Source organism: Methylobacterium sp. WL7 (genome assembly GCF_008040085.1).
GTDB classification, from domain to species: Bacteria; Pseudomonadota; Alphaproteobacteria; order Rhizobiales; family Beijerinckiaceae; genus Methylobacterium; species Methylobacterium mesophilicum.
Window position 1 is genome coordinate 1 of record NZ_VRVG01000013.1, and the last position, 54684, is coordinate 54684.

Genomic DNA, 54684 nt, shown 5'->3' on the forward strand with positions numbered 1-54684 from the left:
GTGGAGGGGCAGCGGCGGGTTTGGCGGTCGTGGCGGCTTTGAAAGCCGCCTCGGCGGCCGCGCGCGGATCGGTGAAGCGGCGGCGGTTGCGATCGTCGGCCATCGGCCCTCAGTCCTTCGCGACGGCTTTCTTCGGCGCGGCCTTCTTGGCGGCACCTTTTGCAGTCTTGCTCGCGATCTTGGCGGCGGCCTTGGCTTCCTTCTCGGCAACCTTGGCTTGCACCTCGGCGGCCTTGACCTCGGCCTCGGCCGCTTCCTTGGCGAGACGCAGGGAACGCAGCTTCAGCGTCCGCTCGTCGATCGCCTTGATCGACGCGTGGTGCTCGGCCATCGCCTGCGCGCCCTCGCGGGCCATGCGCTCGGCCCGCTCCGCCCGCTCGGCACGGTTGTCGGCCCGGGTCTTGGCTTCCGCCTCCGCGTCGCGGATGTCCTCGGCCTCTTCGAGGTCGGTCTCAGTCTCGTCGCTCATCCTGTGCCTTTCGCCCCGGTCCAGCGGAACCGCGTCCTGCGCGTCGCGCGCGGGAACGGTCTTCTGGAGCGGGTCCGGCCTGTTCGAGGGGTGGAGGGGCAAGGCCGGATGATCCGCCCCGCCGCGCCGTCCTGAGACGACTGTTCGAGGCCGTGATCGCAAAGGCTTTAGCACGCTCCCGCGCCGGATGGCGAATCCGGCCTGTTGATCGTGCTGGACAGTGGAACGTATTCGTCCCGGATCGTGAGGCGCCTGTTCAATCGAAACCGACGCCTCTGCCTCGCCGCGTGTCGTCTATTCGCTCTCAGCGCACGCGATAGTTGAGCGGGATCGTCACCGAAAGGCTCGGTTGCGTCACGCCGGGGGGCGCCGGCGGCAAGCCGCCCCGCACCGCCGCCAGCGCGGCGCTGTCGATCTGACCCACGCCGCTGGACCGGGCGAGGCCCGCCCCCGACACCGCGCCAGACCGCATCACGGTGAACCGGACCATGGCGGTACCTCCGGCGGTGCCGGCTGCGGCGCCCGGATTCATCCGGCCGTGGATCGCCGCGCTGATCGCTCCGGTCCACTGACGCAGCGCACTCGGATCGCTGCCCGCGGCGGCCCGGCCGGCGGCGTTCTGGCGCGATGCCGACGCCGAGTTGCGCGCCTCGGCCCCCTGCTGGGCCTTGGCTTGCTTCGCCTTCGCTTCGCGGGCTGCCTTCTGCTTTGCTTCGCGGATCTCCTCGAGACGCTCCTCGCGCTTCTGCTCGCGCAGCTTCTCTTCGCGGATCTTGCGCAGCTTCGCCTCGCGCTCGGCCTTGATCTTGGCCGGATCCGGCGTCGGCTTCGGCGGCTCCTCGGTCTTGGCGACCTCGGTCGGCGGCGGCGCCAGCGGCTCGGCGGATTCGGCCGTCGAGGTGATGACCTCGCTCTGCGCCTCCACCGGAACGGCCTCCTGCGGCGGCTCGGTGACGGCCTCGGTCTCGTCCGGCTTGACCTCTGTCATCTCGGGCGGTGGCGGCTGCACGGCCTCGTCGGGCGGCAATTCCACCGGCTTCGCCTCCGGAGGCGCCGCCTGGCTCATCTGCTGTTCCGCCGGAGCCTCGGTCGAGGACTCAGTCATCACCGGCGCCAGATCGATCGAGATCTGCTGCTCGCCGGGCGGGGCCGGCGGCGTCAGCCGATAGAACATCACCGCCACGAGCACGAGCGCGTGCAGCGCGAACGCGACCAGGAAGGCGGCGAGCAGCCCGTTCGGGCGCCCCTCGCCGGGCCCTGACGACAGATCCGTCGAAGTCAGCGTGCTCATGGATGTCAGCGCGCGGTCTCTGCGGGGGCGGCCGGTGCCGCCGGGGCTGGGCCGCCCGGCGACTGCGCGATCAGCGACACCTTGGTGAAGCCCGCCTGCCCGACGAGGCCCATCACCTGCATGATCTTGCCGTAGGGGACGTCCCGGTCGCCCCGCACCAGGATCACCTGGTCCTTGTCGGAGGCCGCCATCTCGCGCAGGCGCGGAACGAGGCTGTCCATGGTGAACACCTCCTTGGCGATCGACGGGTTGCCGTCCTTGTCGACCGTGACCTCCTGGGGCTTCTTCGACTGCGCCACCTTGGCGGCCGCAGTCTTGGGCAGCTGCACCGGCACGCCGGTGGTCATCAGCGGCGCCGCGACCATGAAGATGATCAGCAGGACGAGCATCACGTCGACCATGGGGGTGACGTTGATCTCGGACATCGGCATGTCGTCGTTGTCGTCATCGTCGCTTGCGCGGGGCGATGCCATCGCCATGGCGGCGTCTCCGAATGAAGGGGTTCGGCCCGAATCGAGCCGGGGTTCGAGGCATCCTTGGCCGCGGCACGCGGCCGACCGGCTGGGCGCCTCGGATCAGGGACGGAGCGCCGGGCCCGCTCGCGACGGGCCCCTGCGCCGAGGGAGACCTACTCGGCGGCCGCGCGGTGCTGCCCGGCCCCCGTCCGCTCGCGGGCGAGGCGATCGCCCAGCAGCGAAATGTAGGACGTGAAGGAGCTTTGGATGCCGCCGATGTCGCCGGCGAGCTTGTTGTAGGCCATCACGGCCGGGATCGCGACGACCAGGCCGATGGCGGTGGCGAACAGCGCCTCGGCGATGCCCGGGGCGACGACGGCGAGCGAGGTGTCCTGGCTCCGCGCGATCGACGAGAAGGAGTTCATGATGCCCCAGACCGTGCCGAACAGGCCGACGAACGGGGCCGTGGAGCCCGAAGTCGCCAGCAGCGACAGGCCGGTGCGCAGGCGCTTCACTTCGAGGCCGAGCGCGCCGCGCATGGCCCGCTCGATCCGCTCGCGCCGTTCGGCCCGGGTCTCGGTCGGGTCCTGGTCGCGCCACGCCTCGATGCCGGCCTTCACGACGTGGCCGGTCAGGCCCTTGTGATTGCCGTCGAGGCTGCCACCGGACCGCACCAGTTTCTCGAACGCCTTCGCCTGACGCCGTGCCGCGGAGAGCCGGATGATCTTCTCGAACACCACCGTCCAGCACGCGATCGAGGCGATGACCAGCAGGATCATCACGCCCTTCACGATCGGGTCGGCCTGCAGGAACAGGCCGAGGAACGAGAAGTCGTGGGCGACCTCGGTCGGGGCTTGTGTCGGGTCCATCAGGGGCTCCTGGGATCGTGGTGTCACGCGGCCTGAGGCCGCCATCGCATCGGGGGGCGGCGAAAGCCGCTGGCCGTCCGGCGGCGCACCGCCGGACGGTTTGGTCGAACCGACCCTTATGGCGCCTGCATCAGCGGTCGAAGGCGAGGCCGGCCTTGCTCTCGGTCTCGGTCCGCTCCAGGCAAGCCTCGCGGGCGGCATCGCCGCCATCGCAGGCCAGGACGTCGTTCAGAAGCACCCGTCCGACCTTGCCGCAGGCGATGCCGGGGAAGTCGAAGATCTTCACGATGGTCTTGCGGGCCGGAAGGGGGCCGAGTTCCACCGCGACGCGCTTCTGGGCCACCCCCTCGGGATCGAACGCGAACAGGTCGACCTTGTAGGATTTGAGGCCGGCGCCCTTGGAATTGTCGACCACCATGGTCACCCGGCACGCCTCGCCCGCGGTCTCGACCTTGTTGAGCTGCAGCTTCAGCGGCGTCTTGTCGGCGCCGGCGTCCTGCGCCAGCGCCGACGCGACCAGGAGCGCCGAGAGTGCGAAGCACGCGGCCGTATCGAGGGCGATCCGACCGATCCGTCGGCGGTACAGTGGGACGCTCAGGGCAAGCACCAGACTGATTTCCTCTTTCCTCAGGGTCGGCCGCAGCCGGACCAGGCCGTCGAAGCGGCCGACTCAGTGAAGCACGACCCGCCGCGGGCAGGCTGCCGGCGCCAGGCGCTCCGCCGCCGCGTCGAGGGTCGCCACAGCGGCACGGACCGCCTCGACCAGACGGGGCGCCGCTTCCCGCCCGGTGATTTCGGCAGCCGCCTCTTCGAGGTCGGCCCAGAGCCGACGTCGGCCACGACCGATCAGGGCGACCAGGGCGCATTCGTGGCCGGTGACCCGGCAGCAGCTCGCCGGCATGAAGGACCAGTCGTCCTCGCGCTCCGCCCTCAGCGCGCGCACGATCGCGACCACGCTCGCGACGAAACGGCAGCCCTCAGCCGCGCCGAGGAGTTGTTCCGCGCCGTCGAAGGCGGCATTCCAGCAGGCGATGTCGCTGGTCATGTACCCGGCCGCGACGAACCGAGCCACCGACAGCGCCAGGATATCGGCCTCGTCGCCGCACACGTCGGCGACACGCTGCATCGCCGCATGACTTGCCGGTGTCGAAGGCGCGCTCATCGGGACTCCACTGCATCCCGTCGGGTTCGGGAACTTCCGGCGAGCGTCCGTCCGACCCGGACGATCACCAGTCGCGGCAGTAGACATGGGCGCTTCCTGGATCAAGGCCCGACGCGAAAATCAGAGCAGTTCCAAACTGTTAGTCGGAAGCGTGGCTGCTCGTGGACTTGCTAAAATATCCCGTTTGAATATGCCGAATTATCCTGGTTCGTTCGCTTTTTCGCGGTGCACTGCTGGGGCGGGTATGAGAATTAAACCGTTCCCTTGATGGGGTTGCCTCCCTCGGCCATATCCCACTCACCGGCGGCGTTCCGCCCGGCGGAGCGCTGTCCTGGACGGGCTCCATAGCGTCGAGGTGCTCGGAGATCCGCGGGCTGCGGCTAGCCTTGGGGTCGGAGGCCTCGCTGTGAGGATGGCGGCCGCAATGACTCGACCCTCGCCCTTCGGGCACCCGTTCCTGCTCGGCTTCGACGAGATCGAGCAGGCGCTCGACCGGGTCGCCAAGGGCGCCAACGACGGGTATCCCCCCTATAATATCGAACGGCTGCCCCGCACGGAGCGCGAGCCTGAACGCTTGCGCATCACGCTCGCGGTGGCCGGCTTCACCCAGGACCAACTCGACGTGACGCTGGAGGAGAATCAGCTGGTCGTCCGCGGCCGACAGGTGGACGAGCGTGAGCGGCACTTCCTGCACCGTGGCATCGCGGCGCGCCAGTTCCAGCGGACGTTCCTGCTGGCCGACGGCATGGTGGTCCTGGGGGCGGATCTGGCCAACGGCCTGCTCTCCATCGATCTCGTCCGCCCGGAACCCGACCGGATCGTGCGCAAGATCGATATCGGTGCGCGCGGCTAGCGGGTCGGCGATCCAGGGTGCGGCGTGAACGCAGCCCAGCGATGCCTGCAATCGATTGATTGGACGCCGGAACACCCCACATCAGGATGGAACCACCGGTGCCTCCGGGACCGGAGGTAGACGCTCTGCCACCCCAGGAGGGCTAGACATGACGAACTTGAACGCATCGCCCCTCACCCCCGCCGATCTCGACCCGACCGAGTTCAACCCGGCGGATCTCGCGGCGCTCGGCGAGGGCCATATCGCCTACGTCCGCCCGATCCGCTCCGACGAGGTGCGTCGCCTGTTCCCGCAGGCCCCGGAACTGATGCCCGGTCTCGACCTGTTCGCCCTGCTCTCGGCGAGCGGCGAGCCGATCATGCTGGCCGATTCGCGGGATGTGGTTCTGGCCAATGCCGTCGCCCAGGACCTCCACGCCGTCAGCCTGCACTGACGCCGGGCAGGCCGTGCTAGTCAGGCGATCTCCGCCACCGCCGCCACGAGCCGCGCAATGTCCTGCGGCCGTGACAGGCGGTGGTCTCCGTCCGCGATCAGCGTGAGCACGGTGCCCTCGGCGGGAAGGCGGCTCACCGTCTTCAGGGCGTGCTGATACGGCACGTCCGGGTCGCGCATCCCCTGCAGGATGTGGACGGGACAGGCGGGGTCGAAGGGGCGCTCGAGCAGCCTGTTGCCGCGACCATCCTCGATCAGCGCCAGGGTGATCGGATCGGGCTCCGGCGCGTAGTCGCTCGGCCGGCGGAGCATACCCTCTCGCTTCATCATCGCGCGGGCCGGTTCGTCGAGGTTGGACCAGATCAGGTCTTCAGTGAAGTCCAGGGCCGGAGCGACCAGCACCAGCGCCGCCGTCGTCTGGCCGAGCGCGGCGCGGTCGCGGGCGGCGAGGCACGCGATCCAGCCGCCCATCGACGAACCGACCAGGATCGGCGGCTCGGGCACGAAGGCCGACAGGACCGCCTGAGCGTCCTCCAGCCAGGACGAGATGGTGCAGTCGGCGAAGGTGCCGCCGGAGGCGCCGTGGCCGGCATAGTCGAACCGCACCAAGGCGCGCTTTTCCTCCGCGGCCCACGCGTCCAGGGCCGCGGCTTTGGTGGCGGTCATGTCGGAGCGGAACCCCCCGAGCCAGACCACCGGCGGCCTCGCGCCCTCTCGAACCCGCACGGCGATCTTGCGTGCGGCCTTACCTTCGCCGACGCTGATGAAGTTCGGCCCTGTATCGGTCATCGATCTCTCCGGTAGGCCTATCTCGATCCTGAAGAAGTCCATCCCTGACCGGATCGGCTTCAGCCTGCGTTTACCAGACCGTAAAGCGCGACCGCGATGCTGGAGCAATGGGTACCAGCATGTTGCAGATGCCGGCGGGAGGCTTGCGTCTCCACGCCGAACGAGCGCGGATGGGTGATGTGACGCGCGGCCTCACGGGCTTCCCCGCCGAAATCGATGTCCTTGCGGGCGCCCGCGTCCTGCAGATCATCCCGGAACTCGATGCCGGTGGCGCCGAGCGGACGACCGTCGACGTGGCCGGCGCCTTGGCCGCGGTGGGCGCCCGGGCCCTGGTCGCCACCGAGGGCGGCCGCCTCATCGGCGAGCTTCAGGCGAAGGGCGGGCATTGGCTCCGTTTCCCGGCCGCGTCGAAGAATCCGGCCAGCATGGCGATCAACGTCGTGCGGCTGATGGCCCTGTGTCGGCGCGAGGGCGTGCAGATCGTCCACGCCCGCTCCCGGGCGCCGGCCTGGGTCGCGCTCGGGGCCGCACGCCGGCTCGGCCTGCCGTTCGTCACGACCTATCACGGCAGCTATTCCGGCCGGACCGGCGTGAAGGTGCTGTACAATTCCGTGATGGCCCGGGGCGACGTGGTGATCGCCAACTCGCGCTACACCGCCGACCTGATCCACCGGCTGCACGCCGAGCAGGCCGGCGACCGCGTCCGGGTCATCCACCGGGGCACGGATCTCGCGGTGTTCAATCCGGTGGCGGTGGGCGCCGGACGGGTCGAGGCCCTGCGCCGGGCCTGGAACGTGGCGCCCCACGAGCGGGTGATCCTGCTCGCGGCCCGCCTGACCGCCTGGAAGGGTCATCGGGTGCTGATCGACGCCGCCGCGCAGATGCGGGATCGGGGCGTGTCGGACCTCGCGGTTGTGCTCGCCGGCGATCCGCAGGGTCGGACGTCCTACGAGCGCGAGCTCGATGCGCTGATCGCCGCCCGGGGCCTGGGCGGCATCGTGCGTCGGGTCGGCCACTGCACCGACATGCCCGCGGCTTTCCGCGCAGCGTCCGTGGTGGCCGTCCCGTCCGTGGAGCCGGAGGCGTTCGGCCGCTCGGCCGTGGAAGCCCAGGCGCTGGGCACGCCCGTGGTGGTCTCCGATCTCGGCGCGGTGCCCGAGACGGTGCTGGCGCCGCCGGACGTCGCGTCCGGCCAGCGGACGGGCTGGCGCGTGCCGCCAGGCGATGCCGGCGCGCTCGCCGCAGCCCTCACCGAAGCATTGTCTCTCGGTGCCAGCGCCCGCGATGCCCTGGTCCGGCGCGGACGGGCCCATGTGGAGGCGAATTTCTCCCTTGAGCGCATGGCCAGCGACACCTTGGCGGTCTACGCCCAGTTGCTCGGGCGGCACACCTGACAAGCCGTGGCCTCCGGGCACGGTGGGCCGGCCAGACGACCCCGGGGTGCCGATTATTTCGCCGACCGCGTCGGCGACCCGTTGACTCTCGTGGAGCTTCCTCCAACGTAGTAGGTCCGGGAGAGACCGGAACGGCTGGCGGTCAGGGGATCCGAGGAACGGGTCGCCAGGTCCGCCGTTTCGTCGTTGCAGCAGGAGACCGAAGCCATTCGTAGACCGATGAGAGCCATGCCGGCCCCGCAGAAGGACGGGCCGCGCGCCAACCGCGACATTCGCGGGGTGCGGGAAGTGCAGCTGATCGACGATACCGGGCAGAACCGCGGCGTCGTCCCCTTCTTCGACGCGCTGACTCTCGCTGAGGAAGCCGGCCTCGATCTCGTGGAGATCGCGCCGAACTCGGTGCCGCCCGTCTGCAAGCTGCTCGATTACGGGCGCTTCCGCTTCAACGAGCAGAAGAAGCAAAACGAGGCGCGCAAGCGGCAGAAGACCGTCGAGGTCAAGGAGATCAAGCTCCGCCCCGGCATCGACAAGCACGATTACGACACCAAGATGAAGTCGGTTCACCGCTTCTTCGAGGAGGGCGACAAGGTCAAGGTGACCCTGCGCTTCCGTGGTCGTGAGATGGCTCACCAGGATATCGGCCTGCGCCTCCTGGAGCGCGTGAAGAACGAGACGGCCGAGATCGCCAAGGTGGAGAGCGAGCCGATGCTCGAAGGCCGCCAGATGATCATGATCCTCGCGCCGCGCTGATCCGCTCGGCCACAGCGATTTACGCCGCCTCCTGACCCGGGGCGGCGTTCGCATTTGTAGCGCTTCCGCAAAGCCGCGGAGGCGACTATCTCGGGGCCATGGCCCTGGCTCCCGAAGAGATCGAACGCTACGCCCGTCACCTGGTCCTGGCCGAGGTCGGCGGCCCCGGGCAGGCACGCCTCAAGGCGGCCCGGGTGCTGGTGATCGGGGCAGGGGGGCTCGGCGCGCCGCTGATCCAGTATCTCGCGGCCGCCGGCATCGGCACGATCGGCATCGTCGACGACGACACCGTCTCGCTGTCGAACCTGCAGCGCCAGGTGATTCACGGCACGCCGGATCTCGGCCGGCCGAAGGTCGAGAGCGCGGCCGACGCGGTCGAACGCCTCAACCCGCACGTGGCGGTGATCCAGCACCCGTTCCGCATCGCGCCGGACAATGCCGTCGACCTGATCGCGGGCTACGACCTCGTCGCCGACGGCTCCGACAACTTCGCCACCCGCTACGCCGTCTCGGATGCCTGCTTCCACGCCGGGCGACCGCTGGTGACCGCTGCGCTCGGCCGGTTCGACGGCACGCTCACCACGATCCGCGCGCACGAGACCGGCCCGGACGGCAAGCCGAATCCGACCTATCGCTGCCTGTTCCCCAACCCGCCGCCGCCCGGCAGCGTGCCGGCCTGCGCGGAGGCCGGCGTGCTCGGGGCGCTGGCCGGCGTGATGGGCTCGCTGATGGCCATGGAGGTGATCCGTGCCGTGGCCCAATTCGGCGAGCTGCTGGTCGGGCGCCTGCTCATGGTGGACGCTCGCTCGATGCGATTCGAGACGCTGCGCTACGGCTGGGACCCGGACAATCCGCTCAGCGGCACCGCGGCCTCAGCCCAGTAGAGCGCCCGGCGGCATCCACGGGCCGTCAGTCTCCGTCTTGCCGAGGCAGCACTTCTTGAACTTCTTGCCCGAGCCGCAGGGACACGGATCGTTGCGCCCGACATCCTTCAACGGATTGCGCTGCGGCTCGCCGGCGCCCTCCGCGGTCCAGTCGAGCGCTTCGACCGGATCGTCGAGATAGCCGTACTGGTAGGGCCCGAGACGATCCCGGTCCTCCGGCTTGGTCTCGGCCTTGCGCAGCGCCTCCTTGAACCAGGCGGCGTCGCTGATCTCGTCGGTGATCCGCCCGTCCGCCCGGGCCGCCGCGGCACGCGGGGCGAGATCGCGAAAGCCCAGATGTGCGATCGCCTCCTCCCAGCCGACCCAGGCCGGTCCCTCCTCGACGGCCGCCTGCGCGTCGTCGAACCGGACCAGCAGCGCGTGCATCGCGTCGCGGTCGATCCGGCCCTCGAGGGTCAGGAAGGTGCAGGCCGACAGCAGCGCCATGCGGGTGAGGTCATCGACCGTGCTGTCGAGGATCAGCCGGAACAGGGGCTGGTGATCCCCGTCGAACAGGCTCGCCACGACCTTGGACAGCGTCGCCGTCACGGCGTCGCCCAGGATCGCGTCGAGCGTGTCCTCGTCCTGCCGGAGGAGCTTGAGGAGCGGCGCGAGGGCGCGCGTGTCCCGGGCATGCGCCAGGACGTGCAGGCCCCAGAACAGGAGGTTCTCCTGCTCCGGGGTGAGCTCGTCACCGTTGGCCGCGGCCTCCAGCAGCGGCAGCGTCGCCTCGGCGATCTCGGCCGGATGTTCGAGCGCCTCCCGCAGCGCCTTGGTCGGCCGGTGCTCGGACGCTGCCAAGTCCTCGATGAGCGCTGCGATCCGGTTCATGCCGCTCTCCTCAGGACCGAAGGGTCGCGCCGGTCCGGCGCGAGACTTCGGTGACGATCTTGGCGCTCACCGCCTCGATCTCGGCATCGGTCAGGGTTCGCTCCACCGGCTGCAGGCGGACCGCGATGGCCACCGACTTGGACCCGTCGGGCACGCCGGCCCCCTCGTAGAGGTCGAACACCTCGACGCCGGTGACCAGCTTGCGCTCCGCCCCCTGGGCCGCCTTGACGATGTCGCCGGCCGGGACGTCGCGGCCGACCACGAAGGCGAAGTCGCGGGACAGCGGCTGGAACTCGGACAGGGCCAGAGCGGGCTTGGCCTTGGTCGGCTTGTGCTTGGGCAGCGGCAGGGCGTCGAGCACGATCTCGAACGCCACCAGGCTGCCCTTGAGGTCCAGCGCCTGCAGGGTCCGCGGATGGACCTCGCCGAACCAGCCGATCTCCGATTTCGGCCCGAAGCGCAGCGTGCCCGAGCGGCCCGGATGGAGCCAGGCCGGGCCGCCCGCAGCCACCTGCAGGCCCCCCGTCGGCACGCCGAGGGCGCCGAGCAGGGCCAGCGCGTCGGCCTTGGCGTCGAACACGTCGACGGTCTTGGCCGCGCCGTCCCAATGGCGCCCGGCGCCCGTCAGGGTGGCACTGCCGCGGCGCACGGCGGCGGCGCGGATGCTCTGCCCTTCCGGCTCGTCCGAGGCGAAGCACTGGCCGACCTCGAACAGGGCCGCGTCCGGGTAGCCGCGGTCGGCGTTGCGCTGCGCCGCCCGCAGCAGGCCCGGCACGAGGCTCGGGCGCATGTCCGACAGTTCGGACGCGATCGGGTTGGCGAGCACGAGGTCGGCGCCGCCACCGCCGAACAGCTCGGCATCGGAATGCGGGACGAAGGACCAGGTCACCGCTTCCATCAGTCCGCGGCTCGCCAGGGCCCGCTTGGCCGTCCGGGTGCGCTTCTGCATGACCGTGAGCAGCGGCCGGCCGATCCCGGCAAGTCGCGGCAGCGGCTTCGGCTCGATCCGGTCCAGGCCGGCGATGCGGATGACCTCCTCGACCAGGTCTGCCTTGCCCTCGACATCGGGCCGCCAGGACGGCGTCAGGACCTTCACCCGGTCACCGGTGCCGGAGATGTGGAAACCCAGCGTCTCCAGGATCAGCTTAATCTCGATTCGCGGCAGCTCGATGCCGGCCAGGCGCCGCACCTCGGTCCAAGGGAAATCGATGATCCGCTCCGCCTCCGGCGGCTCGCCGGCGATCGTCGCCTGGGAGGGCGTGCCCCCGCACAGATCGACCACGAGGCGCGTGGCAAGGTCGAGGCCGGGGATTGTGAAGGCCGGGTCGACGCCGCGCTCGAACCGGTAGCGCGCATCGGTGATGATGCCGAGCCGGCGCCCGGACTGGGCGATGTTGGCCGGATCCCACAGGGCCGATTCGATCAGCACGTCCGTGGTGGTCTCGTCGCAGCCGGAGGCCTGGCCGCCCATGATGCCGGCGATCGATTCGACGCCGGCTTGGTCGGCGATCACCACGGCGTCGTCGGTGAGCGGGTAGGTCCGCCCGTCGAGCGCCAGCAGGCTCTCGCCCTCCTGGGCGCGCCGCACCGTCAGATGACCCGAGACCTTGGCGGCGTCGAACACGTGCAGCGGCCGGCCGCGATCGAAGGTGACGTAGTTGGTGATGTCCACGAGCGCGTTGATCGGCCGAAGACCGATCGCCCGCAGCCGGGCCTGCATCCAGGCCGGCGACGGACCGTTCTTCACGCCCCGCACGAGCCGCAGAGCGAAGAGCGGGCAGAGCCGGCGATCCTCGGGTGCGAAGGACAGGTCGACCTCGACCGGGCAGGGGCCTTCGCCGCGCACACCCGGCGCAGCCTCGTGCTTGAGGGTGCCGATCCCGGTCGCCGCGAGGTCGCGGGCGATGCCGTGCACCGAGGTGCAGTCCGGACGGTTCGGCGTCAGGTTGATCTCGATGACCGCATCGTCGAGCCCGGCATAGAGGGCGTAGCCCTGGCCGACCGGCGCATCGGCCGGGAGTTCGAGGATGCCGTCATGGTCATCCCCGAGTCCGAGTTCCGCCCCCGAGCACAACATGCCGTGGCTCTCGACGCCGCGGATCGTGCCGACCGAGAGGGTGATCGCCTTCCCGGGCACGTAGGTGCCGGGCGGCGCGAACACCGAGACGAGACCCGCGCGTGCGTTCGGCGCACCGCAGACCACCTGGATCGGCGCGCCGGCCCCGGTCTCGACGGTGCAGACCCGGAGTCGGTCGGCGTTCGGATGCTGCTCGGCCGTCAGGATCCGGGCGACGACGTAGGGCTTGAGCGCGGCCGCCTTGTCCTCGACGCCCTCGACCTCGAGACCGATGCGCGTCAGCGTCTCGGCGATGGTGTCGAGGGACGCCTCGGTGTCGAGGTGTTCCTTGAGCCAGGAGAGGGTGAATTTCATCGATCGTAACCTCTCGGCTCAAGAGAGCCGGGCTTTCGTTATGAGGAGGATGGCCAGCTTGCGGCGTTGATCGTCGCCCAGGGACTCAAGAGCCTCCACGGCCTCTCCGGCGCGAGCCACGATCGCGAGTGTTTCATTCTTGTTCACGAGCAGGGCCGGAGGGCTGTAATCGGCGAGGTGACGCCGCTCCTGGAGAAACGCGAAGGTCGCACCGATCCTGGCCACGACAGGTCCGATCTCGGCTGCCTCAGCGGAGGTGAGACGCTTCCTCGCTTGGCCATGATCGAGCATGCGGTAGATGGGCTCCAATTCGCCGGTTCGGCTCCAGCCGACGATCACACTCGCGCAAACGAAACAAAAACCGTGGAAGACGGCGTAATAGGCCGTGCTCACCGCACGTCGCATCGACGCCTTGCGCAAGTTCATCCGACCGCTCTGGTGGGCTAGCGTTTCGGCCACTTCGAGAAGGTCGTAGACGATGGGATTGCCGAGCCGTGGCATTACGGATTCCCACACTCGTCATCCGTTAACACCTCATCATCGGGATATTCGACATTCAGATAGGGGAATCGATCTTCGCCCCGCTCCAAGAGTTGCATCCGCAAATCGGCGTTGGCCCCATTTAATCGCCCTCCGTCAGTAACGCCGGAACCGGGTTTGAAGACCGCTTTCAGGAACAAGGACGGCTCGCCGGAGTGATCGAAGCCAGGATGCACCTCGACCCGCTCGTAACCGGAACTTCCAAGCGTCCGAGCAAGGATCTCGCTGGCGATCGTACGGATCTCGCTCTCAGTCATCATCGCCGCCTCCCGACCTCTCCCTACCCCGTCAGACCGCCGATCAGGCTCGGCACGTCGAGCGGCCGGAAGCCGTAATGGTCGAGCCATCGCACGTCCGCGTCGAAGAACGGACGCAGGTCCGGCATGCCGTATTTCAGCATGGCGATGCGGTCGATGCCGACCCCGAAGGCGAAGCCCTGCACGGCGTCCGGGTCGAGGCCGCAATTGCGCAGGACGTTCGGGTGGACCATCCCGCAGCCTAGGATCTCCAGCCAGTCGTCGCCCTCGCCGAAGCGGATCTCGCCGCCCTTGCGGGAGCACTGGATGTCGACCTCGGCCGACGGCTCGGTGAACGGGAAGAACGACGGGCGGAAGCGCATCTTCACGCCGTCGACCTCGAAGAACGCCTTGCAGAACTCCTCCAGCACCCACTTCAGGTTGGCGATGTTGGCCGCCGTGTCGATCACCAGGCCCTCGACCTGGTGGAACATCGGCGTGTGGGTCTGGTCGGAATCGTGCCGGTAGGTCCGGCCCGGGATGATCACCCGGATCGGCGGCGTCTGAGACCGCATCGTGCGGATCTGGACGGGCGAGGTGTGGGTGCGCAGCACCTTGCGCTTCCCGGCATGGTCCGGCGCCAGGAAGAAGGTGTCGTGCATCTCGCGCGCCGGGTGGCCGGGCGGGAAGTTGAGTGCCGTGAAGTTCAGTTCGTCGGTCTCGATATCGGGGCCTTCCGCGACGGCGAAGCCCATGTCGGCGAAGATCGCCGTGATCTCGTCGATGACCTGGGTGATCGGATGGATCCGGCCGCGGACCTCCGGGGCCTCGCGCAACGGCAGCGTCACGTCGACCCGCTCGGAGGCGAGGCGTGCCTCCAGGGCGGCTTCCATCAGAACGGTCTTGCGGGCGGTGACGGCGCCCTGGATCCGGTCACGCAGGCCGTTGATCAGGGGCCCGCGCTCCTTGCGCTCGTCCGACGTCATCGAGCCCAGCGTCTTCAACAGGTCCGAGACGCTGCCCTTCTTGCCCAGCGCGGCGACGCGCACCGCGTCGAGGGCCGTCTCGTCGGAGGCCGCCGTCACTTGAGCCAGGAGGTCGCGTTCGAGGGTATCGAGATCGGTCATCGCTGCCTTCGAGCAGGGTTGTCGGAGCCGCCGTTGCGGCGTGCTCTCGCGCGTTGTTCGCCGTCGCGCAAGCGTGCGCGTGTCAGGGCCGTGCCCCTGGAACGCAGAAGGCGCGACTCTCGGGAGAGAGCCGCGCCTTCCTGTGTCTCGCCGAGGGCCTGAGGTCAGGCGGCCTTGGCGGTGGTCTCGGGGAGGGCGGCCTTGGCCTTCTCGACCACGGCGGCGAAGCTCGCCGGCTCGTGGATCGCCAACTCCGACAGCGCCTTGCGGTCGACGACGATGCCGGACTTCGCAAGACCGTTGATGAAGCGCGAATAGGTCAGGCCATGCTCCCGGACCGCCGCGTTGAGGCGCTGGATCCAGAGGGCGCGGAACGTGCGCTTCTTATTCTTGCGGTCGCGATAGGCATACTGCATGCCCTTCTCGACCGCCTGCTTGGCGATGCGGATGGTATTCTTGCGCCGGCCGTAATAACCCTTGGCGGCCTTCAGAACTTTTTTGTGCTTCGCGTGACTGGTCACGCCGCGTTTGACGCGGGCCATCGGTTATCTCCTGGTTTCGACGAAAGACAGTGGCAACGGGTGACGAAGGCTTACCGCGCGTTCGGCAGGAAGTACTTCTTCACGTTGGCAGCATCGCCCTCGAACAGGGTCGTGGTGCCGCGCAGGTTGCGGATCTGCTTGGTCGTCCGCTTGATCATCCCGTGGCGCTTGCCGGCCTGGGCGTACATCACCTTGCCGGTGCCGGTGATCTTGAAGCGCTTCTTGGCGCCCGATTTGGTCTTCAGCTTGGGCATTTGGCTCTCCGTTGCGCGAAAATCCCTCCGGGCCGACCCGTGAGGGTCGGATGAGGTGTGCGCGATGATGCTTCTGGTGGAGCAGCACGAGCCGCCACGGCAGCCCTATCGGCCGGGCGGTTCGACGCGGGGCGGCTTATGACAGAAACGCGAAGCCACGGCAACGGCTTCGGCGGCATCGCAGCCCTCCGCTCATACAGCCTGGAAGCAGGCTCGCATCGGGGAATGCGGGGACAGCTTCCGCGCTGCACAAAAGTTATCGAGACAACCTGCAGGCGCAGGAACCATAACCTTGGCCGTCGGTTTCATTCATGTCCCGCTCAGGCCGTCAGAGTTAGACCTCTCGTCAAAGTCGGCCAACCAGGAGACACTTCGTGCGCATTGCCCAAATCGCTCCGTTGTCGGAGGCCGTCCCTCCGAAGTTCTACGGCGGCACCGAGCGCGTCGTCAGCTGGATCACGGAAGAACTGGTCCGCCAGGGCCACGACGTCACCCTGTTCGCCAGCGGCGATTCGGAGACGTCGGCCAAGCTCGCCGCCTGCACGCCCGAGGGCCTGCGCCTGCTCGGCTACCGGGATCACACCGCCAGCCACCTGGCCATGCTGCATCAGGTCCATCGCCGGGCGCACGAGTTCGATATCCTGCACTTCCACATCGACCTGCTCCAGTATCCGATGTTCGAGGATCTGAACCACAAGTGCATCACCACGATGCACGGTCGGCTCGACGTGCCGGACTTCATGCCCGTCTACCGCACGTTCACCGGCATGCCGCTCGTGTCGATCTCCGACAACCAGCGCGAGCCGATGCCGCCGAACGTCAACTGGCTGGCGACGATCCATCACGGCCTGCCGTCGCAGAATTGCCCCTACACCCCCGATGCTGCGGGCGGCTACCTGGCGTTCCTGGGCCGCATCTCCCCTGAGAAGCGCCCCGACCGTGCCATCGAGATGGCGATCCGCTCGGGCACGCCGCTCAAGATCGCCGCCAAGGTCGATAAGGCGGACCAGGATTACTGGGACGAGGTCATCGAGCCGATGACCCATCACCCGCTCGTCGAGTACATCGGCGAGATCAATGAGGAGCAGAAGAAGGCGTTCCTTGGCAACGCCCTGGCGCTTGCCTTCCCGATCGATTGGCCGGAGCCCTTCGGCCTGGTCATGATCGAGGCGATGTCGGCCGGCACGCCGGTGATCGCGTTCCGCAACGGCTCCGTGCCGGAGGTGATCAAGGACGGCGTCAGCGGCGTGCTGTGCGAGACCATGGACGACGCGGTGAACGCGGTGGCCAAGGTCAAGACCATGAGCCGCGAGGGCGTGCGCCGCCATTTCGAGAGCCAGTTCACGGCCGAGTGCATGGTCAAGAAGTACGTCGCCGCCTACGAGGAGCTCCTGTCCCGGGGCGCCGACGTGATCCAGATGCAGAAGTCCGGGTTCCAGCCGCATTACGGCGACGTCAACGGCTCCGCGCGTCCGGCCATCTCGGTCGCCGCGATGCCGGCCTAAGATCCGGCATCGGGCTTGCGAGAGACGGCCAGCCCGGCCTAGCGTCGTAAAGGCGCCTCATCCGAATGGTCACGAGGGCCGCCGCATCAGCGTTGATGCGGCGGCCCTCTCGATTCGTACCCTCACACGCACTCGGAGACGTTCTGCATGGCGGCGGAGAATACGGCGGCCCACGACGCGACCGCGCGGACACAGGGCGGCACCGTCTCGGTAGCCCCTGGCTTCCAGGACGCTGACGATGTGCTGCCGACCTACCACATCGAGGCTCACACCTCGCTGGTCGAGCGCCCGCTGCGGGCCCTGAAGTTCGGCGAGGCGTTCGGCGTCCTGGATTCCTACGGGGATATCGGCGTCCAGCCCGGACCGGAGGGCCTGTACTTTCAGGACACCCGGTACCTGTCCCGCCTGGAACTCACGGTGGAGGGCCAGCGTCCGCTGATGCTGTCCTCGGTGATGCAGGACGACAACGGCGCTCTCAGCGTCGACATGACGACGCCCGACATCCGCCTCGACGCCCACGACGAGACCTCGATCCCGCGCGAGACCATCGCGATCGAGCGCACCAAGTTCCTGTTCCGGGGCGCCTGCTACGACCGCATCGGCCTGCGCTCGTTCGATTCCAAGCATCGCCGCCTGCGCATCGCCATCACGTTCGATGCCGATTACCGCGACCTGTTCGAGGTGCGCGGGACGGACCGCAAGGAGCGCGGCAAGCGCGGCGTCCTGGTGGCGAGCGACCGGGAGGTGCAGTTCCGCTATGTCGGGCTCGATGAGATCGTGCGCACGACCTCCCTCCACTTCGGCCCGAAGCCGGACGTGATCGAGCCGGGCCGCGTGGCCTTCGACGTGTCCCTGCCGCCGGAGGGCCGTGCCTCCCTGTTCATCCGCGTGGCCTTCGAGGCACACCGGGCCTTCACGAAGCCCCCGGGCGCCGAGATGGTCGGCGAGGACGCGGCCGCCAAGCTGACCCTGGCGGCCAATGTCGGCGGCGCCCGTCGCGAGCCGAAGGACCTCGCCGAGGGCATGATCTTCGCCCGGGCCTATCGCGATTCGCGTCGGGACCTGCGCGAGCTGACGGCGGGGATCACCACGATCATCTCGTCGAACGACCAGTTCAACGAGGGCCTGTGCCGGGCCACGGCCGACCTCTACATGCTGGCGAGCCGCACGCCGGAGGGGATCTACCCGTTCGCCGGCATCCCCTGGTATTCCACGGTGTTCGGCCGCGACGGCATCATCACCGCCATGATGGCGCTGTGGATCGATCCGAAGTTCGGCCGCGGCGTCCTGCGCTACCTCGCCGCGACCCAGGCCCGGGCGGTCGACCCTGCCGCCGACGCCCAGCCCGGCAAGGTGCTGCACGAGACCCGCCGGGGCGAGATGGCGATGCTCGGCGAAGTGCCGTTCCGCCATTACTACGGCACCATCGACGGCACGCCGCTCTTCGTGATGCTCGCCTGGGAGTACTACGCGGTCACGGGTGACCTCGAGACCATCAAGGCGATCTGGCCATCCCTGGAACTCGCCCTCGAATGGATGGACCGGTACGGCGACCGCGACGGCGACGGCTTCGTCGAATACGCCCGCGACACCGACAAAGGCCTCGAGAACCAGGGCTGGAAGGACAGCCACGATTCGATCTTCCACACCGATGGCCAACTCGCCAAGGGCCCGATCGCGCTGTGCGAGGTGCAGGGCTACGTCTACGCCGCCAAGAACGGCATGGCCAAGCTCGCGGCGCTGCTCGGGCACGATCCGATGGCCGAGCGCCTGTCGCAGGAAGCCACCGCCCTGCGCGAACGCTTCGACGCCGCGTTCTGGAACGAGGAGATCGGCACCTACGCGCTGGCGCTGGACGGCTCCAAGAAGCAGTGCGCCGTGCGCTCGTCGAACGCCGGGCACGCCCTGTTCACCGGAATCGCCAAGCCGGAGCGGGCCGCCCGGGTCGCCGAGACCCTCCTGGGCAAGGACGGCTTCAACGGCTGGGGCGTGCGCACCATCGCCAAGGGCGAGGCGCGCTACAACCCGATGTCGTACCACAACGGCTCGATCTGGCCGCACGACAACGCCCTGATCGCGATGGGGCTGGCCCGCTACGACCGCAAGCACGAGGCGGCGCGCATCTTCCAGGGGATGTTCGACACCTCGCTCTACCAGGACCAGAAGCGGCTGCCGGAACTGTTCTGCGGCTTCATGCGCCGGCGCCAGCGCGGTCCCGTGGCGTACCCGGTGGCCTGCAGCCCGCAGGCCTGGGCCGCGGCAGCGCCCTTCGCGTTCCTGGCCGCCTGCCTGGGCCTGGAACTCGACCACGACCGCAACAGCGTCCGGTTGAAGAATCCGGTCCTGCCCGGATTCCTCGACGGCGTGACGCTCTACAACGTCAAGCTGGGTCACTCGCGCCTGGACATCCGGTTCCAGCGCTACGACGACGACGTCACGGTCTCGGTGCTGCGCCGCCACGGCGACGTGCAGCTGATCGTGACGAAGTAGGCGGGCCCGCCAGTCGCCGCGGCCCGGTGACGGCGCCGCGGCGGCTGGCTTGCAGCCGACGTTAGGCTTTGTTCATGGCAGGTCGAGGACGGGACAGCTGACACGCCCCTTCCCGGACGCCTGGACCGTCAGTGGAATGTGCTCCGGGACCCCGGAGGGGGACGCGCCGCGAGGCGGCAACAATGAATGATTTAGCGGACGCTTCGCGGGTCTTCGTGCTGGGTCCCGGATCGCATTCCGCTGCTGCTGCATACGCCCGGGAAAAGGCGCTGCGCGAACGGCAATGTTCTCGGATGATAGCTTCTCGTCGGTCTCCCGTCTGCGGACCGCCCGACTTGGTGTAAGGGGCAACGTCAGCCCATCCGTCCCGGGACACGCCCCATGCCGGCCGCTCAATCCGCTCTGTCGCTCGCTCAGGCGCTGATCCGCTGTCCCTCCGTGACGCCTGAGGATCGCGGCGCCCTCGATATCGTGGCGCAGGCATTGAGCGGAGCGGGCTTTTCGGTGGAGCGCCCGGTCTTCGCCGAGCCGGGCTATCCCGATACGCCAAACCTGTACGCGCGCATCGGCACGCGCGGCCCCTGCCTCGTGTTCGCCGGCCACACCGACGTGGTGCCGGAAGGCGACGGGGCCTGGCGCCACGGACCGTTCGACGGGGCGGTGGCGGACGGCATGCTCTACGGCCGCGGCGCCGCCGACATGAAGGGCGGCATCGCCTGCATGCTGGCCGCGACCCTGGCGTTCCTGGGCCGCAGGGGCAGCGACTTTGCCGGCTCCATTGCCTTCCTGATCACCGGCGACGAGGAGGGGCCGGCGGTCAACGGTACGGTGAAGCTGCTCGACTGGGCCCGTGCCCGGGGCGAGCGCTTCGACCATTGCCTGCTCGGCGAGCCGACCAATCCGGGACGGCTCGGCGAGATGATCAAGATCGGCCGCCGGGGCTCGCTCACCGGCAAGCTGACCGTGCTGGGCCGCCAGGGCCACGTCGCCTACCCGCACAAGGCCGAGAATCCGATCCCCGGGCTGCTGCGGCTCGCCTCGGCGCTCGTCGCGGAGCCGCTCGACGGCGGCACGGCGCATTTCGACGCCTCGAACCTCGAATTCACGACGATCGACGTCGGCAACCCGGCCACCAACGTGATCCCGGCGACCGCCCGGGCGACCTTCAACGTCCGGTTCAACGACGACTGGACCGCGGAGAGTCTGGGCGCCGAACTCCGCGGGCGGCTGGAGCAGGCCGCCGGCAACGCGATCCGCTTCAGCCTGGACCTGCAGCCCTCGAACGCACCCGCCTTCCTGACCCGGCCGGACGCCTTCGTGGATCTCGTCTCCGAGGCGATCCGGGCCGAGACCGGCCTGACGCCCGCCCTGTCGACCACCGGCGGCACCTCCGATGCCCGCTTCATCAAGGATGCCTGCCCGGTGATCGAGTTTGGCCTCGTTGGCGAGACCATGCACCAAGTGGATGAATGCGTGGCCGTGGCGGATCTCGACCGCCTGACGGCAATCTACGAACGGGTGCTGGAGGCGTATTTTTCGGCACAGGACTGATCGGACGGCGCGTTCCGATCCGGTCCGATCCGGCTTCCCATCCCGCCCTCATCCTGACCTGATTGCGCCATCGGGCCTCGAAGGAGCCCTTCAGATGGCTCGGCGATCCCGGGAGGACTCCTCCGAGGCCTCCGCTTCGCTCCGGCACCTAAGGATAAGGGAGAGATAGGATCCCCGTTGCCACGAACCGTCTTCCGCCGGAAATCGCGATTTCGAATACGCGGTCAGGCGTAATCCACCCCCACGAACGTCAACCCGGCGGCCGGCGCGAGCGGCCCGCACCGGCGCTTCTCGCCGGAGGCCAGGATGTCGGCGACGTCGTCGGCCGAGAGCCGGCCGCAGCCGGCGAGCATCAGCGTTCCGACCATGGCCCGGACCTGATGGTGCAGGAACGAGCGCGCGCAGGTCGTCACCACGATCTCCTCGTGCAACGCCATCGTCGTGCGGGCGACGTCGAGCCGTTCCAGGGTCCGGATCGGGCTGTTGGCCTGGCATTCGGCGGCACGGAACGCGGAGAAGTCGTGCAGGCCGACGAGGCGCTGCGCGGCGCGGTCCATCGCGTCCGGATCGAGCGGCCAGGGCACCTGCCAGACATGGGCGCGGGTGAGCGCGGCGGGGCTGCGGCGGTTGAGGATCCGATAGCGGTAGTGCCGGCGGATCGCGGAGTAACGCGCATCGAAGCTCGTCGGGACGATCTCGGCCGAGAGGATCGCCACCGGCCGGGGGCGCAGGTGGGCGTTCAGCGCATCCCGCACCGTGTCGGCCCGCCAATCCTTGACGAGGTCGAGATGGGCGACCTGATGGATGGCGTGCACCCCGGCATCGGTCCGGCCGGCGCAGGTCAACCGGGATTGCTCGCCGGAGAAGCGGGTCACCGCCGCCTCGATCGCCCCCTGGACCGTGGGCGCCGCGGTCTGGCGCTGCCAGCCGCAGAACGGCGTGCCGTCGTATTCGATGACGAGCTTGTAGCGGGGCATCAGCCGAGACGCGTGCCGGGCGCGATGCGCGCGCCGCGCACGAACTCCGCCCCGCTGGCGCTGCCGCCCTTGCCGGCCCGCCGCAGTTCCAGCAGCCGGATCGCGCCCGCGCCGCAGGCGACCAGGCCCTCCGCGTCTAGGAGCGTCCCCGGCGCACCGGCGCCCTCTGCTGCCGACGCCCGGAGCACCTTCACCCGCTCGGGCCCCTTGCCGAGATCGAGCTCGAAGAACGCACCGGGGAAGGGCGACAGGCCGTTGACGTGGTTCGCCACCTGCCCGGCCGGACGCGACCAGTCGATCCGCGCCTCGTCGTTGCCGATCTTGTGCGCGTAGACCACGCCCTCAGTGGATTGCGGCGTGAAGGTCAGGTCGCCGCGGCCCAGGCGTTCCAGGGCCTCGGACATCAACGCGGCGCCCACCGGCATCAGCGCGTCGTGCAACGCGCCGGCGGTCATGCCCGGCGTGATCGGGACCCGCGCCTCCAGGGCCACCGGTCCGGTATCGAGCCCAAGCTCCATGCGCATGACCCCGACGCCGCTCTCGGCATCGCCAGCCATCACGGCGCGCTGGATCGGCGCGGCACCGCGCCAGCGCGGCAGAAGCGATCCGTGCAGGTTCAGGCATCCATGCCGGGGCAAGTCGAGGATCGCCTGGGGCAGCAGCATGCCGTAGGCGACCACCACGGCGACGTCGGTCGCGTGCCCGGCGAAGGTCTCGGCGGCCTCCGGCGTCCGCAAGGTCCCCGGTGTCAGCACCGGGATCCCGAGCGTGTCCGCGAACGCGTGGACCGGCGAGGGGCGCAGGTTCATGCCGCGGCCGGCCTTGGCCGGGGCCCGGGTGTAGACTGCGGCGATCTGGTGGCCGTCCTGCGCGATTCGAGCGAGCGTCGGCACCGCGAAATCCGGCGTGCCCATGAAGACGATGCGCATGGCGGTCACGCCGCGTCGCGCTTGGCCGCCTTGGTGAAGCGCTTGATCACCCGGTCGCGCTTCAGCTTCGAGATGTGGTCGATGAACAGCACGCCGTTCAGGTGATCTATCTCGTGCTGGATGCAGGTCGCCAGCAGGCCGTCGGCCTCGATCTCCTGCACCGTACCCTCGATATCGCGGAACTTCACCCGGACCCGGTCGGGCCGCTCGACCTCGGCGTAGTATTCCGGGATCGACAGACAGCCCTCGTCGTAGATCCGCTTCTCCGCCGAGGCCCAGACGATCTCCGGATCGATGAACACACGCGCGTCGCGCACGCCCTCTTCCTTCGAGGTGTCGATGGTCACGACCCGCTTGGCGACGCCGACCTGGATCGCCGCCAGCCCGACGCCCGGCGCGTCGTACATCGTCTCGAACATGTCGGCGACGAGCGTGCGGATCTCGGGCGTGATCGGCCCGACCGGATCGGAGACGCGGCGCAGGACGGCGTCGGGGAGGATGACGAGCGGACGGATGGTCATGGCGGAAACCGGCAGGGGGCGCGCATCGAACCTGTGCCCCGGGGATCCCGAGGCAATATGGCGTGGGTCGGGGCCGGTCAAATTCCGATGCTCCGACCCACCCCTATCAAGGGTTGCCGCGCGGTCCGCGCTACCGGCTCAGCTCAGAACGCCGTGCGGCTGCGGATCGCCGCGGTGAGCGTGCCCTCGTCGAGGTAATCCAGCTCGCCGCCGACGGGGACGCCGTGGGCCAGCCGCGTCACCTTACGGTCGAGGTGTCGGATCGACTCGGTGACGTAGTGGGCGGTGGTCTGGCCGTCGACGGTGGCGTTCAGCGCCAGGATGATCTCCTTGACGGCGGGATCGGCCGCGCGCTCCACGAGGCTGGCCAGGTTCAGGTGCTCGGGCCGCACGCCGTCGAGCGCTGAGAGGACGCCGCCGAGCACGTGGTAGCGCGACTTGACCGCCCCGGACCGCTCGAGCGCCCAGAGGTCCGATACGTCCTCCACCACCACCAGGGTCGTGGGATCGCGCTCGGTGTCCTGGCAGATCGTGCACGGCTCGGAGGTATCGACGTTGCCGCAACTCGTGCACACCACGATGCGCTCCGCCGCCACCCGCATGGCGTCGGCCAGCGGGGCGAGCAGCGTCTCGCGCTTCTTGATCAGCTGGAGCGCGGCCCTGCGCGCGGAACGCGGTCCGAGACCCGGCATCCGGGACAGAAGCTGGATCAGGCGTTCGATCTCGGGGCCGGCGACGGCTTGGGGCATCATGCCTCTTGGCGGGGATCAACGGTGGGAATTTCGAAGGTCGGGACGTCGAAACGTCCGGCAGGGCATAGCCGCCACCGGGCAACGCGCAAGGGCGCATCTCAGCCCACCCAGGATATGGGTATTCCCGACGCGTTCTGCTCCGACCCAAATTAAGAATACCGAGCAGCAATGGGTTACACTAGGCGCCACTTGCGATCAGCACTGTGGTCAAACACGCTCCATGATGTTGCGGGCGCTCAGCAACACCCAGTAAGACGGCAACGCTTGGCCGCCTATCCAGTATGGGGGCGAGCAACCGGGGAACGGTGATCCAGCGTGCGGCGGTCCTGTACGCCCGCACGGACGTCTCCCGGGTTAGTCCCGGACGCCCCTGGCGTCCGGTCTTGTCGCGTCGACGGCACGAACAGGGGCCCCGGGAGACACGCTCTTGACCAACATCGGTGATCACAACGCGGCCCACGATGCCGACGCGGCCGGCTTCCGCGCGCTGAAGGCCGTCCACTGGAATTTCGAGGCCCCGCGCCTCTACGAGGAGGCGCTCGCCCGCAAGGAGGGCCAGCTCGCCCGCGGCGGCGCCTTCGTGGCGACCACCGGCAGCCATACCGGCCGCTCGCCCAAGGACAAGTTCGTGGTGCGCGATGCCAGCACCGAGAACGAGATCTGGTGGGAGAACAACGGCGCGATCACGCCGGAGCAGTTCGCGGTCCTGCACCGGGACTTCCTCAAGCATGCCGAGGGCAAGGAGCTGTTCGCCCAGGACCTCTACGGCGGCGCCGACCCGGCCCACCGGGTCAAGGCCCGGGTGTTCACCGAGTTCGCCTGGCACTCGCTATTCATCCGCAACCTGCTGATCCGGCCGGACCGCTCCGAGATCGCGTCCTACGTACCGGACCTGACGATCATCGACCTGCCGAGCTTCCAGGCGGATCCAGCCCGGCACGGCTGCCGGTCCAAGACCGTGATCGCCATCGACTTTTCCAAGAAGCTCGTGCTGATCGGCGGCTCGGCCTACGCGGGCGAGATGAAGAAGTCGGTCTTCACCTACCTGAACTACATCCTGCCCGGCCAGAACGTGATGCCGATGCACTGCTCGGCCAACGCCGCGCTCGACGCCGAGGGCGGCTCGGCGATTTTCTTCGGCCTGTCGGGCACCGGCAAGACCACCCTGTCGAACGATTCCTCGCGCCAGCTGCTCGGCGACGACGAGCACGGCTGGTCGGACGAGGGCATCTTCAACTTCGAGGGCGGCTGCTACGCCAAGACGATCCGCCTCTCGCGCAATGCCGAGCCCGAGATCTACGCCACCACGGAGCGCTTCGGCACCGTGATGGAGAACGTGGTGATCGATCCGGTCAGCCGCGTGCCGGATTTCGACGACGGGTCGCTCACCGAGAACACCCGCTGCGCCTACCCGCTCGACTTCATCGCCAACGCCAGCGCCACCGGCCGGGCCGGGCATCCGAAGAACATCGTGATGCTGACCTGCGACGCCTTCGGGGTGATGCCCCCGATCGCCAAGCTCACCGGCGCCGAGGCGATGTACCACTTCCTGTCGGGCTACACCGCCAAGGTCGCCGGCACCGAACGCGGACTCACCGGGCCGGAGGCGACGTTCTCGACCTGCTTCGGCGCGCCGTTCATGCCCCGGCACCCGAGCGCCTATGGCAACCTGCTGCGCGACCTGATCGCCAAGCACGAGGTCGATTGCTGGCTGGTCAACACCGGCTGGACCGGCGGCGGCGTCGGCACCGGCCGGCGCATGCCGATCCGCGTCACCCGCCGCCTGCTCGCCGGGGCCCTCGACGGGTCTCTCGCCCAGGCGGAGTTCCGCCGCGACCCGTATTTCGGCTTCGCGGTTCCGGTCTCGGTCCCGGGCGTCGAAGCGGACATCCTCACCCCGGTCAAGACCTGGGGCAACAAGAGCGCCTTCGTCGAGACGGCGGCGCGGCTGGTGAAGATGTTCGACGACAACTTCAAGCGCTTCGAGGCCCACGTCGATTCCGACGTGCGCGCCGCCGGGCCGACCGCGCAGGCCATCGCCGCCTAAGACGCGGATCGGGCGGCGGTTGCCGCTGCCGCCCGTTCACCCGAGCCCGCTCAGCAACTTCGCCAGCAGCGCGTTCAGCGTGCGCTGCTGGCCATCCGTCAGGACGGCCAGGACCCTGCGCTCGGTCTCGACATGGACCGGCAGCAGGGCGTCGATCAGCTTTTTTCCCTCATCCGTCAGCGCCACCAGCGTCCCGCGCCGGTCCGTCGGATGTTTTCGCCGCGCGATCAGACCGGCCTTCTCCAGGCGGTCGATCCGCGCGGTCATCCCGCCCGACGAGATCATCGCCGCGTCGCACAGGGCCGTCGGCGTCAGCGCATAAGGCGCGCCGGACCGCCGCAAGGTCGCGACCACGTCGAACTCGCCTTGCTGCAGGCCGAACTCGGCGAAGACCGGATTGAGCCGGTCCCGCACCACAAGCTGCGCCAGCTCCGTCAGCCGCCCCAGGACCTCCATGGGGAAGGCCTCGATGTCGGGCCGCTCGCGCCGCCACTGCGCCACGGCCTGCGCCGCACGGTCCGTCACACGCCCTCCCCTTTGCCTAGATATCTTGACGTCAAGATACTTCCCATCGAGATTTTAGGCTGAGAGAATCGCACGGGCAATCGTGTGGGAATCACCGCTGCGGATGGAGGAGGCGATGGCTCTGCCGGTCCAAACCACCATGGGTCACATTGCGGTGTCGGCTCACCTCCTGCTCCTGTTCACCGGGTCGTTGTTGGGCCTGACGACCGTCGTGGCCGGTCTCGCCGCCGGGCTGGGCTGGCCGCCGATCGCGTTCCTGTTCTGGTCGGCGCTCGGCGGCGGGCTGATCCTGGCCATCCTCGCCCTGGCGGCTGGTGAGAGGTTGACGCCGTCGCCCGCGCTCCTGCGCTACGGGCTGCAGGCCGGACTTTTGAGCTTCGCGCTGCCCAACATCCTGTCCTTCGCGGCAATCCCGCATGTCGGCTCCGGCTTCGTGGCGCTCTGCCTCGCCTTCCCGCCCTTGCTGACCTACGGCCTCGCCCTGGTCCTGGGGATGGATCGGCTGTCGGTTCAGGGGCTGGCCGGCATGGCGCTGGGACTCGGGGGCGCGATGCTGTTCGCCGCCTCACGCCTGACCGGAGCCGAGGGAGGCGGGCTCTGGACTGCGCTCGCGCTCGCGGCGCCGGTCAGCGTCGCAGCCGGCAACATCTATCGCACGGTGGCATGGCCCGCCGACGCGCCGCCGCGGCTGCTGGCGCCGGTCATGGTGCTGATCGCCGCGGCGATCGTCGGCGCCTACGCGGTGATCTCCAAGATCCCGCTCCTGGCGGCAACTTCCGTCCACACAGCCGGCCTGCTGCCCCTCCAGGCGGCGATCATCGCCGGGACCTACGCGCTGTTCTTCGTCTTGCAGAAGCGCAGCGGCCCGGTCGGGCTGAGCCAGATCGGCTGGATCGGGGCGATCACCGGCAAGGGGCTCGCCGTTGTGCTTTTGGGCGAGAGCGTGCCGCCGATCCTCGCGCTGGCGATTCCGCTCATCCTGGCCGGGATCGTCCTGGTGAGCCGCCGGCCGCGGTGAGGCGGACGCAGCTTGAGCCCGCTCCTAGAACGGCAGCTTCATGCCGGGCGGCAGGGGCAGGCCCTTGGTCAACTCTGCCATCCGCTCCTGCATAGTCGCCTCGGCCTTGCCGCGGGCGTCGTTGCAGGCGGCCACGATCAGGTCTTCGAGGATCTCGCGCTCGTCGGCGACCATCAGGGACGGGTCGATGCTGACGCCCTTCATCTGGCCCTTGGCGGACATGGTCACCCGCACGGAGCCGCCGCCCGAGGCGCCGGTTACCTCGATCTCGTCGAGCTCGGCCTGCAGGGAGCCCATCTTCTCCTGCATGGCCTGAGCCTGCTTCATGATGCCCATCAGGTCGCGCATGCAGCTCTCTCGTGTGGTGTCTCGGTCAGTCTAGTTGGGTATCGCGTCGGCTCGCCGCCATGTGCGGCGGCGCCTGCGTGTCAGAAGTCGTCGTCCGGGGCCTCGTCCGCCGGCACCGGATCGCCGTCCCCCGGGATCTCCTGATGGGGTGAGGGGAGCGGCGCGGTCTCCCGCACATCCACGATCTCCGCGCCGGGGAAGCGGGTCAGCACCTCACGAACGAACGGGTCGGCGGCGGCATTCTCGCGGCGGGTCTCTGTCGCGGCCTTCACGGCGGCGTCGAGGGTCGGGGCGCCGGCCTCCTTCGAGACCGCGACGACCCAGCGCTGGCCGGTCCAGCGCAGGATCGCGGCGGCGATATCGGTGGCGAGCGTCGCCCGGCCGCCCGGGGCGAGGGCGAACTCGATCCGCCCTTCCTCGAAGCGTACGAGGTGGACGTCGCGCTCCAGCGCGGTCTTCAGCAGGATGTCGCGGTTGGCGTCGGCCAGCGCCACCACGTCCTCGTAGCGGGCCAGCCGCGGCGCGGGCGGAGCAGCCGGCCGCTCGGCCGGGGCGGCCATGACGGAGGGAGCCGCCCTCGCCACCGGCGCTGCAATGGGGGCCGCCATTGGGGCGGCAGCGGGCGCCGCCATCGGTGCGGAGACCGGCATGGGGCGGGAAGCGACGGCCGCCGCCGTCTGTCCGCCGCCACGCAGGTCGGGGATCGGCGGCAGGGGCGGACGGCCGGAGGATGGCGGTGCCTCCTCGGCCGGTGCCGCCGCAGCCTCGGCCTTGAGCTGGCGCAGGGCCTCGTCCGGTGTCGGCAGGTCGGCCGCGTAGGCCAGGCGGACGATCGCCATCTCGGCCGCCGCCAGGGGGCGGGGCGCGGCCTGGACCTCGGGGATCGCCTTGAGCAGGATCTGCCAGGCCCGCGACAGGGCGCGGATCGAGAGCTGTTCCGCGAACTGACCGCCGCGGACCCGCTCGGTCTCGCTGAGCGTCGGGTCGGAGGCGGTCTCCGGCACGGCCTTGAGGCGGGTCACGAGGTGGGTGAAGGCCGCGAGGTCGGACAGTACCACCGACGGGTCGGCGCCGGAATCGTACTGGGCCCGCAGCTCCGCAAAGGCCGCCGGCACCGAGCCGCGCATCACCGCCTCGAACAGGTCGAGGATGCGCGCCCGGTCGGCGAGCCCGAGCATGTCGCGCACGCTCTGGGCCGTGACCGCGCCGGCGCCGTGTGCGATGGCCTGGTCGAGCAGCGAGAGCGCATCGCGGACCGAGCCCTCGGCGGCCCGCACGATGGCGCCCAGCGCCTCCTCCTCGGCCTCGACTTTTTCCGCCGCGCAGACCTTGGCGAGATGGGCGTGCAGGACCGGCGCCTCGACCCGGCGCAGGTCGAACCGCTGGCAGCGCGACAGGATCGTCACCGGGACCTTGCGGATCTCCGTGGTGGCGAACACGAACTTGGCGTGGGGCGGCGGCTCCTCGAGCGTCTTCAGGAAGGCGTTGAACGCCTTCTCGGACAGCATGTGGACCTCGTCCACGATGTAGACCTTGTAGCGCGCCGAGACCGGTCCGTAGCGGATGCCGTCGATGATCGCGCGCACGTCGTCGATGCCGGTATGCGAGGCGGCATCCATCTCCAGCACGTCCATGTGCCGGGATTCCATGATCGCGGCGCAGTGCAGGCCGAGTTCCGGCATCGACACGGTCGGGCCGGTATCGGGAACTCCGGCGCGGGCGTAGTTGAGGCCGCGGGCGAGGATGCGGGCGGTGGTGGTCTTGCCGACCCCGCGCACGCCGGTCAGCATCCACGCCTGCGGTATGCGGTTGGCCGAGAACCCGTTGGCCAGTGTCCGGACCATCGCGTCCTGGCCGATCAGGTCGCCGAAATTGGTCGGGCGGTATTTCCGCGCGAGCACCCGATAGGGCGTCACCGCGCCAGCGGGGCTCGCGAACCCGGGCAGGCCCGGCTCGTCGTCAGGCGTGCCGGTCGTAGCGTCCATGCCGTATCGGGTCGGGCTGCCGAGCGCCAAGAAACGAGGCAAGAAATAAGGTGGGAGGCTGGACGAAGACCCGCTCGGTCTCGTTAGGGCTGCTTCCTTCCGGACCTGACCCGGTTGGCGAGTGAAACGTCCCTCGCCAACCCCCCGCCGGCTATATGGCCGGGCTCTTTGCCGAACGCAAGCGCCGGCTACTCGGCCTTGCGCTTGACCACAGCAAGGGTCTTGGGATCGAGCTTCAGGTCGAACTGCTTGCCGCTGGCGTCGATGGCGTCGTCCACCTCGATCATGCCGTCGTCGAGTTCGATCTCCTTCCACTTGGTGAAGCCCTCCTGGCGGAGCACGGCCTCGACCTTGGCCTGCTGGTCGGGCGGCAGCTTCTCGTCGGCCCGGGCGACGCTGGTGAGGCCGGCGGCCAGGGTGAGGGCGAGGAAGGGGGCGGCGAGGCGCATGAGGGGCTCCGTGTCTTCGTTGCGTGCCGGCTTTGAACAGGAAGAGGACGCCGAGGTTCCGGCCTGACCGCGATCCTCTTGAGGCCGCTTCGATTTTCCCGCACAGCTAAGGTTGCCCGTCGCGCCGCTCCGGCGCCGGGGCCCAGGACTGCCGACCTATGGTCACACGCGTCGCCACCGTGGCGTTCGAGGGGATCGAGGCCCGGGCCGTGGACGTGCAGGTCCAGATCATCCCGGGCAACGTCGTCTTCAACGTGGTCGGCCTGCCCGACAAGGCGGTGGCCGAATCGCGCGAGCGGGTGCGTGGCGCGCTGATCGCCTCGGGTCTTGCGCTGCCGGCCAAGCGCATCACCGTCAACCTCGCCCCGGCCGACTTGCCGAAGGAAGGCTCGCACTACGACCTCCCGATCGCGCTCGGCGTCATGGCGGCGATCGGGGCGATCCCAGCCGACGCGTTGGGGGGCTATTGCGGGCTCGGCGAGCTGGCTTTGGACGGCAGCATCACGGCGGTGAACGGCGTGCTGCCGGCCGCCATCGCGGCGGGGGCGCGCGGCCTCGGGCTGATCTGCCCGGCCGCGACCGGGTCCGAGGCGGCCTGGGCGGGTGGCGATCTCGACGTGCTCGCCCCGCGCTCGCTGATCCAGCTCGCCAACCACTTCAAGGGCAGCCAGGTCATGGCCCGGCCGGAACCGTCCGTGGCCAGCCTGGCCGGACCGCTGCCGGATCTCTCCGATATCAAGGGTCAGGAGGGGGCCAAGCGGGCCCTGGAGATTGCGGCGGCGGGCGGTCACAACCTTCTGATGAACGGGCCGCCCGGCTCCGGAAAGTCGATGCTCGCCGCCCGTCTGCCGTCGATCCTGCCGCCGCTGACGCCGCGGGAATTGCTCGACATCTCCATGATCCAGTCGGTGGCGGGCCAGCTGAAGGGCGGCGCGCTCTCGAACCGCCGGCCGTTCCGGCAGCCGCATCATTCCGCCTCGATGGCGGCCTTGGTCGGCGGCGGTCTCGGCGCGCGACCCGGGGAGGTGTCGCTCGCCCATGGCGGCGTGCTGTTCCTGGACGAATTGCCCGAGTTCAACCCGCAGGCGCTCGACAGCCTGCGCCAGCCGATGGAGACCGGGGAGGTGATGATCGCCCGGGCGAACCACCGGGTGACCTACCCGGCGCGCTTCCAGCTCGTGGCGGCCATGAACCCGTGCCGCTGCGGGCAAGGCTTGGAGCCGGGCTATGCCTGCCGGCGCGGGCCGAACGCGCGCTGCATGGCGCAGTACCAGTCCCGGATCTCCGGGCCGATGCTCGACCGGATCGACCTGCGCATCGAGGTCCCGGCGGTCACGGCCGCCGACCTGATCCTGCCGCCGCCGGCCGAGGGCTCCCGCGAGGCCGCCGCCCGGGTCGCCGAAGCCCGCACGCTCCAGACGACGCGCTATGCCGCCCGCGCCCTGCCGGCCGCCACCACCAACGCCACATGCCCGGCGACGCTGATCGAGGAGGTGGCGAGCCCCGATGCCGAGGGGACGGCCCTAATCCGGCAGGCGGCCGAGAGCATGCGGCTCTCCGCCCGCGGCTTCCACCGGACCCTCCGGGTGGCGCGCACGCTGGCCGACCTCGACGGCGAGGCGCAGGTGCGCCGGCTGCACCTGGCCGAGGCCTTGTCCTATCGGGGCCGGAGCGACGCGTCCGCGGCGGCCGCGTGAGCGCGGACCTGGCCGTCACGATCGGGCAGGCCAGCGCGGCCGGCCGCAAGGATGCGAACCAGGATTTCCACGGTGCCCTGGTGCCGGTGCAGCCGGCGCTCGGCCTCAAAGGGATCGCGGTGGCGCTGGCCGACGGGATCAGCAGCAGCGCGGTCGGCGCCCTGGCGAGCGAGACCGCGGTCAAGAGCTTCCTCGGCGACTACTACGCCACCCCGGACACGTGGTCGGTGAAGTCCTCGGCGCAGCGGGTGATCGCGGCGACGAATTCCTGGCTCTACGCGCAGACACGGCGCGGGCACGACCCGCACGATGCCGACAAGGGCTACGTCACCACCCTCGATGCGCTTGTCCTAAAGGCGCGCACCGCGCACCTGTTCCATGTCGGCGATGCCCGGATCTGGCGTGTCGCCGGCCGGTCCTTGGAGCAACTCACCGAGGATCACAGAGTCGTGGTCTCCGCGGCGGAATCGTATCTCGGTCGCGCGCTCGGGGCGGGTGGGCATGTCGAGATCGATTATCACACGGCGAGCCTGGAGGCCGGCGACGTCTTCGTGCTGACGACCGACGGCGTCCACGAGCATGTCCGCCCGCGGGACGTGGCCGCCATGATCGCCGAGGCCGGAGACGATCTCGACGGCGCCGCCCGGGCGATCGTGGAGGCCGCGCACGAGGCCGGCAGCCCGGACAACCTGACCGTCCAGATCGTGCGGATCGACTCCGTGCCGGAGGGCGAGCCGGCCGACCTGCTCGGTGGCGTCGAGGGGCTCGATCCGGCACCCCTGCTCGATCCGCCGGCCGACTTCGACGGCTACCGGCTGCTGCGCACGCTGCATTCCGGGCCGCGCAGCCGGGTCTACCTGGCGCTCGACGCGGTGACCGGGGATCCGGTCGCGCTGAAGGTCCTATCCCTCGATCTGCGCGACGACCCGGCCCAGCGCAAGCGCTTCGCCCTGGAGGAGTGGATCGCCCGGCGGATCGACAGCCCGCACGTGCTCAAGGCCCATCCGCAGACCCGCCGCCGCAGCCACCTCTACACGGTCATGCGCTACGTCGAGGGTCAGACCCTGACCCAGTGGATGCGCGACCACCCGGCTCCCGAGTTGGAGGCGGTGCGCGGCCTCGTCGAGCAACTGGCGAAGGGCGTGCAGGCCTTCCACCGAAAAGAGATGGTCCACCAGGATCTGCGTCCCGACAACGTCCTGATCGACAAAGCCGGCACCGTCCAGGTCATCGATTTCGGGGCCACCAAGGTGGCCGGGGTGGTGGAGGGCGATCCCAGGCTCGATGCGGCCGAGATCCTGGGGACCGTGCAATACACGGCGCCGGAATGCTTCCTGGGCGAGCCGTCCACGGCCTGTTCCGACATCTTCGCGATGGGGGTGATCGCCTACCAGATGCTCACCGGCCGGCTGCCCTACGCTGACCGGGTGCCCCGGGCGTTGACGCGCGCGGCCCAGCGCAAGCTCCGCTACGTCTCGGCCCGCAATGCCCGGCCGCTGTTGCCGGCCTGGGTCGATGGGGCGCTCCGGAAGGCCGTGCAACCCGATCCTACGCGGCGGTACCAGGCGCTCTCGGAATTCGTCCACGATCTCCGGTATCCCAACCCGGCCTTCACGGAGACCCGACGGGCGTCGCTGCTGGAGCGCGATCCGCTGCTGTTCTGGCGGTTTCTGTCGCTGGTGCTGGGCCTCGTCGCACTCGGGCTGGCCGGCATCCTGATCGCCCACCCGCCCCGGTGACTCGGAGCGTCAACCGTGCAGTTCGGGATATCGGCGGAAGATCCCGTCCTCGTTGAACGGGATGCGCCGGTCGCTCGCCAGGTAGGCGGCGATGCGCGGGCGCTGCGCCACCGCTTCGTGCAGCCGGGCGACATGCGGCGTGTCGCGCAGGGCAGCATTGGATGCGTTCGGGAAGGCGTAGCGCAATCCGGCGACCAGCTGGAACAGGGATAGGTCGGCGTAGGACAGCTTTGATCCGACCAGGCGTTCGCTCCCGTTCGCCGCCAGCACGCGCTCGAAATACCCGAAGAATTTGGGGATGCGGTCCTGGCGGAACCCTTCGGCCCGGCGCGCGGCCTCCGGCTTCTGGTCGGCGTAGTACAGGCCGACCCCGAGGGGATGGTGCGTGTCGTGGGCCTCGTCCACCGCATCCGCGATGGTGAGCTGCAATTGGTGCGTCCAGATCCGGTCCGCCTCGGAGGCGCCGACGAGGCCGAGGCGCGGCCCGAGATAGAGCAGGATCGCGGTGCTCTGGCCGATCACGACATCGCCGTCGCGCAGGAACGGCGGCGCGAAGGGCGGTCGGCGATTGCCCGGATCGGTGAGGCGGTCGAGCATCGGCTCGATGCCGCCGGCCTCGTCGTCCCGCCGCGCGATGTCGACATAGTCGGCACCGGCCTCTTCGAGGGCGAGGCGGACGAACTCGCCGCGCCCCTGGATCATCGGCCAGTAATGCAACTCGTAGGGCATCGGGTCTCCTTCAGCGGGAAGACGCGGTGCCGGCGCGTGGTTCCCGCTCAGTTGCCCGGGGCGTCGCCGTCGGTCGCCTTCTCGGGCGGCGGCTCGGCGCTGGCGACCGCCTTGTGGGCCAGCATCGGCTGCAGGTGCTCGGCGAGCTGCTGGTCGAGATGCTTGACGTAGGCGCCCTTGAAGTAGCGCTCACCCGTCTTTGCGCCGTAGAGCCGGTCATGGGCCTGGATCATCGCGGCCACCTCCGGGCGGCACAGGAAACCGGTGATGCCCACCGCCTCGTACCAATGGCCGGCCCGGGCCTCGGCCGTCGCCTTCGGGTTCGCCAGCACGGTCTCGGCGAAGCATTCCGTCGCCGCCTGCCGCAGCGGGCCCAGAACCTTCTCGGCCTCCGCCTTGTTCACCACCGGCGCGGCCGGATGGCGGTGGGGACGCGCCTCAGCCGTCGATGCCAGCGCGAGAACGGCGAAGGTGGCGAGGATCGTGGACTTCATGCGGGCGGCCTCGTCGGGTGTCCGAATGGCGTTCAGCATTCCCTCATGATTGCGTCGGGATCGCGGCTGACGGGACGTTGCGTCCGCCCGATCTCGGGCAAGATGCGGACGATTTCGCGACCGCGCTCAGCCCCGCCGCTCGGCCCGCCAGCGGCCGCGGCAGGCGAGGGCGCCGGAGGCGGCCCAGGTGCCGGCGCCGAACCCGTTCGGGCCGAGCCGGCCGGCGACGTCGGCGGTGCCGAGACCGTTGGCGATCGAGCCCCGGACCACGCCGTTCCGGGCGACGCTGCCCTGCACGACGAAGGCCGTCCCCATGAGGCGCGCCTGCCCGTGCTCGATGCGCACCGGGTATCGGTAGGCCCGGTCGCAGGGACCGGATTCGGTGCGGATCTCGACGCTCCAAGTGCCGTCGAACCGGTAAGGGCCGTCGAACCGGTCCGGGATCCGGACCGCCCGCGGCGTCGCCGCGGCGGGGATCGCGAGTCCGAGGATCAGGGCGGCGCCGGTCAGGCACCCGAAACGGTGTCGGCTCATGGCGATGATCGGGGCAGGCGGTCTCGTGATCGTCTCAGGCGGCGGGCGGCCGCACGGCGGCCCGGAGGGCACCGTTGAGCAGGCTCACCAGATCGCAGCCGACATGCAGGAAGGCATGGACGCCCGCCGCCTTCAGGGGATCGATCAGGTCCACCGGCTTGCCGGCAACGTAGATCGTTCCGGCGCCGGCTTGCTTGAGGGCCTCCGTAGCCGCCACCGCGTGCTCGGTGTAGAGCGCGTCGGTCGAGCAGATGCAAACGAGCGTCGCGCCGGATTCCCGGAATGCCGCCGCGAGGGCTGCCGGGTCCGTGAAGCCGTCGTTCGACACGGCCTCGATGCCGCCCGCCGCGAAGGCGTTGGCCGCGAAGGTCGCCCGGGCATTGAACGCCGAGACCGTGCCGAGATTGGCGAGGAACACGGCGGGCCGACGCCCGGCCTTCGTCAGGACGGCGTCGGAGGCGTCGCGCAGCGCCTCGAAAGGCTCGGCCAGACGGATCGACGGCAGCGCATCGCAGGCGACGGCCGAACCGGAGCCGAAATTCGAGGCGGGGCGGGCGGTCACCGGCTTCACGTCGAGGACCGTGACCGGCTTCTCGGCGAGGTTGGGGAATTCGCTCGCGCCCGTCAGGGGCTCGCGGCGGGTCGCCACGGCCTTGGCCCGGGCCTCGCGAGTCGCCTCGATGCGCCGCTGCAGCTTGCCGACGCTGAGCGAGGCGACGATGCCGCCTTCGGCCTCGATCGCCTGGAACGCCTCCCAGGCCGCCTCGGCGAGCTGGGCGGTCAGCGTCTCGAACCCGCCGGCACCGGCCGCCGGATCGCTGACCCGCGCCAGGTGCGATTCCTCCAGCAGAACGATCTGGCTGTTGCGTGCCACCCGCCGGGCGAAGGCGTCGGGCAGGCCGAGCGCGAGGGTGTAGGGCAGGACCGTGACGCTGTCGGCGCCGCCCATGCCGGCCGACGCGGCGGCCATGCCGGTGCGCAGGATGTTCACGAACGGATCGCGCCGGGTCATCATCCGCCATGCGGTCTCGGCGTGGAGGCGCAGGGGCTTCGGATCCAGCCCGCAGGCCTGCTCGATCCGGGCCCAGAGCCGCCGCATGGCGCGGAACTTCGAGACCGTGACGAACTCGTCGGCATCGGCGGCGAGCAGCACGGAGATCCGGTCGCGCGCCGTGGCGAGGTCGTGGCCGGCGGCCTCCAGGGCGCGCAGGTAGGTGACCGCGGTAGCGAGCACGGCGCCGAGTTCGGCCGCCTCGCCGGCGCCGGCCTCGTGGTAGGGGCGCCCGTCGGCCAGGAGGGCCCGGCCGGTGAAGCCCGCGGCTTCGAGGTCGGAGACGGTGTCGGCCAGCCGCGGGGCGATCTCGGACCAGACCGCGCCGAGGCTGCCGGTGGCGGCGAGCGTCCCCACCGGATCGATGCCGAGGTCGAGGTCGTAGGTCGAGAGGTCTTCACCGCGGCGGGCCGCGAGGTCCTTCACCAGGGCGGCGACTTCCAGGCCGCACGCGCCCGCGTCGAAGCGCAGGGCGATCAGCGGCAGCATCACGCCCTTCAGCACGGCGTCGAGATCCTCGACACTCCGGGCGGTCAGGCCGTAGCCCCGGGCGCCGGCCGCGCCGGAGAACACCAGGGCCAGCGCGTCGGAGCCACCTTCGAGGTCGGTCATCGCCTGGGTGTTGGCGATCGCGATCTCGGGATGATCGACCCGCTGGGACACGCGCCAGGGGCCGGGCTCGCGGAAGGGTTGCGCAGTCGGCTCCGCACGCTCGTAGAGCGGCTCGATCCGCAGGCCGTCGCTCGTCCGGGAGACCAGCCGTTTCTCGAAGTCGGCGCCCTTCAGGACGCTGTCCACGAGGCCGAGCCAGCGCGCCCGGTCGGCGGGCTTGAACAGGTCGGCGAGCGGTGTGTCTTCCATCGGATAGTCCCCGGGCGCGGCGTCTTGTGCACCGCTTTCAGGGACTTGCCTCGCATGCCGCTCGCCCGGAGGCAATCGCCCGTTGGACGAGGATTGTTATCCGAGGATGATCAACCCGGCGAAGCCCAGGGCGCCGACGATGATCCGCCACCAGGCGAACAGCCGGAACCCATGGCGGGACACGTAGTCGAGCAGCACGCGGACCACGAACAGGGCCGAGACGAACGACACGATGAAGCCGATCACGATCAGGCCGACATCGTCGCGCGAGAGGAATTTGTAGTTGTCGAACAGGTCCTTGGCGAAGGCGCCGGCCATGGTCGGCATCGCCAGGTAGAACGAGAATTCGGTGGCCGAGCGCTTGTCGGCGCCCATCAGCATCGCGCCCACGATGGTCGCGCCCGAGCGCGACACGCCCGGGATCATGGCCAGGCACTGGAAGATGCCGATCTTCAGGTCCATCGGCAGGGAGAAGTCGTAGACGTCGGTCTTCTTCACCTCGAGGTCGGTGTCGTCGAGGACGAGCAGCACCAGGCCGCCGGCCACCAGCGTCGCGCACACGATCCACGGGTTGAACAGGTAGGCCTTGATCACCTTCGAGAAGAGGCCGCCGATGATCGCGGCCGGCAGGAACGCCACCAGGATGCCGATCACGAAGCGGCGAGCCTGCGGGTTGGTCGGGAGTGCGGTGGCGATGCCGACGAGGCGGCGGAAATACACCGTCAGGATCGCCAGGATCGCCCCGAGCTGGATCAGCACCTCGAAGGTGTTGTTGGGGGAGTGGAAGCCGATGAAGTGGCCGACCAGGAGCTGGTGACCGGTGGACGAGACCGGGATGAACTCCGTCGCGCCCTCGACCAGAGCGAGAAGGACCGCCTTCCCGATGCTTACCGGATCCATTGTCGAGCCTCGCGCCGCGGGCGCACGCCGGCCCGAACCAGGCGCGTCGCGAACCGTCCAAAGAATGTGCCCGGAGGCTTCGCCCATCAGGGTTGACGAGCGGTTACCGGAGCGGGCCGCGCGTGTTAAGGGCTCGGCAACGATCGAGCAATAACGCTCGCTCTGAAGTCCTGCGCGCCGAAATCCCACGCGCCGGGGCCGACGACCGGCGCGGGACTGTCCGCGCCGTCTGACCGAGCAGTCCTCACGGCCTCAATGGCGACCCTCTACCACTTCCCCTTCTGCGCGAACTCCCGGTTCATCCGTCTCGTGCTCGCCGAGATGGGCCTGGAACCGACGCTGTTCGAGGAGCGCCCCTGGGAGCGCCGGGACGATTTTCTGCTGATCAATCCGGCGGGCTCCACGCCCGTGCTGCTGGAGCAGACCGGTCTCGTCGTGCCGGGTGCCGGAGTGATCGCCGAATACCTGGACGAGACGAGGGGCCTCGGGCTTTCCGGCCGCCGCATGTTGCCGGACGACACGGTGGAGCGCGTCGAGGTCCGGCGTCTGCTGGACTGGTTCCTGATCAAATTCGATTCCGAGGTCACCGGCTACCTGGTCAACGAGAAGATCTCGAAGCGCTTCATGTCGGCGCACGAGGGCGGCGGCCCGCCGGACATGAACGCGATCCGGGCGGCGCGCACCAACGTGCGCTACCACCTCAAGTATATCGGCTATCTCATCGCGCGCCGGCGCTGGCTCGCGGGCGACAACCTGACCTATGCCGACCTGGCGGCGGCCGCCCATCTCTCGTGCGCCGACTATCTCGGCGACGTGCCGTGGGACGAGGACGAGATGGCCCGCAACTGGTATGCCCGGGTCAAGTCGCGGCCCTCGTTCCGGGGGCTGCTCGCCGACCGGGTGGCCGGCATGCCGCCGGCGGCCCATTACGCGGATCTGGATTTCTGAGCGCACGACGGACCTATCACGGTGCCGACCTGCGCCGCCTCGTCGAGGGGCGGGCGCGCCATCTCGGCTTCTGCGGGATGCGGGTCACGCGGCCCGACCGGCTCCCGGACCTGCCCGCGCGCCTGTCGTCCTGGCTGGAGGAAGGCGCCCACGGCACCATGGACTGGATGGCGGAACGCGCCGACCAGCGCGCGAGCCCGGTCGGCCTCTGGCCGGGCCTGCGCAGCATCCTGGTCTTCGCCATGAGCTACCGCCCGGACGACGATCCGCTCGACCTCGTGGCCATGAAGGAGCGCGGCGCGATCGCGGCCTATGCCCGCCGCCGGGACTATCACGACGTTTTGAAAGGCCGCCTGAAGGAACTCGGCGGCTACCTGTCCGCCAAGGGCGACGTCCGGGTGAAGGTCTTCTGCGACACCGCCCCGGTCATGGAGAAAACCCTGGCTGAGGCCGCCGGTCTCGGCTGGCAGGGCAAGCACACGGTGCTGCTCTCCCGGGAGCACGGCAACTGGCTGCTGCTGGGGGCGATCTACACCAGCGCCGAGTTCGAGGCCGACGAGCCCGGGCGCGGCCATTGCGGCTCCTGCCGGGCCTGCCTCGACATCTGCCCGACCGATGCCTTCCCGGCTCCGTACCGGCTCGATGCGCGGCGCTGCATCTCATACCTGACCATCGAGCATGCCGGGCCGATCGCGGCGGAGTTCCGGACGGCGATCGGCAACCGCGTGTTCGGCTGCGACGATTGCCTGGCGGTCTGCCCCTGGAACAAGTTCGCCCGGACCGCGGCCGATGCCCGCCTGGCCGCCCGGGCGGACCTCGCGGCTCCGGCGCTGGTGGATCTTGCCGGATTGGATGATGCGTCGTTCCGGAAACTCTTCGCCGGCACGCCGGTGAAGCGCACCGGCCGGGACCGGTTTCTTCGCAACGTCATGATCGCGGTCGGCAATTCCGGGGATCCCGACCTCGCGGATGCGGCGATCGCGCGGCTCGCAGACGACTCGCCGCTGGTGCGCGGCATGGCGGTGTGGGCCTGCGGTCGCCTGCTGGAGCCAGCCACCGTCCAGGCACTGCGCCGGCAGCACGAAGCCGCCGAGACGGATTCGCACGTTCGCGACGAGTGGAGTGCCGTCACCGCCTTGACGGAAGTCCGGGCCGGCGAGACATCCCCGCCATGAACCTCTTCATCTTCGGGCTCGGCTTCACAGGCCGGCGTTTCGCCGAGCGGGCGCGCGACCGCTTCCAGACGGTGCGGGCCACCGTCACCGACCCGGCGAGTGCCGCGCGCATCGCCGCCGAGACCGGCTTCACGATGCGGGCCTTCGGGCCGGAAGCCGACGATCCCCACATCGCCGATGATCTCGCCGACACCGATGCGCTCCTCGTCTCGGCGCCGCCGTCCGAGCGGGGCGACCCGGTGCTGCGGCGCTATGCGGACGCGATCGCGGCGAGCCGGGTCGGCTGGATCGGCTACCTCTCGACCATCGGCGTCTACGGCGACCAGGGCGGCGCCTGGATCGACGAGACCACGCCGGCCGCGCCGCGCAGCGCCCGCTCCCGGATCCGGCTCGAGGCCGAGGCGGCCTGGTTCGATCTCGGCGCCCGGACCGGCAAGGCCGTGCAGGTGTTCCGGCTGTCGGGTATCTACGGCCCGGGGCGCAACCCGATCGTTAAGCTGCGCGAGGGTCGGTCGCAGCGCATCGTGAAGGCGGGCCAGGTCTTCAACCGCATCCATGTCGACGACATCGCGACGACCCTGCTGGCCTCGCTCGACCGTCCGAGGCCGGGGGCGGTCTACAACGTCACCGACGACGAGCCGACGCCGCCGCAGACCGTGACCGAGCACGCCGCCGTGCTCGCCGGCTTGCCGCTGCCGCCGGAGATCGACTTCGAGACCGCCGACCTGTCTCCGATGGCGCGCAGCTTCTACGGCGAGAACAAGCGCGTGCGGAACCGGCTGATCCGGGACGAACTCGGCGTCGCGCTGGCCTACCCGACCTATCGCGAAGGGCTTGCTGCCTTGAAGGACGAGGCCTGATCAGGCTTCCAGGTGCCGCGGCCGGACGAGGCGACGGAGCAGGCCGCCGCGCGGGCCGGCGAGCATCGAGACGATGTAGAGCGCGCCGGCGGCGAGCACGATGGCCGGGCCGCTCGGCAAGTCGAGCTGGTAGGACAGGCTGAGCCCGGTCACGCTCGCCACCGCGGCGATCAGCATCGAGACCGGGATCAGGCCGCCGAGGTCGCGCGCCCAGAACCGGGCCGCCACGGCCGGCAGCAGCATCAGCCCGACCGCCAGCAGGGTCCCGAGCGCCTGGAAGCCGCCCACGAGGTTCACCACCACCAGCGCCAGGAAGGCGAGATGCACCGGGCCGCCGCTGCGGCTCACCGTGCGCAGGAACAGCGGATCGACGCATTCCATCACCAGCGGCCGGTAGATCGCGGCGAGCACCACCAGGGTCAGCGTGCTGATGCCGCCGAGCAGGATCAGCGCGGCGTCGTCTAGGGCCAGCACCGAGCCGAACAGGAAGTGCATCAGGTCGATCTGCGAGCCGCGTAAGGACACCAGCAGCACGCCGCCGGCCAGCGAGATCAGGTAGAAGGCCGCGAGGTTCGAATCCTCGCGCACCACCGTGGCCCGGGTGACCGCGCCGGCGAGCAGCGCCACCGCCAGACCGGCGACCAGCCCGCCGAGCGTCATGGCCGGCAGCGAAAGGCCGGCGACCAGGAAGCCGGCCGCGGCACCCGGCAGGATCGCGTGGCTCATCGCGTCGCTCATCAGACTCATCCGGCGCAGGGTCAGGAAGACCCCGACCGGCGGCGCCGAGACCGACAGTGCGAGGCAGCCCGCCAGCGCCCGGCGCATGAAGCCGAACTCCACGAAGGGTGCCAGCAGCGGTCCGAACGGATCGATCACGCCGCGTCCTCGTGATGATGGTCGTGGGCGTCCGGGCCGTGCGATCCGTGATCATGCCCGCGCGCGTCGGCTGTCCGGGGCCCGACGCAGACCGGGGCGTCCTCGTCCCAGGCTTCGGAGAGGTTGCGCGCCCGCGCCAGGTTCTCCGGCGTCAGAACCCGGGCGGTCGGCCCCCAGGCCACGGCTTCCCGAGCCAGCAGGAGCGTGGTCGGGAAATGCTCGCGCACCTGGGTCAGGTCGTGCAGGGCGGCGACGACGGTGCGCCCCTGGCCGTGCCAGATCCGGATCAGCGCCAGCAGGTCGTCGACCGTGCGGTTGTCGATGCCGGTGAACGGCTCGTCGAGGAGCATCACCGGGCAATCCTGCAGGATCAGGCGGGCGAACAGGGCCCGCCGGAATTGCCCGCCCGAAAGGGTGCTGATCGGGCGCGCCTCGAAGCCGCCGAGCCCGACCGCATCGAGGGCCGCCCCGATCTCCGGCCGACGCCGGCCAAGGCTGCGCCAGGATCCGGCCTTCCGCCAAAGACCCATGCCGGCGAGGTCCATCACGCTCAGCGGAAAGCTTCGGTCGATCTCGTCGGCCTGGGGCAGGTAGGCGAGGGCGCCCGAGCGATCGATATGCCCTTCGAGGCAGCGGATCTCGCCGGCCATCCCCTTGAGCAGCGTCGACTTGCCGGCCCCGTTCGGCCCGACCAGCGCCAGCAGGTCACCGGCGCGCACGGTTCCCGACAGGTGGTGGATTGCCGGATGCCGATCGTAGCCCAGGGTCAGGCCGACCAGGTGGATCGCATCCTGCATCGCGGGACGGTCGCTCATGCGGAGAGCGCCCAGGCGATCGCCAGCCAGACCAGGGCCGACAGCGCCACCGCCAGTGCGAGGCGCGGGCCGATGCCGCTGCGGAACAGAGATCGCGGAACCGCTTGGCGTGGGCTGGAAATCGGGGGCAAGACGTCCTCGTCGCGCGCTCGGGCCGGCGCGGGGACCGGTCGGGCTACTGGTGCGTTCCGGGGCCGCGGTGATACACTGTAACAAACCCGCCGGACAACCGGCGGTTTCGGGGTTGGAGCGATCATGCACCGTCACGAGGGTCACGACGCGTGCCAGGCGGGCGTCGGCGACATGCTCGCGCGGGCGGAAGCCGTCTGTCGCGAGCGCGGTCTGCAATTCACGCCGCTGCGCCGCGAGGTGATGGAAGCGGTGGCGGAGGCCGGGAAGGCCCAGGGTGCCTACGACATCGCCGAGAAGCTCAGCGCGCCGGGCAAGCGCGTGGCGCCGGTCTCGGTCTACCGCGCCTTGGACTTCCTCATGCAGCAGGGCCTGGTCCACCGGATCGCCAGCCGCAACGCGTTCATCCCCTGCGCCCACGGGCATGCCCCGGGGGAGGGGGTCGTGTTCCTGATCTGCCGCACCTGCGGCGGCGTCGACGAAGCTTCGTCCGAGGAATTGGAGGACGGTCTCGGCCGCACCTTGAAGCGGGCGGGCTTCACGCCGGCCCACAGCATCCTGGAAGTCGAGGGTGATTGCGGGGCCTGCCGGGAGCGTGCGCAGGAATCCTGAGGTGCGCCCCGGGTCGCTCAGCGCGCGTTCTTGTAGGCACGGCGCGAGACGATGGTCTGGACCATGATCTGGAGATCGAACCAGATCGACCAGTTGTCGATGTAGTGCAGGTCGCAGGCGACGCGGCGTTCCATGTCGAGGTCGGTCAGGGTCTCGCCGCGATAGCCGTTGACCTGGGCCCAGCCGGTGATGCCAGGGCGCACGTTGTGCCGCCTCGCGTAGAGCGCGATCCGACGCTCGAAGCTGCGGTCATGCGCCAGGGCGTGGGGGCGCGGGCCGACCAGCGACATCTCGCCCTTGAGGACGTTCAGGAGCTGCGGCAGCTCGTCGAGATTGGTCCGCCGCAGGATCGCGCCGACCTGGGTGATGCGGCTGTCGTTGCGGGTCGCCTGCTTGAACACCGCGTTGGCATCCGCCCGCATCGACCGGAACTTGAACACACCGAAGGGCTGCTGGTTGAAGCCGTAGCGCTTCTGGCGGAAGAAGACCGGGCCCGGGCTGTCGAGCTTGATCGCCACGGCGATGGCCGCGAGCAGCGGCGACAGCGACACCAGGGCGATCGCCGCCACCGTGAGGTCGAGGGCGCGCTTGAGCAGGATCTCGGTGACGTTGAGCGGCCGGCGACCGATATTGATGCCGGAGACGCCGCCGACCCGGGCGACCTGCATGTCGGGGAATCGGTCGAGGACGCTGCCTGGCCGCAGGTGCAGCGCGGACGGCACCCGCAGGAACGCGTCGATGCAGCGCTCCACCTCGGCGGTGTCGGTCCACGGCACCAGCACGAACACGTCGTCCGGGCGCAGGAACCGGACCACCGACACGGCGAGGTCGAGATCCTCCTGGAGCTGGTCGTGCCGCGACACGGTGTCGGCGCCCGGATCGACCCGGCGCAGGTAGCTGGTGCCGACGATCCGGGACCCGAGCTGCTCGGCCTCGTGGCTGGCGTAGAACCGGGCGATGTCTTCCTCGTAGCCCACGAGGTGGACGCGGCTGGCCGAGGCCGATCCCGCCGTCAGGCTCCGGCGGACCAGGCGGGTCGCCACGGTGCGGGTCAGCAGCAGAGCGGGCAGGCCGAGCAGGAACGCTGTGATCGAGACGATACGCGAATAGTCGTTGGTCGTCTTGGTCAGGAAGCCGACGACCAGCACCGCCGCCCAGGCGACCAGCCAGAGCGAGGCGATGCGCTGGACGTTCAGCTTCTGCGCCATGATGCCGTCGAGGCTGTAATCCTCGCGCAGGACGTTCGACGAGACGATGATGGCGCTGAGCAGCGCGGCCAGGCGCAGCCCGCGGAAGGCCGTCACCCACACGCTGTCGCCCGCGAAAGCGATCTGGTAGCCGAATTCCACGGCCAGGATGACGGCGACGATCGCCCCGATCTCGGCCACGGCGAGCGACGACGACATCGCGATCCGCGCGAACGCGCGACCGCGGCGTGGCAGGAGCGCCGACCACACGCTGCGACGGCGTTCGGCCGAGGTCGGCAGGGGCTGGAAAGTCTCCGGAACCCGCTCGTGAAACATGTTGCTTGCCACGTCCCGGTTTGATCGGACTTTGTCCCGGTCTGAAACACGAAAGATTTCAGCGCCGGCATCTGCCGATGACGGAGCAAGGGGTGAGCCGCGAAATCCGGTAGTCCGGCCGCTTCGGAGTGGCCGCCCATTTAGGCGAACGTCTGGCGGTCGGCAATACATGGTAAATGCTGAGTCACCAGAATACGGAGACATGCAGTGCGCGACCGTTCGACGGCTTGATACCAGCAGTTGCGTGGTAATGCCGGGACGTTGCTGAACGGTTGAATTTTGGCGGACTAAGAAGCTTGGCCGAGTCTCGCGGTATCCCGGACACAGGGGCGGCGCGGTGCCTGCGCGCGGCCGTCGACGGGGTCGCCCAACCTTACGTCGTCCCGCCGCCGGACCAGGTTTTGGTCCGGCGGCGGGTCATGAAGGCGGTGTTAGCAGCGTCAGGCGGTGGCGGCCTGCTTCGCGGATTCGGCGCCGCCGACGGTCTGCACCATCTCGAAGCCCTCGAATTGCGGGTGCCCGAGATAAAGCGGCTTGGTCGACGGGGCCCGGCTGTGCGCCTTGCGGAACTGCTCGGAGCGCGTCCAGGCCTCGAACTCGGCGCGCGAGCGCCAGACGGTGTGCGAGGCGTAGAGGACGTGATCCTCCTGCTCCGGCCCACGCAACAGGTGGAACTCGACGAAGCCCTCCATCTCGCCGAGATGGCTGTCACGCCCGAGCCAGACGGCCTCGAAGTCCTCGGTCGCATCCTTAACGACCTTGAAGCGATTCATCGCGATAAACATGCTGTTCTCCGTTGAGAGGCTGAATTTAGGCCCCGAAGCCGGTCCGGGCGAGCCCTGCTGCGGCGACGCGGCGCGCGCGAAGCACTGCGCAGACTTATCTGATCGACATTTCAGCAACAATGTTTCGAAGATACGTCGGGTTAAACCACAAGATGTATGCTTAGACTTGCGGAGCTTAACAACTTGGTGTCCAATTGCCGGACGGTCCATATTGTGTCGCAGTCGGGGTGTAGGCCGATTGCTATAGTGCTCACGGTCGACGCGAAATTTTGTTCGGCAAACGGGAGCAAGTGACAATAAGGGCTTAGAGCCGTTGCCGTTTGCAATGCATTCGGTTGCTGCTCTAGCGTGCGACACCGCACGTTAGGTATAGGCGCGTTATGAGATCGAGGGTCGGACGGTGAAGCGGCGCGATGGCGAGGCGGGAACACCGGATCCGCAAGGGGACGCTGTTCAAAGCGCGGACAAGGACGTGACCAGTCAGATCATGCCGAAGCAGACCACCGACGTCGATCGACTGGTCGGTATTCGCATCACCGCGTTGCGGAAGGCCCGCGGCCTCAGCCAGACCGCGCTCGGCAACGCCGTCGGCGTCACGTTCCAGCAGGTCCAGAAATACGAGAAGGGCCAGAACCGGGTCGGTGCGGGCCGGCTGCGCGAGATCGCGCGCCTGCTCGAGGTGCCGGTGTCGGCCTTCTTCGAGGAGAGCGAGCCCCGCGAGAACGCCCAGGAGGACGTGTTCGGCTTCCTCAGCGCCCACGGGGCGATCGAGCTGCTGCGCGCCTACGCGTTGATCGAGGACGAGCAGATGCGCCGCGACGTCCTCGCGCTGGTCCGGAGCGCCGCGCGGCTGGCGCAGGCCCGCACCGCACCGCCCTCAGCCGATCCGGTCTGAACGGTTTCCACCGGGGCGGTTCCGCACGCGCGGCGTGATCGAATGGATCGCGTTTCGGCCCCGCCGATCCGGCACCCGCACGCCGATCGACGCTCAGACCTCCTCGGCCGCGATCAGGTGGAAGAAGCTTCCGCCCGCTAGGCCGACCCGATGCCCGGCCAAGCCCTGATCCGTGCCTTCCGCATCGGTGACGCGGGCGAGGGCATCCGCCTCCGCGGCGGACGGTGACAGCTCGCTGGCATAGTGGAACTCGTGGCCCACGACCCGGGTGCCCCGGCGGCCCAGCGGACCGTCGCTGCTGAGGCGGGCGACGCGATAGCCGAGATGCAGCTTGCGCTTGCGGTACGAGGTGGCGACCGGCAGCAGCCCCGCCATGGCGTGGGTGGTGCCATCCGCATCCTCGAGTGTCCGACCCAACACCATGTAGCCGCCGCACTCCCCGTGGACCGGCCGTGTCGTCGCGAAGGCGCGCAGGCCGTCGAGGAAGCGGGTCGCGGCAGCGAGTTGCCCGGCATGCAGCTCCGGATATCCCCCCGGCAGCCAGCAGGTGTCGCACGAATCCGGCGGTGCTTCGTCGGAAAGGGGCGAGAACGGGACGATCTCGGCCCCGGCCAGCCGCCATCCGACTTCGAGGTGCGGGTAGAGGAAGCTGAACGCCGCGTCCCGGGCCACCGCGATCCGCTGCCCGGGTGGTTGCGGCAGCACGCCGACCGACGACGGAGCGCTGCCGCCGGCGCAGGCGATCACGGCATCGAGGTCGATACCCGCTTCCGCCAGGTCGGCGAGGCGGTCGAGCCGCGCCTCCAGGTCGGCGGTCTCGCCCGCCTGGACGAGGCCGAGATGGCGCTCGGGCAAGACCAGCTCGGCATCGCGCATCAGGGCGCCGAGCACCGGGAGGCCGGCACGTTCCATGCCGGCCTCGACCAGCCGGCGGTGGCGGGCGCTCGCGACCTTGTTGAGGATCACCCCGGCGATCCGGATCCGCGGGTCGTAGAGCGTACAGCCGAGCGCCACGGCGGCGGCCGATTGCGCAGCGCCGGAGACGTCGATCACCAGCACCACGGGCCAGCCGTAGCGGGCCGCGATGTCGGCGTTCGCCCCGGTCCGGTTCTCCGCGGCCCGGACGCCGTCGAACAGGCCCATCGAGCCCTCGGCGACCACGATGTCGGCCTGCGCCGCCGTCTCGCCCGCCAGCGCGTCGAGGAGCCCGGGCGCCATGGCGAAGCTGTCGAGGTTGAAGCTCGGCTGGCCGGTCGCCGCCCGGTGGAAGGCGGGGTCGATGTAGTCCGGCCCGCATTTGGCGCCGCGCACCCGCAGGCCCCGCCGGGTCAGCGCCCGCATCAGCGCGAGGGTGACGGTGGTCTTGCCCGAGCTCGAGCGCGGGGCCGCGACCAGCAGTCCGGGGGCGCTCATGCCGCGCCTCCCACGGTACCGCCCGGTCTGTAGCGTCGGTCGTAGTCGGGGGCGTAGAGCGCGCTCTCCCGGAAGTCGGCCGCGCCGAGTGCCGGCCCGACGAGGATCAGGGCGGTGCGTTCAAGACCGGCCTCCGCCACGAGGGCGGGGAGCCCGGCGAGGTCGCCGACCAGCGCCCGCTCGTCCGGCCAGGAAGCGCGGAACACCGCCGCCGCCGGGCAGGATGCGCCGTAGAATGGAATCAACTCGGCCGCGACTTTCTCCATCACGTGGATCGAGAGATGCACTGCCAGCGTCGCCCCGGTCGCCGCGAAGGCGGCCAGCGTCTCGCGCTCCGGCATCGCGCTCGCCCGGCCCGAGGTGCGGGTCAGCACGACCGATTGCGAGACGCCCGGCACCGTCAGCTCCCGGCGCAGCATCGCGGCTGCGGCCGCGAAGGCCGGGACGCCCGGCGTCACCGTGTAGGCGATGCCGAGTCGATCGAGCCGGCGCATCTGCTCGGCGAGCGCGCTCCAGATCGAGAGGTCGCCCGAATGCAGCCGCGCCACGTCGTGCCCGTTCGCCTCCGCGGTCTCGATCTCGGCCATGATCGCGTCGAGATCGAGGGGTGCGGTGTCGACGATGCGGGCGCCCGGCGGGCACCAGCCCAAGATCTCGGGCGCCACCAGCGATCCAGCGTAGAGGCAGACCGGGCAGGCCGCGATGCGATCGCGCCCGCGCACCGTGATCAGGTCGGCGGCGCCCGGTCCGGCGCCGATGAAGTGGACGGTCATGGGTGCCGAGCGGTGTTGTGCGGGATCGCGAGGGCGCAGGTTGCGCCGGCGCTGGCGATGCGGGGAAGGGCGAGGCGGCTCTCGGGACCCGCCGCCGCCAGGGCGGCCGCCTCGGCCAGCGAGCCGACGCCGCGCAAGCGTTCGATCCGGGCCGAGCGCGTGACCACTTCCGGGTCGCAGGCTTCCAGGGCCGCGGCCTCGATGGGCAGAGGGGAGAGGCCGAACGCCGCCGCCGCCGTGCAGATGGACGGGTCCGCAGCCCTGTCGGACGCCGTGGCGACGGCCGTCAGATCGGTCCGGGCGGCACCGACGGCACCGAGGGCGCGGGTAATCAGCGCGGCGATTTCGTCGGCGCCTGTGCCGCGCCGGAACCCGATCCCGGCTACGAGCGGGTCGGTCATGGCTTGGTCCACGCCCATTGGGTCACCGGCATCGCGGGCCGCCAGCCATGCATCCCCCCGACCGGGCTCGCCCGATCGACCGAGAACCGCCGCAGGCTTCCGCCATGCTGGGCGAAGGCCGCAAGCAGCGCCGCCTCGCCCTGGAGCGTAACCGCGTTGGCCACGCAGCGCCCGCCCGGCCGTAGAGACGCGAGCGTATCTGCCAGAACCCCGGCCTCGGAAACGCCGCCGCCGATGAAGATCGCGTCCGGGGCGGCCAAGCCCGCGAGGGCTGCCGGGGCCGCGCCGGTGACCACCGACAGGTCCGGAACCCCGAGGGCCTGAGCATTCCGGAGAATCCGCTGGGCCCGGTCCGGCCGAGCCTCGATGGCGGTGGCGCGCAGGCTCGGATGGCGCAGCATCCACTCGATCGCGATGGATCCCGCCCCGGCCCCGACATCCCAGAGATGCTGGCCCGGATGCGGGCGCAGGGCCGCCAGCGTCAACGCCCGGATCTCGGCCTTGGTCAGCTGCCCGTCATTCTCGAACAGCCCGTCGTCGAGGCCGGGCGCCAGCGGCAGGGCCTGTCCCGCGCCGGCGACCGCGATGGCCACGGTGTTGAGCGGGTCGATCGTTTCGAGGTCGAAGCCATCGGCCCGGCCGGAGCGGACCCGCTCGCGCGGGCCGCCCATCGCCTCCAACACAGTGATGATCGAGGCGCCGAAGCCGCGCTCGGCGAGCAGCGTCGCCAGCGCGGACGGCGTGCTGCCGTCCCAGGACAGGACCAGGAGGCGGGCGCCGGGCTGGATGTGCGGCACGATCCGGGCCAGCGCCCGCCCGTGCAGCGTCACGAGACCACATTCGGCCAGCGGCCAACCGAGCCGCACGCAGGCGAGGCTGAAGGCCGAGGGCTGAGGGAAGGTACGAATCTCGGCGGGCGGCACCAGCCGGGCGATCTCGGCGCCGATGCCGTAATGGAATGGGTCGCCGGTGGCGAGGATGCAGGTCGGCCGCCCGCGCCGGGCCAAAATCTCCGGGTAGGCGTCGTGGATCGGTCTCGGCCAGGTCCGGGTCTCGGCGTCGAGGGGGGCGGCGAGGGCGAGGTGGCGGCGGCCTCCGTAGACGACCTGTGCGCCATCGAGCGCGGCAGCGGCCGCCGGCGCGAGGCCCGAGCGTCCATCCTCGCCGATGCCGACGATCGATAGCCAGCGGTGGCTCGACAGGGGATCAGCGCTCATGGACAAGACCCCCATGAACCGCGGCGCGATGCGAATCCTGATCCTCGGCGGCACCGGGGAGGCCAGCGCCCTGGCCCGGGCCCTGGCCGGACGGGGCGAGTACGCCGTGATGCTGTCGCTGGCCGGCCGGACCGCGGCCCCGAAGGCCGAGCCGGTGCCGACCCGGATCGGCGGGTTCGGCGGCGCCGCGGGTCTCGGCGACTATCTGCGTGCGGAGGGTATCGATCGCCTGATCGACGCGACGCACCCGTTCGCAGCGACCATCTCGGCCAACGCCGCCGCCGCCGCGGAGACTGCGGGGGTGCCGCTGCTGGCGATCCGCCGGCCGGGGTGGCGCCGCGCGGCCGGCGACCTCTGGACCGAGGTGGCGACCATGGAGCAGGCGGTCGCAGCCCTGGGGCAGGCGCCCCGGCGCGTGTTCCTGACGATCGGCCGCCAGGAGGCCGGCGCCTTCGCGGTGGCGCCGCAGCACAGCTATCTGGCCCGGAGCGTCGAGCCGCTCGGGTCGGTTCTGCCAGTTCCGGACCTCACCGCCATCGAGGCGCGGGGCCCGTTCGACGCGGCGGCCGAGGCCGCGCTGATGCACGCCACCGGCACCGAGATCCTGGTCAGCAAGAATTCCGGCGGTGCGGCGACCTACGGCAAGATCGCCGCGGCGCGCAGCCTCGCGATCCCGGTGGTCATGGTGCGCCGGCCGGAGAAGCCCGACGTACCGAGCGTCGCCGACGCCGCGGGCGCTCTGTGCTGGCTCGAGACCGGCGTTCATGCCGTGCCCGCGACCTTGCGCGAGGTGTAGACGAACGGCACGCCGCCGGACCGTGGGATCAGCCGCGTGGTGGAGGCGCCGAGGATCACCATCGTGGCCATGTCGGCCGGTACGGCATGCGCTTCGGCGAGCGTCGAGACCCGGATCGCTTCGTCCGGCCGGCTGATCGCGCGGGCGAACATCACCGGCGTTTCGGGCGCCCGGATCCCGGCGGCGAGATCGAGGGCGGCGCCGAGCTGCCAGGGCCGGGCCGCCGAGATCGGGTTGTAGAGCGCGATCACGAAGTCGGCCCGCAGCACCGCGTCCAGCCGGGCCGTCACCACCGGCCAGGGCTTCAGGTTGTCCGAGAGCGACAGGGCGCAGAAGTCGCCGCCGAGCGGCGCGCCGAGCCGGGCGGCGGCGGCCAACATCGCGGTGATCCCCGGCTCCACCGTGATGGTCAGGTCCCGCCAGCCGGGCTCGCCGTACTCCACCGCCTCGAAGACGGCCGAGGCCATGGCGAAGACGCCCGGATCGCCGCCGGACACCACCGCCACCCGCCGGCCGGAGGCGGCGAGCTGCAGGGCATGGCGGGCGCGGTCGACCTCGACGCGGTTGTCGCTGGCGTGACGCACCAGGTCCGGCCGCTCGGGCACGCGCGCCACGTAGGGGAAGTAGCCGATCAGGTCCTGCGCGGCGTCGAGGGCCCGGCGTGCGGACTCTGTCAGCAACCCGGGATCCCCGGGGCCGAGGCCGACCACCGTGACGCTGCCGCTCACACCCTGGTTCAACGTGCGTCTGCCTGCGATGTCAGCACCAGGGCGGCGAAGCCCTGCTCACCAAGGAGCTTGACGGGCCGTTTATCGAAGGACGCGAAAGCCTCGCTTCCCAACCACCGCCCCTCGAAGGTGATAACTCCGTCGGCGAAGTCACCGCCGGCTTCGAGAAGCGTCAGACCCGCCTCGACCCCCGGTCGGTTCGCTACCACGTTGTCGGCCTCGATCAGGCCGCGGATCGCAGTCGCGATCTCAGCACGTGGCATCGCGTATCGGCTGCGGAGAACCCGAACCAGTTCGCACAGCGTGTGAAGGCTGATCGCGACCTGGCTGGCCCGTTCCATTAGGTCCAACGCAGCGCGCGCCTGCGCTTCATCGTCGTCCACGACCAGGCGCAGCAGAACGTTTGTATCAGGCGTGAGCTTCACGGCCGGTCCAGACCGGCCATAGCGGCGGCCGCCCCCGCCTCGGCGATGGCCTCGTCGATCTCCTCGATCGAGCAACGCGCGCCGTTACCCTTGCCCTTGAGGATCCCGTGAAGCTGCCGCCAGGAGCCGCGCGGCCGATCGGCCTTCAGTTCGGCCCGGCCATCGGGCAGCAGCTCCAGCCTGATCTTGTCGCCGGGCTGAATTCCGAGATGCTTCAGGATGTCCTTCCGGAACGTGACCGGACCCTGGTCGGTCACCGTCAAGGTCGTCATGATGCATCCTCCAACCTACAAAGTGTAAGGCTGCGCTGCATGACTGGCCAGAGCCGCGGATCGTGTCCGGCTCTCACGGCCGACGCCCCTCGCCGGGCAGGAGGACCATCGAAAAGTAGGGCGCGTCGTCGTCGGCCTTGTCTGCGAGCATCACCACGCGCTCGCCCGCCATGGTGCCGCGCTCGACATAGACGGCCCGGCCCAGCAGCCCGGCGGCGGTGAGCGCCGCGCGCACCTTTGGCAAATGCCGACCGAGTTTCATCACCACGGCGGCGTCTGTGCCGCGCAGGCGCTCGGTGAGCGCGTCCAGCGGCAGTGTGGCCGGCAGGACCGTGAGGATGTCGTCGCCCCAGGTGATCGGCGTGCCGGCCCGGGTCCAGCAGCCTGACATGCCGGTGACGCCCGGCACCACCTCCACGGGGAAGCGGTCCTTGAGGCGCCGCCACAGGTGCATGAACGAGCCGTAGAAGAACGGGTCGCCCTCCGACAGGATCGCCACGTCGCGCCCGGCGCCGAGATGGTCGGCGAGTTGGCCGGCCGCGTCGTCGTAGAAGGCGGCCAGCGCCGCCACGTAATCCGGATGCTCCGGGTGGATCTCGGTGGTGTAGGGATAGGCCAGCGGCATCTCCCGGGCGGGGTCGCGCAGGATCGCGTCCGCGATGGTACGGGCGTTGCCACGCCGGCCGCGCTTGCAGAAATGCACCAGCACGGGCGCGCGCATCAGGATGCGCTGCGCCTTCACGGTGAGCAGTTCCGGGTCGCCCGGGCCCATGCCGACCCCGTAGAGGGTGCCGGTCACGGCCGTTGCGGGAATCTCCTCGACGGGGGCTTCGACGCGCTCGAACCCGTCCATCACTCGACCTCGCTGGCGAGTGCGTTGACCGCCGCCGCGGTCATGGCGCTGCCGCCACGCCGGCCGTGGACGACCACGAACGGGACGCGTCCGTCCCGGGCCAGAGCGTCCTTCGATTCGGCGGCGCCGACGAAGCCCACCGGGATGCCGATCACGGCGGCCGGTGGCGGCACGCCGGCGTCCAGCAGCTCGAGCAGGCGGAACAGCGCGGTGGGCGCATTGCCGACCGCGACGATGCTGCCCGGCAGGTGCTCCCGCCACAGCTCCATGGCGGCGGCCGAGCGGGTGGTGCCCAGGCTCGCGGCGAGATCCGGCACCCGCGGATCGCCCAGCGTGCAGATCACCGCGTTCTTGGCAGGCAGCCGTGCCCGGGTGACGCCGTCGGCGACCATCCGGACATCGCACAGGATCGGGGCTCCGGCCTGGAGCGCCGCGACCCCGGCCTCGGCGAACCCATCCGACATCTCAACGTCCACGGGGAGGTCGGTCATGCCGCAGGCATGGATCATCCGGACGACGACGCGCTCGGCCGCTCCCGACCAGCGCGCGAGGTCGGCCTCGGCCCGGATCATCGCGAAGGAGCGCGCGTAGATCGCCGCACCGTCGCGGATATAGTCGTAGCGGGAGGCCGTCTCCGGCTCCGAACCTGCCTGGCGCAGGGCATTCTGGCTCGCGCTCATGCCGGTCTCTCGTTCCTCCCGAAATCCGTCACGGTGTTCCCCGGCGCGAAGGCGGCGG

60 protein-coding genes and 1 other RNA gene (1 of these 61 only partly in view) are annotated in these 54684 nt (G+C 69.9%); 18 read left to right on the forward strand and 43 right to left on the reverse strand.

The features are described 5' to 3' along the window. Positions 1–109 precede the first annotated feature (109 nt). The 6 genes from FV233_RS05810 to FV233_RS05835 all read right to left on the reverse strand — a co-directional run bounded on the left by FV233_RS05810 (position 110) and on the right by FV233_RS05835 (position 4246). A complete protein-coding gene (locus tag FV233_RS05810) occupies positions 110–469 on the reverse strand; it encodes a hypothetical protein (RefSeq protein WP_147854719.1) in 360 nt (119 codons plus the stop codon). A 304-nt stretch (positions 470–773) separates the two neighbouring features. Beyond that, complete coding sequence (locus FV233_RS05815) at positions 774–1760, reverse strand: energy transducer TonB (RefSeq protein WP_147896901.1); 987 nt, start codon at positions 1758–1760, stop codon at positions 774–776. 5 nt (positions 1761–1765) lie between these two features. Next, the gene (locus tag FV233_RS05820) at positions 1766–2239 is read right to left on the reverse strand and encodes an ExbD/TolR family protein (protein ID WP_147854540.1); all 474 of its coding nucleotides are present in this window, start codon (positions 2237–2239) and stop codon (positions 1766–1768) included. A 149-nt stretch (positions 2240–2388) separates the two neighbouring features. After that, positions 2389–3084: a MotA/TolQ/ExbB proton channel family protein gene (locus FV233_RS05825; protein ID WP_147896902.1), complete on the reverse strand. Its 696-nt coding sequence runs from the start codon at positions 3082–3084 to the stop codon at positions 2389–2391. A gap of 130 nt (positions 3085–3214) precedes the next feature. Further along, entirely contained in the window at positions 3215–3691 is a 477-nt protein-coding gene (locus tag FV233_RS05830; RefSeq protein WP_147854538.1) for a Tat pathway signal protein, read from the reverse strand. Between the two features lie 63 nt (positions 3692–3754). After that, positions 3755–4246: a hypothetical protein gene (locus FV233_RS05835; RefSeq protein WP_147854537.1), complete on the reverse strand. Its 492-nt coding sequence runs from the start codon at positions 4244–4246 to the stop codon at positions 3755–3757. A gap of 424 nt (positions 4247–4670) precedes the next feature. On the opposite strand from FV233_RS05835, the gene FV233_RS05840 reads away from it, so the two are divergent. Continuing rightward, the gene (locus FV233_RS05840; protein ID WP_147854536.1) at positions 4671–5099 is read left to right on the forward strand and encodes an Hsp20 family protein; all 429 of its coding nucleotides are present in this window, start codon (positions 4671–4673) and stop codon (positions 5097–5099) included. Positions 5100–5247: 148 nt separating this feature from the next. Then, complete coding sequence (locus tag FV233_RS05845) at positions 5248–5532, forward strand: DUF1150 domain-containing protein (RefSeq protein WP_147854535.1); 285 nt, start codon at positions 5248–5250, stop codon at positions 5530–5532. A gap of 20 nt (positions 5533–5552) precedes the next feature. Here the strand turns inward: FV233_RS05845 and FV233_RS05850 are convergent, their stop codons facing one another. Then, complete coding sequence (locus FV233_RS05850; protein WP_147854534.1) at positions 5553–6320, reverse strand: alpha/beta hydrolase; 768 nt, start codon at positions 6318–6320, stop codon at positions 5553–5555. A gap of 170 nt (positions 6321–6490) precedes the next feature. On the opposite strand from FV233_RS05850, the gene FV233_RS05855 reads away from it, so the two are divergent. The 3 genes from FV233_RS05855 to moeB all read left to right on the forward strand — a co-directional run bounded on the left by FV233_RS05855 (position 6491) and on the right by moeB (position 9348). Next, on the forward strand, positions 6491–7714 hold the full coding sequence (locus FV233_RS05855; RefSeq protein ID WP_187278060.1) for a glycosyltransferase family 4 protein: 1224 nt from the start codon (positions 6491–6493) through the stop codon (positions 7712–7714). Positions 7715–7942: 228 nt separating this feature from the next. Then, positions 7943–8464: a translation initiation factor IF-3 gene (infC, locus tag FV233_RS05860; RefSeq protein WP_007561393.1), complete on the forward strand. Its 522-nt coding sequence runs from the start codon at positions 7943–7945 to the stop codon at positions 8462–8464. Between the two features lie 98 nt (positions 8465–8562). Further along, entirely contained in the window at positions 8563–9348 is a 786-nt protein-coding gene (moeB, locus tag FV233_RS05865; protein WP_147856950.1) for a molybdopterin-synthase adenylyltransferase MoeB, read from the forward strand. Here moeB and FV233_RS05870 read toward each other — a convergent pair. The 7 genes from FV233_RS05870 to rpmI form a co-directional block, all read right to left on the reverse strand. After that, positions 9337–10218: a DUF1186 domain-containing protein gene (locus FV233_RS05870; RefSeq protein ID WP_147856949.1), complete on the reverse strand. Its 882-nt coding sequence runs from the start codon at positions 10216–10218 to the stop codon at positions 9337–9339. The two genes, moeB and FV233_RS05870, sit on opposite strands and share 12 nt — an antisense overlap. Positions 10219–10228: 10 nt before the next feature. After that, positions 10229–12649: a phenylalanine--tRNA ligase subunit beta gene (gene pheT / locus FV233_RS05875; protein ID WP_147896903.1), complete on the reverse strand. Its 2421-nt coding sequence runs from the start codon at positions 12647–12649 to the stop codon at positions 10229–10231. An 18-nt stretch (positions 12650–12667) separates the two neighbouring features. Then, positions 12668–13150, reverse strand: coding sequence for a hypothetical protein (locus FV233_RS05880; protein WP_147854526.1), 483 nt, complete (start codon positions 13148–13150; stop codon positions 12668–12670). After that, entirely contained in the window at positions 13150–13449 is a 300-nt protein-coding gene (locus FV233_RS05885) for a hypothetical protein (RefSeq protein WP_147854527.1), read from the reverse strand. The genes FV233_RS05880 and FV233_RS05885 overlap by 1 nt, the downstream gene beginning before the upstream one ends. Before the next feature lie 20 nt (positions 13450–13469). Then, a complete protein-coding gene (gene pheS, locus FV233_RS05890; RefSeq protein WP_147854528.1) occupies positions 13470–14552 on the reverse strand; it encodes a phenylalanine--tRNA ligase subunit alpha in 1083 nt (360 codons plus the stop codon). Positions 14553–14716: 164 nt separating this feature from the next. Beyond that, positions 14717–15094 (reverse strand): 50S ribosomal protein L20, encoded by a 378-nt coding sequence (gene rplT / locus FV233_RS05895; RefSeq protein WP_007561402.1) that lies wholly within the window; start codon positions 15092–15094, stop codon positions 14717–14719. A gap of 50 nt (positions 15095–15144) precedes the next feature. Beyond that, positions 15145–15348, reverse strand: coding sequence for a 50S ribosomal protein L35 (rpmI, locus tag FV233_RS05900; protein WP_007561407.1), 204 nt, complete (start codon positions 15346–15348; stop codon positions 15145–15147). Between the two features lie 374 nt (positions 15349–15722). Here rpmI and FV233_RS05905 point away from each other — a divergent pair, with 374 nt between their 5' ends. The 3 genes from FV233_RS05905 (at position 15723) to dapE (ending at position 20894) form a co-directional block, all read left to right on the forward strand. Next, a complete protein-coding gene (locus FV233_RS05905) occupies positions 15723–16853 on the forward strand; it encodes a glycosyltransferase family 4 protein (RefSeq protein WP_147854529.1) in 1131 nt (376 codons plus the stop codon). A gap of 147 nt (positions 16854–17000) precedes the next feature. Next, positions 17001–19343, forward strand: coding sequence for a glycogen debranching N-terminal domain-containing protein (locus FV233_RS05910; protein WP_147854530.1), 2343 nt, complete (start codon positions 17001–17003; stop codon positions 19341–19343). Between the two features lie 381 nt (positions 19344–19724). Next, a complete protein-coding gene (dapE, locus tag FV233_RS05915) occupies positions 19725–20894 on the forward strand; it encodes a succinyl-diaminopimelate desuccinylase (RefSeq protein ID WP_147854531.1) in 1170 nt (389 codons plus the stop codon). A 224-nt stretch (positions 20895–21118) separates the two neighbouring features. Here dapE and truA read toward each other — a convergent pair whose 3' ends face one another. The 4 genes from truA to recR form a co-directional block, all read right to left on the reverse strand. After that, positions 21119–21871: a tRNA pseudouridine(38-40) synthase TruA gene (gene truA, locus FV233_RS05925; protein WP_147854532.1), complete on the reverse strand. Its 753-nt coding sequence runs from the start codon at positions 21869–21871 to the stop codon at positions 21119–21121. Next, positions 21871–22800: a methionyl-tRNA formyltransferase gene (gene fmt / locus FV233_RS05930; RefSeq protein ID WP_147896932.1), complete on the reverse strand. Its 930-nt coding sequence runs from the start codon at positions 22798–22800 to the stop codon at positions 21871–21873. Before fmt ends, truA begins: the two co-directional genes overlap by 1 nt. A gap of 5 nt (positions 22801–22805) precedes the next feature. Next, positions 22806–23321 carry a peptide deformylase gene (gene def, locus FV233_RS05935; protein WP_147896904.1) on the reverse strand — a complete coding sequence of 172 codons (516 nt, stop codon included), beginning with the start codon at positions 23319–23321 and terminating at the stop codon, positions 22806–22808. 143 nt (positions 23322–23464) lie between these two features. Next, entirely contained in the window at positions 23465–24070 is a 606-nt protein-coding gene (recR, locus tag FV233_RS05940; RefSeq protein ID WP_147896905.1) for a recombination mediator RecR, read from the reverse strand. Positions 24071–24500: 430 nt separating this feature from the next. Here recR and FV233_RS05945 point away from each other — a divergent pair, with 430 nt between their 5' ends. Continuing rightward, entirely contained in the window at positions 24501–26120 is a 1620-nt protein-coding gene (locus tag FV233_RS05945) for a phosphoenolpyruvate carboxykinase (RefSeq protein WP_147896906.1), read from the forward strand. 36 nt (positions 26121–26156) lie between these two features. Here FV233_RS05945 and FV233_RS05950 read toward each other — a convergent pair whose 3' ends face one another. After that, entirely contained in the window at positions 26157–26621 is a 465-nt protein-coding gene (locus tag FV233_RS05950) for a MarR family transcriptional regulator (protein ID WP_246689917.1), read from the reverse strand. Positions 26622–26760: 139 nt separating this feature from the next. On the opposite strand from FV233_RS05950, the gene FV233_RS05955 reads away from it, so the two are divergent. Next, complete coding sequence (locus tag FV233_RS05955; RefSeq protein ID WP_147855759.1) at positions 26761–27663, forward strand: DMT family transporter; 903 nt, start codon at positions 26761–26763, stop codon at positions 27661–27663. Positions 27664–27687: 24 nt separating this feature from the next. Here the strand turns inward: FV233_RS05955 and FV233_RS05960 are convergent, their stop codons facing one another. From FV233_RS05960 to FV233_RS05975, 4 genes are all read right to left on the reverse strand, one after another. Next, entirely contained in the window at positions 27688–28011 is a 324-nt protein-coding gene (locus FV233_RS05960; protein ID WP_007561429.1) for a YbaB/EbfC family nucleoid-associated protein, read from the reverse strand. 80 nt (positions 28012–28091) lie between these two features. After that, complete coding sequence (locus FV233_RS05965) at positions 28092–29996, reverse strand: DNA polymerase III subunit gamma/tau (RefSeq protein WP_147896908.1); 1905 nt, start codon at positions 29994–29996, stop codon at positions 28092–28094. Between the two features lie 48 nt (positions 29997–30044). Further along, positions 30045–30143, reverse strand: an RNA gene (gene ffs, locus FV233_RS05970) — signal recognition particle sRNA small type. A gap of 41 nt (positions 30144–30184) precedes the next feature. Then, entirely contained in the window at positions 30185–30445 is a 261-nt protein-coding gene (locus tag FV233_RS05975) for a PepSY domain-containing protein (protein WP_147857039.1), read from the reverse strand. 158 nt (positions 30446–30603) lie between these two features. On the opposite strand from FV233_RS05975, the gene FV233_RS05980 reads away from it, so the two are divergent. Continuing rightward, positions 30604–32142: a YifB family Mg chelatase-like AAA ATPase gene (locus FV233_RS05980; protein ID WP_147896909.1), complete on the forward strand. Its 1539-nt coding sequence runs from the start codon at positions 30604–30606 to the stop codon at positions 32140–32142. Further along, positions 32139–33881: a bifunctional protein-serine/threonine kinase/phosphatase gene (locus tag FV233_RS05985; RefSeq protein WP_147896910.1), complete on the forward strand. Its 1743-nt coding sequence runs from the start codon at positions 32139–32141 to the stop codon at positions 33879–33881. Before FV233_RS05980 ends, FV233_RS05985 begins: the two co-directional genes overlap by 4 nt. 9 nt (positions 33882–33890) lie before the next feature. Here the strand turns inward: FV233_RS05985 and FV233_RS05990 are convergent, their stop codons facing one another. From FV233_RS05990 to FV233_RS06010, 5 genes are all read right to left on the reverse strand, one after another. Continuing rightward, the gene (locus FV233_RS05990; protein ID WP_147896911.1) at positions 33891–34610 is read right to left on the reverse strand and encodes a glutathione S-transferase; all 720 of its coding nucleotides are present in this window, start codon (positions 34608–34610) and stop codon (positions 33891–33893) included. 47 nt (positions 34611–34657) lie between these two features. Next, a complete protein-coding gene (locus FV233_RS05995; RefSeq protein WP_147856855.1) occupies positions 34658–35104 on the reverse strand; it encodes a hypothetical protein in 447 nt (148 codons plus the stop codon). A gap of 126 nt (positions 35105–35230) precedes the next feature. Continuing rightward, positions 35231–35638, reverse strand: a complete 408-nt coding sequence (locus tag FV233_RS06000) for a hypothetical protein (protein ID WP_147896912.1) — start codon at positions 35636–35638, stop codon at positions 35231–35233. A 34-nt stretch (positions 35639–35672) separates the two neighbouring features. Further along, positions 35673–37550 carry a methylmalonyl-CoA mutase family protein gene (locus FV233_RS06005; protein ID WP_147896913.1) on the reverse strand — a complete coding sequence of 626 codons (1878 nt, stop codon included), beginning with the start codon at positions 37548–37550 and terminating at the stop codon, positions 35673–35675. A gap of 96 nt (positions 37551–37646) precedes the next feature. Next, positions 37647–38450 carry an undecaprenyl-diphosphate phosphatase gene (locus FV233_RS06010; RefSeq protein ID WP_147854298.1) on the reverse strand — a complete coding sequence of 268 codons (804 nt, stop codon included), beginning with the start codon at positions 38448–38450 and terminating at the stop codon, positions 37647–37649. A 255-nt stretch (positions 38451–38705) separates the two neighbouring features. On the opposite strand from FV233_RS06010, the gene FV233_RS06015 reads away from it, so the two are divergent. Genes FV233_RS06015 through FV233_RS06025 form a run of 3 tightly spaced genes read left to right on the forward strand, consistent with a single transcriptional unit; the run spans position 38706 to position 41433 of the window. Then, positions 38706–39398, forward strand: a complete 693-nt coding sequence (locus FV233_RS06015; protein WP_007561448.1) for a glutathione S-transferase family protein — start codon at positions 38706–38708, stop codon at positions 39396–39398. Between the two features lie 29 nt (positions 39399–39427). Continuing rightward, the gene (queG, locus tag FV233_RS06020) at positions 39428–40573 is read left to right on the forward strand and encodes a tRNA epoxyqueuosine(34) reductase QueG (protein ID WP_147896933.1); all 1146 of its coding nucleotides are present in this window, start codon (positions 39428–39430) and stop codon (positions 40571–40573) included. Further along, positions 40570–41433, forward strand: a complete 864-nt coding sequence (locus FV233_RS06025; RefSeq protein WP_147854299.1) for an SDR family oxidoreductase — start codon at positions 40570–40572, stop codon at positions 41431–41433. Before queG ends, FV233_RS06025 begins: the two co-directional genes overlap by 4 nt. On the opposite strand, the gene FV233_RS06030 is transcribed toward FV233_RS06025, so the two are convergent. The 3 genes from FV233_RS06030 to FV233_RS31600 are packed head-to-tail and all read right to left on the reverse strand — an operon-like array spanning position 41434 to position 43255. Beyond that, positions 41434–42258: a metal ABC transporter permease gene (locus tag FV233_RS06030; RefSeq protein ID WP_147896934.1), complete on the reverse strand. Its 825-nt coding sequence runs from the start codon at positions 42256–42258 to the stop codon at positions 41434–41436. It lies immediately after the preceding gene. Positions 42259–42305: 47 nt separating this feature from the next. Beyond that, positions 42306–43124 (reverse strand): ABC transporter ATP-binding protein, encoded by an 819-nt coding sequence (locus FV233_RS06035; protein WP_147896914.1) that lies wholly within the window; start codon positions 43122–43124, stop codon positions 42306–42308. Further along, positions 43121–43255 (reverse strand): hypothetical protein, encoded by a 135-nt coding sequence (locus FV233_RS31600; protein ID WP_281406482.1) that lies wholly within the window; start codon positions 43253–43255, stop codon positions 43121–43123. The genes FV233_RS06035 and FV233_RS31600 overlap by 4 nt, the downstream gene beginning before the upstream one ends. 124 nt (positions 43256–43379) lie before the next feature. Between FV233_RS31600 and FV233_RS06040 the strand changes: the two genes are divergently transcribed. Further along, positions 43380–43865 carry a transcriptional repressor gene (locus FV233_RS06040; protein ID WP_147854301.1) on the forward strand — a complete coding sequence of 162 codons (486 nt, stop codon included), beginning with the start codon at positions 43380–43382 and terminating at the stop codon, positions 43863–43865. A gap of 17 nt (positions 43866–43882) precedes the next feature. Here FV233_RS06040 and FV233_RS06045 read toward each other — a convergent pair whose 3' ends face one another. Continuing rightward, a complete protein-coding gene (locus tag FV233_RS06045; RefSeq protein ID WP_147854302.1) occupies positions 43883–45388 on the reverse strand; it encodes an undecaprenyl-phosphate glucose phosphotransferase in 1506 nt (501 codons plus the stop codon). Between the two features lie 440 nt (positions 45389–45828). Beyond that, positions 45829–46173, reverse strand: a complete 345-nt coding sequence (locus tag FV233_RS06050; protein ID WP_147854303.1) for an antibiotic biosynthesis monooxygenase — start codon at positions 46171–46173, stop codon at positions 45829–45831. A gap of 484 nt (positions 46174–46657) precedes the next feature. Between FV233_RS06050 and FV233_RS06055 the strand changes: the two genes are divergently transcribed. Further along, a complete protein-coding gene (locus tag FV233_RS06055; protein ID WP_147896935.1) occupies positions 46658–47068 on the forward strand; it encodes a helix-turn-helix transcriptional regulator in 411 nt (136 codons plus the stop codon). A gap of 93 nt (positions 47069–47161) precedes the next feature. Here the strand turns inward: FV233_RS06055 and FV233_RS06060 are convergent, their stop codons facing one another. The 4 genes from FV233_RS06060 to cbiE are packed head-to-tail and all read right to left on the reverse strand — an operon-like array spanning position 47162 to position 50872. Then, a complete protein-coding gene (locus FV233_RS06060; protein WP_147896915.1) occupies positions 47162–48481 on the reverse strand; it encodes a cobyrinate a,c-diamide synthase in 1320 nt (439 codons plus the stop codon). Further along, a complete protein-coding gene (cobM, locus tag FV233_RS06065; RefSeq protein ID WP_147896916.1) occupies positions 48478–49254 on the reverse strand; it encodes a precorrin-4 C(11)-methyltransferase in 777 nt (258 codons plus the stop codon). The genes FV233_RS06060 and cobM overlap by 4 nt, the downstream gene beginning before the upstream one ends. After that, complete coding sequence (locus FV233_RS06070) at positions 49251–49655, reverse strand: cobalamin biosynthesis protein (protein ID WP_238259341.1); 405 nt, start codon at positions 49653–49655, stop codon at positions 49251–49253. Before FV233_RS06070 ends, cobM begins: the two co-directional genes overlap by 4 nt. After that, entirely contained in the window at positions 49652–50872 is a 1221-nt protein-coding gene (gene cbiE / locus FV233_RS06075; RefSeq protein ID WP_147896918.1) for a precorrin-6y C5,15-methyltransferase (decarboxylating) subunit CbiE, read from the reverse strand. The genes FV233_RS06070 and cbiE overlap by 4 nt, the downstream gene beginning before the upstream one ends. Between cbiE and FV233_RS06080 the strand changes: the two genes are divergently transcribed. Then, positions 50871–51668 (forward strand): cobalt-precorrin-6A reductase, encoded by a 798-nt coding sequence (locus FV233_RS06080; protein ID WP_238259342.1) that lies wholly within the window; start codon positions 50871–50873, stop codon positions 51666–51668. The two genes, cbiE and FV233_RS06080, sit on opposite strands and share 2 nt — an antisense overlap. On the opposite strand, the gene cobJ is transcribed toward FV233_RS06080, so the two are convergent. The 6 genes from cobJ to cobG all read right to left on the reverse strand — a co-directional run. Continuing rightward, on the reverse strand, positions 51635–52396 hold the full coding sequence (gene cobJ, locus FV233_RS06085) for a precorrin-3B C(17)-methyltransferase (protein WP_147896936.1): 762 nt from the start codon (positions 52394–52396) through the stop codon (positions 51635–51637). The two genes, FV233_RS06080 and cobJ, sit on opposite strands and share 34 nt — an antisense overlap. Positions 52397–52404: 8 nt before the next feature. After that, a complete protein-coding gene (locus FV233_RS06090) occupies positions 52405–52821 on the reverse strand; it encodes a type II toxin-antitoxin system VapC family toxin (RefSeq protein ID WP_147896919.1) in 417 nt (138 codons plus the stop codon). Then, the gene (locus FV233_RS06095) at positions 52818–53093 is read right to left on the reverse strand and encodes an AbrB/MazE/SpoVT family DNA-binding domain-containing protein (RefSeq protein ID WP_147896920.1); all 276 of its coding nucleotides are present in this window, start codon (positions 53091–53093) and stop codon (positions 52818–52820) included. Before FV233_RS06095 ends, FV233_RS06090 begins: the two co-directional genes overlap by 4 nt. A gap of 73 nt (positions 53094–53166) precedes the next feature. Next, positions 53167–53946 carry a precorrin-2 C(20)-methyltransferase gene (locus FV233_RS06100; protein WP_147856049.1) on the reverse strand — a complete coding sequence of 260 codons (780 nt, stop codon included), beginning with the start codon at positions 53944–53946 and terminating at the stop codon, positions 53167–53169. Then, positions 53946–54626: a precorrin-8X methylmutase gene (locus FV233_RS06105; RefSeq protein ID WP_147896921.1), complete on the reverse strand. Its 681-nt coding sequence runs from the start codon at positions 54624–54626 to the stop codon at positions 53946–53948. Before FV233_RS06105 ends, FV233_RS06100 begins: the two co-directional genes overlap by 1 nt. After that, positions 54623–54684, reverse strand: the 3' end of a protein-coding gene (cobG, locus tag FV233_RS06110; RefSeq protein WP_147896922.1) for a precorrin-3B synthase. Its footprint extends 1300 nt past the window's final position; only the last 62 of its 1362 coding nucleotides appear in the window; its start codon lies beyond the right edge, outside the window; its stop codon occupies positions 54623–54625. The genes FV233_RS06105 and cobG overlap by 4 nt, the downstream gene beginning before the upstream one ends.

Bases quoted from the DNA above. Each gene is read 5' to 3' on its own strand.
- FV233_RS05810 (WP_147854719.1), bottom strand. From the start codon at position 469: ATGAGCGACGAGACTGAGACCGACCTCGAAGAGGCCGAGGACATCCGC.
- FV233_RS05815 (WP_147896901.1), bottom strand. From the start codon at position 1,760: ATGAGCACGCTGACTTCGACGGATCTGTCGTCAGGGCCCGGCGAGGGG.
- FV233_RS05820 (WP_147854540.1), bottom strand. From the start codon at position 2,239: ATGGCGATGGCATCGCCCCGCGCAAGCGACGATGACGACAACGACGAC.
- FV233_RS05825 (WP_147896902.1), bottom strand. From the start codon at position 3,084: ATGGACCCGACACAAGCCCCGACCGAGGTCGCCCACGACTTCTCGTTC.
- FV233_RS05835 (WP_147854537.1), bottom strand. From the start codon at position 4,246: ATGAGCGCGCCTTCGACACCGGCAAGTCATGCGGCGATGCAGCGTGTC.
- FV233_RS05840 (WP_147854536.1), top strand. From the start codon at position 4,671: ATGACTCGACCCTCGCCCTTCGGGCACCCGTTCCTGCTCGGCTTCGAC.
- FV233_RS05845 (WP_147854535.1), top strand. From the start codon at position 5,248: ATGACGAACTTGAACGCATCGCCCCTCACCCCCGCCGATCTCGACCCG.
- FV233_RS05850 (WP_147854534.1), bottom strand. From the start codon at position 6,320: ATGACCGATACAGGGCCGAACTTCATCAGCGTCGGCGAAGGTAAGGCC.
- FV233_RS05855 (WP_187278060.1), top strand. From the start codon at position 6,491: ATGGGTGATGTGACGCGCGGCCTCACGGGCTTCCCCGCCGAAATCGAT.
- infC (WP_007561393.1), top strand. From the start codon at position 7,943: ATGCCGGCCCCGCAGAAGGACGGGCCGCGCGCCAACCGCGACATTCGC.
- moeB (WP_147856950.1), top strand. From the start codon at position 8,563: ATGGCCCTGGCTCCCGAAGAGATCGAACGCTACGCCCGTCACCTGGTC.
- FV233_RS05870 (WP_147856949.1), bottom strand. From the start codon at position 10,218: ATGAACCGGATCGCAGCGCTCATCGAGGACTTGGCAGCGTCCGAGCAC.
- pheT (WP_147896903.1), bottom strand. From the start codon at position 12,649: ATGAAATTCACCCTCTCCTGGCTCAAGGAACACCTCGACACCGAGGCG.
- FV233_RS05880 (WP_147854526.1), bottom strand. From the start codon at position 13,150: ATGCCACGGCTCGGCAATCCCATCGTCTACGACCTTCTCGAAGTGGCC.
- FV233_RS05885 (WP_147854527.1), bottom strand. From the start codon at position 13,449: ATGATGACTGAGAGCGAGATCCGTACGATCGCCAGCGAGATCCTTGCT.
- pheS (WP_147854528.1), bottom strand. From the start codon at position 14,552: ATGACCGATCTCGATACCCTCGAACGCGACCTCCTGGCTCAAGTGACG.
- rplT (WP_007561402.1), bottom strand. From the start codon at position 15,094: ATGGCCCGCGTCAAACGCGGCGTGACCAGTCACGCGAAGCACAAAAAA.
- rpmI (WP_007561407.1), bottom strand. From the start codon at position 15,348: ATGCCCAAGCTGAAGACCAAATCGGGCGCCAAGAAGCGCTTCAAGATC.
- FV233_RS05910 (WP_147854530.1), top strand. From the start codon at position 17,001: ATGGCGGCGGAGAATACGGCGGCCCACGACGCGACCGCGCGGACACAG.
- dapE (WP_147854531.1), top strand. From the start codon at position 19,725: ATGCCGGCCGCTCAATCCGCTCTGTCGCTCGCTCAGGCGCTGATCCGC.
- truA (WP_147854532.1), bottom strand. From the start codon at position 21,871: ATGCCCCGCTACAAGCTCGTCATCGAATACGACGGCACGCCGTTCTGC.
- fmt (WP_147896932.1), bottom strand. From the start codon at position 22,800: ATGCGCATCGTCTTCATGGGCACGCCGGATTTCGCGGTGCCGACGCTC.
- def (WP_147896904.1), bottom strand. From the start codon at position 23,321: ATGACCATCCGTCCGCTCGTCATCCTCCCCGACGCCGTCCTGCGCCGC.
- recR (WP_147896905.1), bottom strand. From the start codon at position 24,070: ATGCCCCAAGCCGTCGCCGGCCCCGAGATCGAACGCCTGATCCAGCTT.
- FV233_RS05955 (WP_147855759.1), top strand. From the start codon at position 26,761: ATGGCTCTGCCGGTCCAAACCACCATGGGTCACATTGCGGTGTCGGCT.
- FV233_RS05960 (WP_007561429.1), bottom strand. From the start codon at position 28,011: ATGCGCGACCTGATGGGCATCATGAAGCAGGCTCAGGCCATGCAGGAG.
- FV233_RS05965 (WP_147896908.1), bottom strand. From the start codon at position 29,996: ATGGACGCTACGACCGGCACGCCTGACGACGAGCCGGGCCTGCCCGGG.
- FV233_RS05975 (WP_147857039.1), bottom strand. From the start codon at position 30,445: ATGCGCCTCGCCGCCCCCTTCCTCGCCCTCACCCTGGCCGCCGGCCTC.
- FV233_RS05980 (WP_147896909.1), top strand. From the start codon at position 30,604: ATGGTCACACGCGTCGCCACCGTGGCGTTCGAGGGGATCGAGGCCCGG.
- FV233_RS05990 (WP_147896911.1), bottom strand. From the start codon at position 34,610: ATGCCCTACGAGTTGCATTACTGGCCGATGATCCAGGGGCGCGGCGAG.
- FV233_RS05995 (WP_147856855.1), bottom strand. From the start codon at position 35,104: ATGAAGTCCACGATCCTCGCCACCTTCGCCGTTCTCGCGCTGGCATCG.
- FV233_RS06000 (WP_147896912.1), bottom strand. From the start codon at position 35,638: ATGAGCCGACACCGTTTCGGGTGCCTGACCGGCGCCGCCCTGATCCTC.
- FV233_RS06005 (WP_147896913.1), bottom strand. From the start codon at position 37,550: ATGGAAGACACACCGCTCGCCGACCTGTTCAAGCCCGCCGACCGGGCG.
- FV233_RS06010 (WP_147854298.1), bottom strand. From the start codon at position 38,450: ATGGATCCGGTAAGCATCGGGAAGGCGGTCCTTCTCGCTCTGGTCGAG.
- FV233_RS06015 (WP_007561448.1), top strand. From the start codon at position 38,706: ATGGCGACCCTCTACCACTTCCCCTTCTGCGCGAACTCCCGGTTCATC.
- FV233_RS06025 (WP_147854299.1), top strand. From the start codon at position 40,570: ATGAACCTCTTCATCTTCGGGCTCGGCTTCACAGGCCGGCGTTTCGCC.
- FV233_RS06030 (WP_147896934.1), bottom strand. From the start codon at position 42,258: ATGCGCCGGGCGCTGGCGGGCTGCCTCGCACTGTCGGTCTCGGCGCCG.
- FV233_RS06035 (WP_147896914.1), bottom strand. From the start codon at position 43,124: ATGAGCGACCGTCCCGCGATGCAGGATGCGATCCACCTGGTCGGCCTG.
- FV233_RS06040 (WP_147854301.1), top strand. From the start codon at position 43,380: ATGCACCGTCACGAGGGTCACGACGCGTGCCAGGCGGGCGTCGGCGAC.
- FV233_RS06045 (WP_147854302.1), bottom strand. From the start codon at position 45,388: ATGTTTCACGAGCGGGTTCCGGAGACTTTCCAGCCCCTGCCGACCTCG.
- FV233_RS06050 (WP_147854303.1), bottom strand. From the start codon at position 46,173: ATGTTTATCGCGATGAATCGCTTCAAGGTCGTTAAGGATGCGACCGAG.
- FV233_RS06060 (WP_147896915.1), bottom strand. From the start codon at position 48,481: ATGAGCGCCCCCGGACTGCTGGTCGCGGCCCCGCGCTCGAGCTCGGGC.
- cobM (WP_147896916.1), bottom strand. From the start codon at position 49,254: ATGACCGTCCACTTCATCGGCGCCGGACCGGGCGCCGCCGACCTGATC.
- FV233_RS06070 (WP_238259341.1), bottom strand. From the start codon at position 49,655: ATGACCGACCCGCTCGTAGCCGGGATCGGGTTCCGGCGCGGCACAGGC.
- FV233_RS06080 (WP_238259342.1), top strand. From the start codon at position 50,871: ATGGACAAGACCCCCATGAACCGCGGCGCGATGCGAATCCTGATCCTC.
- cbiE (WP_147896918.1), bottom strand. From the start codon at position 50,872: ATGAGCGCTGATCCCCTGTCGAGCCACCGCTGGCTATCGATCGTCGGC.
- FV233_RS06095 (WP_147896920.1), bottom strand. From the start codon at position 53,093: ATGACGACCTTGACGGTGACCGACCAGGGTCCGGTCACGTTCCGGAAG.
- FV233_RS06100 (WP_147856049.1), bottom strand. From the start codon at position 53,946: ATGGACGGGTTCGAGCGCGTCGAAGCCCCCGTCGAGGAGATTCCCGCA.
- FV233_RS06105 (WP_147896921.1), bottom strand. From the start codon at position 54,626: ATGAGCGCGAGCCAGAATGCCCTGCGCCAGGCAGGTTCGGAGCCGGAG.